Genomic DNA, 56,147 nt, shown 5'->3' on the forward strand with positions numbered 1-56,147 from the left:
CCACTTCCCGGGACAGGGCGCGATGGCCGGCTTCAACCTGGGGGACCACGTCGGTGACGACGCGGGCCGGGTGACCGCCCACCGGCGGGCGGTCGCGCGCGGGCTGGGGGTGGGGCTCGACGACCTGCACTGGATGAACCAGGTGCACGGTGCGGACGTGCGGGTGGTCGACGTCGAGTCCTCGGGGTACACGCCGGCCGGCTCGCACATGCTGCCCGAGGGGGACGGGCTGGTCATCGACTCCGCCGAGCGGTACGCCGCGGGCACCGAGCCGGGGGCGGCGCTCGTGGTCGTCGCCGACTGCACCCCCGTGCTCCTGGTGGACCGGGTGCGGGGCCTGTGCGCGGTGGCCCACGCCGGGCGCCCGGGCATGCAGGCCGGCGTGGTGGGCCGCACCGTCGAGGCGATGCGTTCCCGTGGGGCGCAGCGGCTGGAGGCCGTCGTCGGCCCCTCGGTCTGCGGGCGCTGCTACGAGGTGCCCGCCCTGATGCGCGAGGAGGCCCTGGCCGCCGAGCCGGTGGTCGCGGGACGCACCTCGTGGGGGACCCCCAGCATCGACGTCGCGGTCGGCGTGGTCGAGCAGCTGGCCCGTGCCGACGTGCTGCTGCGCGAGTGGGTGGGCGGCTGCACCGTGGAGGACCCGGACCTGTTCAGCTACCGCCGCGACGGGCGGACGGGCCGACTGGCCGGTGCCGTCCGCCTCGTGGCCCCGGGCGCGGAGGCGGCGGCGTGAGCGCCCCGCAGGTGGTGCTGCCGGACGGGGCCGACGAGCGCACCCGTGCGCTCGCGACCGGCCTGGAGCGGGCCCACGAGCGCATCGCGCGGGCCTGCGAGCAGGCAGGTCGCTCGCCCGAGGAGGTGACCCTGGTGGTGGTCACCAAGTTCTTCGGGGCCGAGGACGTGGCGCGCCTCGCCCGCCTCGGGGTGCGTGACGTGGGGGAGAACCGCGACCAGGAGGCGTCGGCGAAGGCTGCGGCCTGGCCGGAGCTCCTGCCGGCCGACGAGCGCCACCTCGCCGAGCGGGTGCGGATGCACTTCATCGGGCAGCTGCAGAGCAAGAAGGCCGGGTCGGTGGCGGGCTACGCGCACCTGGTGCACTCGCTGGACCGTCCCAAGTTGGTGGGGGTGCTCGACCGGGCGGCCGAGCGGCACGACCGGACCCTGGGGGTGTGCGTGCAGGTGGACCTCGACCCGCTGCTCGAGGGTCCGCCGGAGGCCGCCGGTCGTGGAGGGGCCCACCCGGGGGAGGTCCTCGCCCTGTGTGACGCCGTGGCCGAGGCGGGCTCGCTGGAGCTGCGGGGGCTCATGACCGTGGCCCCGCCCGCCGCCGACCCCGCGGAGGCCTTCGCGGCCCTCGGCACGGTGCACCGCGAGGTGCTGGGGAGCCACCCGGCGGCCACGATGCTCTCGGCCGGCATGAGCGGTGACCTCGAGCAGGCCGTCGCCGCCGGTGCGACACACGTGCGCGTGGGTTCGGCAATCATGGGGGCCCGTCCACCGCTGGGCTAGCCTGTGCCCCATCGCGTCGAGGGCACCGCCCGCCCGATGCGCCCCGTCGTCGAGAGCGTCCGTGCCGACATGGCCGTCCGGTGGCAGCAGGTGCCGGGCCAGGCGCCAGGAAAATCCCTCGATGCCCGTCACGACCAGCCGGGAGCTAGGAGCGAGACATGGCCGGTGTCTTCAACAAGACGATGGAACTGCTGGGTTTCGCCGAGATCGACGAGCGGGACCGCTACGACGACCGCGACCGGTACGACGAGTACGACCGGTTCGACGACGACGAGGTCGAGCTGCTCGAGGACGAGCGCGACACGGGTCGTCCGCAGGCCGGTTCCCACGCGCTGGGTGACGAGCCCGAGGAGCGGGAGCGCGTCGAGTCCCGCCCGGTCGCGGCCGTGCCGGAGCGCCGGGAGCGTCGCGAGCGCCCGGTGCCCGCCCCCCGTCCCGAGTCCCGCCGATCCACAGGAGTCCCCATGGGTGGCATCCACCGCATCACGACCATCCACCCGGCCACCTTCAACGAGGCCAAGCTCATCGGCGAGAGCTTCCGCGAGGGGGTGCCGGTGATCATGAACCTCACCGACCTCTCGGACGGGGACGCCAAGCGCCTGGTGGACTTCGCCGCCGGCCTGGTCTTCGGCCTGTACGGCTCGATCGACCGGATCACGAACAAGGTGTTCCTGCTCTCGCCGGAGGGTGTCTCCTCCGAGGGCGGCCAGGGGGACCCGACCGGCCAGACCTCCTGACAGCCGTGGCGGTCGTCCTGGCAGTGGTCCACCTGCTGCTGTCCCTCTTCCTCTGGGCCCTGCTGGTCCGGATGGTGCTGGACTGGGTGCAGTCGTTCGCGCCGCACTGGCGCCCGTCGGGCCCGGTGCTGGTCCTGGCCGAGGGTGCCTACACGGTCACCGACCCGCCGCTGCGGACGCTGCGTCGCCTCATCCCGCCGCTGAACCTCGGGGGCATCCAGCTGGACATCGCCTTCCTGGTGATCGCGATCGCGGTCTTCCTGCTCCTGGGACTGGTGAATCCGCTGGCCTGACGCGGGTGCGCGTCCACACCACGACTCGCCGGGAGCCGGCGGGGCGTGGTGTGCGTGGCAGACTCCTGGGGGAGTCGACCCGCGAGAGGACGAGCATGCCCCTGAACCCCGACGACCTGTTCGAGCGAGAGTTCGAGGAGACGCGGCTGCGCCCGGGTTACGACAAGGCCCAGGTGAACGAGTTCCTCGACGGGGTGCAGGTGGAGCTGCGCCGCCTCATCTCGGAGAACGAGTCGCTGCGGGACCGGCTGTACGAGCACGGGGGCGCCCCCGCCTTCGCCGGCGGCTGGGAGGGCCCGGTCGAGCCTGTCACCCCCTCGGGGACCCTCGTCGGCGGTTCCCCTTCGGAGCCGGAGCCCGCGGACGACGGGTTCGTCCCGGCCGGTGCGGGCATCGGCGGGGCGGACGCGGTGGACCAGGTGCGGCAGGAGTCCGACCAGCGGATCATGGCGGCCATGCACGCGGCCGAGAGCGCCGAGTACGACGCCCACCAGCGGATGGAGGCGGTGCGCCGTGAGCAGGCGGAGGCCGAGGCCGCGCTGGAGCGCGTCAAGCAGCGCGTCGCCGGGCTGACCGCGGCCACCGACCGGGTGGAGCGGGCCGGTGAGGAGGGGGCCGAGGCGGGCGAGCTGCTGGCCGCGGCCCAACGGCTGCACGACGAGCACGTCTGGGCGGCCGAGGAGACGGCCCGTTCGCGGGAGGCCCACGTCCAGAGCCGGCTGGAGGGCCTCGAGGCGCGGATCGCCGACGCGCGTCAGCGACTGCTGGAGGCCGAGACCATGCTCCGTGCGCGGGCCGAGGAGTTCGGGGACTGGGCCGCCGAGCAGCGGCGTCACCTGGCCGAGCCGGGTGCCTCCGGTCAGGCGCGGGTCGCCTCCGCGCCCGGGCCGGCCACCGGACGGATCACCCGCCCGATCGCCGGGGCGAGCTCGCTCTGGTCCTGAGCGTCGCGTCCCGTCGGGCGGGGCTCGCTCGGGTGCCGTGCGGGGGCCGGTCCACCCCAGTGGATTCCGCCCGGGTGAATGGCCGGAAAACGGTGGATGACGATTCGGACACGAAAGCTTTCTCGGCTTGGTCGGGGTCGGTGTGCGTCCTATGGTTCCCGCAATCGTTCCGGAAGGGAGCGCCGAGCACGGGCGAACGGGTCCAGGTCGGGTCCTCCTCAGGGGGTCCGCGAAGGGGCCGGGCCCGCCGAACCGAGGAGATGCGGTGGCCACGATGACCGCCAGCAAGAAGGCCGCGGCGAAGGCGTCGACGGCCAAGAAGACGAAGGCCGACTCGGCGGGCAAGAAGGCCGCGGGGAGCAAGAAGGCGGGGGGCGCCAAGAGCGGCAAGAAGTCGTCGACCAAGAAGGCGGCCGCCGCGGACGAGAAGACGACGTCCACCAAGAAGACGACCAAGAAGTCCGCCGCGAAGGCCACGGACGGCAAGGGCGCCAAGTCCGCCAAGTCCGGTGCCAAGGGCGGCAAGAAGATCGCGGGGGCGAAGGCCTCGACGAAGACCGCCACGGTCGGGGAGCGCCTCGCGGGCCGCAAGGCGGCGAAGGCCAAGACGCTCGTCGTCGGGCAGACCGAGGAGCCGTGGTCGAAGAGCGAGCTCACGGAGGTGCGCACCGAGCTCGAGTCCGAGCTGACGCGCCTCACCCGTGACCTCGAGCTGGCCGAGACCGAGCTCTTCGAGCTTGTGAGCGACTCCATGGGCTCGCAGGGCGACGAGGCCGATGCCGGCTCGTTCAGCAGCGAGCGCCAGCACGAGATGTCGCTGGCGGAGAACTCCCGCGCCCTGCTGCTGCAGACCACGAACGCCCTCGGACGCATCGCCGACGGCACCTACGGTCGGTGCGAGAGCTGCGACGACGCGATCGGCAAGATGCGGCTGCAGGCCTTCCCGCGTGCGACCCTGTGCATGCCATGCAAGCAGCACCAGGAGCGACGCTGAGCGCGTCCCACACCACAGACCCCACCCGACCCCGCCCCCGACGCGGCCACCTGCCGCTGGTGGCGGGGCTCGCCACGCTCTGGGTGGTGGTCGACCAGGCCACCAAGGAGTGGGCCCTGGCCTCGCTGGAGCGGGGGCGCTCCGTCCCGCTACTGGGTGAGCTGCTGCAGCTGCGGCTGGTCTTCAACCCCGGTGCCGCGTTCAGCCTGGGCACGGGGTTCACCTGGGTGTTCACGCTGCTGGCGGTGGTGGTCACCTGCGCGATCCTCTGGTTCAGCCGGCAGGTCATCAGCCCGGTCTGGGGCGTGGCCCTGGGCCTCATCGCCGGCGGGGCGGTCGGCAACCTCGTGGACCGGCTCGTGCGCGCTCCCGGCGTCGGCCGGGGCCACGTCGTCGACTTCCTGATGCTGCCCAACTGGCCGATCTTCAACGTGGCCGACATCGGCGTCACCTGCGGTGCCGCGCTGGTGGTCCTGCAGGCGCTGCGCGGGGTGGAGCCCACCGAGGTGGAGGAGACGGCCACCGCACGCGACGCGGTCGGGACGACCCGACACACCGAGGAGGAGTCCGCATGACCGACACCCGCACCGTGATGATCCCCGACGGCCTGGAGGGGGAGCGCGTCGACACGGGCCTGTCCCGTCTTCTCGGGCTCTCCCGCAACCGGGTCGCGGACGTCGCCGCCGAGGGCGGGGTGCTCCTCGGTGGCAAGGCGCTGGGCAAGGGGGATCGGCTGGTCGGTGGCGAGCTGGTGACCGTCACCCTGCCGGCCGAGAACCGGACCGAGCCGGTGCTGCCGAGCACCGAGCCGATCCCCGGGCTCAAGGTCGTCCACGAGGACACCGAGATCATCGTGGTGGACAAGCCGGCCGGGGTGGCCGCGCACCCGAGCGTCGGGTGGAAGGGGCCCGACGTGGTCGGCGGACTGGCCGCCGAGGGCTACCGCATCTCGACCTCGGGGGCCGCCGAGCGGCAGGGGATCGTCCAGCGCCTCGACGTGGGGACCTCCGGGCTCATGGTGGTGGCCAAGTCCGAGCGGGCCTACTCGGTGCTCAAGCAGGCCTTCCGCGACCGGGTAGTCGACAAGACGTACCACACGGTGGTGCAGGGGCTTCCGGATCCGCTGACGGGCACCGTCGATGCGCCCATCGGTCGCCACCCCGGTCACGACTACCGGTTCGCCGTCATGTCCACCGGGCGCCCCTCGATCACGCACTACGAGCTGCTCGAGGCCCATCGCGCGGCTTCGCTGCTCCGGGTGCACCTGGAGACCGGGCGCACCCACCAGATCCGTGTGCACTTCTCCGCGATGGGGCACCCCTGCGCCGGCGACCTCACCTACGGGGCCGACCCGACGCTGGCCAGGCGACTGGGGCTGGAGCGGCAGTGGCTGCACGCCGTCGAGCTCGGCTTCACGCACCCCGGGTCGGGCGAGTACGTCACCTTCACCAGCGAGTACCCCGAGGACCTGCAGGCGGCGGTCGACCAGCTGCGCGGCTGATCCGCGGGGCCTGGGGAGGGGCGTTCTGGAGGCCCCACAGCCGGTGCCCGCCGGCGGCCGAGGTCGTCGGTGCCCGGTCGTAGGATGACCCGCGATGAGCGCGCCGAACCTCCCGTCGAAGACCTCCTCGAGTGACTCGTTCGTGCACCTGCACAACCACACCGAGTACTCGATGCTCGACGGCGCGGCCCGCATCGACGACCTGTTCGCCAAGGCCGACGAGATGGGCATGCCGGCCGTCGCGACGACCGACCACGGCTCGATCTTCGGGGCCTACGAGTTCTGGTCCAAGTCCCGCAAGCACGAGGCCAAGCCGATCATCGGCGTCGAGGCGTATGTCACTCCCGGGACTCACCGCACGGACAAGACCCGGGTGAAGTACGGCGACGGCGGGCGCAACGACGTCTCGGGCTCGGGTGCCTACACGCACATGACCCTCTGGGCCGAGACCACCGAGGGCATGCACAACCTGTTCCGGGCCTCGTCGCTGGCCTCCATCGAGGGCTTCTACTTCAAGCCGCGCATGGACCGCGAGCTGCTGGAGCGCTACGGCAAGGGGCTCATCGGCACCACCGGGTGCCCGTCGGGGGAGATCCAGACCCGCCTGCGGTTGGGGCAGTACGACAAGGCCCGGCAGGCCGCCGGCGAGCTCCGCGAGATCTTCGGGCGGGAGAACTACTTCTGCGAGCTCATGGACCACGGGCTCGACATCGAGCGCAACGTCCGGGCGGACCTGCTCAAGCTCGCCAAGGAGCTCGACCTGCCCCTGGTCGCCACCAACGACCTGCACTACACCAACCAGGAGGACGCCAAGGCCCACGGCGCCCTGCTGTGCGTGCAGTCGGGTGCCACCCTCATGGACCCCAACCGGTTCAAGTTCGACAGCGACGAGTTCTACCTGAAGTCGGCCGCGGAGATGCGTCACCTGTGGCGCGAGCTGCCGGAGGCCTGCGACAACACGCTGCTCATCGCCGAGCGCTGCAACGTCGACTTCACCGAGGGCGAGGGGCGGTTCATGCCGCGCTTCCCCTGCCCGGAGGGGCACGACGAGACCTCCTGGTTCATCCACGAGGTGCAGACCGGGTTGAAGCGCCGCTTCGGTGACACCGTGCCGGACTACGCCCTGAAGCAGGCGGAGTACGAGCAGGAGGTCATCATCGGCAAGGGGTACCCCGGGTACTTCCTGGTGGTGGCCGACTTCATCAACTGGGCCAAGGACAACGGCATCCGCGTGGGGCCGGGGCGTGGCTCGGGTGCGGGATCCATGTGTGCCTACGCGATGGGGATCACCGACCTCGACCCGGTGCCGCACGGTCTGATCTTCGAGCGCTTCCTCAACCCCGAGCGCCAGTCGATGCCGGACTTCGACGTCGACTTCGACGAGCGCCGGCGCCCCGAGGTCATCAGGTACGTCACCGAGAAGTACGGCTCGGACCGCGTGGCCATGATCGTCACCTACGGCACCATCAAGGCCAAGCAGGCCCTCAAGGACGCCAGTCGCGTGATGGGCTTCCCGTTCGCGACCGGGGAGAAGCTCACCAAGGCGATGCCGCCGGCGGTGATGGGCAAGGACATCCCGCTCTCGGGGATCTTCGACGAGAACCACCCCCGCTACGCCGAGGCGATCGACTTCCGCGAGCTGCACCAGAACGACCCGGAGGCCCGCGAGGTGTTCGACACCGCCGTCGGGCTGGAGGGGCTGAAGCGCCAGTGGGGCGTGCACGCCGCCGGCGTCATCATGGCCAGCGAGCCGCTCATCGACCTCATCCCGATCATGAAGCGGGAGGCCGACGGGCAGATCATCACGCAGTTCGACTACCCGTCCTGCGAGACGCTCGGCCTGGTCAAGATGGACTTCCTGGGGCTGCGCAACCTCACGATCCTCGACGACGCGATCAAGAACATCGAGTCCAACCGGGGCGAGGACATCGACCTCGACGCCCTGAGCAAGGACATGACCGACCCGGCGGCCTACAAGCTGCTGGCGCGCGGTGACACGCTCGGCGTCTTCCAGCTCGACGGTGGCGGCATGCGCTCGCTGCTGCGACTCATGCAGCCGGACAACTTCGAGGACATCTCCGCCGCCCTCGCGCTCTACCGACCCGGCCCGATGGGCGCCAACGCCCACACGAACTTCGCGCTGCGCAAGAACGGCAAGCAGCCGGTGGACTACATCCACCACGAGCTCACCGAGGCGCTCGAGCCGATCCTCAAGATGACCTACGGCCTGATCATCTACCAGGAGCAGGTCATGGAGATCGCGCAGAAGCTGGCGGGCTACACGCTCGGCAACGCAGACCTGCTGCGGCGCGCGATGGGCAAGAAGAAGAAGGAGGTGCTGGACGCCGAGTACGTCAACTTCGAGAAGGGCATGCTCGACAACGGCTACTCCAAGGAGGCCGTGGAGACGCTCTGGGGCATCCTCCTGCCCTTCTCCGACTACGCCTTCAACAAGGCGCACACGGCCGCCTACGGCGTGGTCTCGTACTGGACCGCCTACCTCAAGGCCAACTACCGCGCCGAGTACATGGCCGCGCTGCTCACCAGCGTGCGCGACGACAAGGACAAGTCCGCGCTGTACCTGGGGGAGTGCCGCCGCATGGGCATCCAGGTGCTGCCGCCGGACGTCAACGAGTCCATCGGGCAGTTCGCCGCCGTGGGCCAGGACATCCGCTTCGGCCTGGAGGCCATCCGCAACGTCGGCGGCAACGTGGTGAAGGCCATCATCGCCACCCGCGAGGAGAAGGGGCGCTTCACCTCCTTCGAGGACTTCCTGCGCAAGTGCCCGGCCGTGGTGTGCAACAAGCGCACCATCGACTCCCTCATCAAGGCCGGGGCGTTCGACGACCTCGGCCACCAGCGTCAGGCGCTGGCCAGCGTGCACGAGGCCTACGTCGACGCCCTGGTGGGGGAGAAGAAGGAGCAGGAGCGCGGGCAGGACTCGCTCTTCGCCGCGCTGATGGGCGACGCCGAGGACGGCGAGGCGAACATCGGCGGCATGCCGGCCATCCCGGACATCGAGTGGGACAAGCAGACGCTGCTGGCCTTCGAGCGGGACATGCTCGGGCTGTACGTCTCCGACCACCCGCTGTTCGGCATCGAGCACGCGCTGAGCCGGGCGAGCGACTGCAGCATCGCCGTGCTGAACTCCGAGGACGGGCGCCCCGACGGTGCCGAGGTGACGATCGCCGGGCTGATCACGCAGGTGGTCACCAAGCGCAACAAGCGCGGTGAGCTCTGGGCGATCGCGACGGTGGAGGACCTCGAGGGCTCCGTGGAGTGCCTGTTCTTCGCCCGCACCTACATGACCGTCTCCACGATGCTCACGCAGGACGTGGTCTGTGTGGTCACCGGTCGGGTGAAGCGCAACGAGGACGGGGTGTCCATCTTCGCCAGCGACCTCAAGCTGCCGGACCTGGACGACGGGCCGCGCGGGCCGGTGATGATCCACATGGCCATGAACCAGACGACCGACGCGGTGGTGGGGCGGCTGCGGACGGTGCTCACCGAGCACCCCGGGCCGACGGAGGTGCAGATCCACCTCACCCAGCCGGGGCGGCGCGTGGTGATGCGGGTGGAGGACGACCTGCGGGTGACCGCCAGCAACGCGCTGTTCGGTGACCTCAAGGCGCTGCTGGGGCCGAGCTGCCTGCCGCTGGGCTGACGCACCGGCGAACCGACGGGGGCGAACCCGGTGGCAGCCCGAGGAGCCTGCGCGCCGCATCCCCGCCCAGGGTGCCGTCGACCCGGGGCGGCGGCACCAGCGCTGATGCGGGCTGGCCCCGATGGTGCGAGGCTCGAGGGGACACACCCCTCGTGAACGGAGACTGAGATGGGCTTCCTCGACCGGATCCTCGGTGGCCAGCGTCGGCAGCAGGGCGGGCAGCACCCCCAGCAGCAGTACCCGGGCCAGCACGGGCAGCCCCGCGCCGCCCCACAGGCGGGAAGGGCGGCGTCGCAGGACGATCAGGCCATCGCCCGCTACCAGTACCTGCTGCGCACCGCGCCGCCGGAGCGCATCGAGGAGGCGCACGCCGAGGCCTTCGCCCGGCTGACCCCGGACCAGCGTCGCCAGGTGCTGGGTCAGATGGCCCAGAGCCTCCCGGTCGGTGAGGCCCCTCGGACCGACGACCCTCGTGCCATGGCCCGGGCGGCCACGCGGGCGGAGATGTCCCAGCCCGGGTACATGCAGCGCACCTTCGGCGGCCGGGGAGCGGGTGGTGTCGGCATGGGCGGCACCATCATGGGTCCGATGATGGGCACCATCGCCGGTGTGGTCGTCGGCTCGGCGGTCGCCGACGCGATGTTCGACCACGGGGGCTTCGAGAGCTCGCCCGAGGCGGCGGGGATGGAGGGCGACCCGGGTGCCGACGGGGGCGACCTCGGTGCCGACGCAGGTGGGTTCGACTCGGGTGAGTACGGGGGCGGTGACCTCGGCGGCGACCCGGGAGGCTTCGACTTCGGCGGCGACTTCGGTGGGGGCGACTTCGGTGGCGACTTCTGAGAGGCGCGGAGGGTGGGCTCGGCACCTCGTCGGTGACGCGTGCCGCGCCCGTCACAGGCGTTCGGCGATCACCACGCTGACGCCCTGGTGGTGCCCTGTGGCCTCGTCGAACTCCCCGCTGCATGTGATGACCACGGCCTGCTCCGGCCCGTCGGTGCGGTACAGGTCCTCGTCGGTGACGAGCTGGGAGTACTCGCCGTCCTTGGCGACGTCCCGGTGCACCTCCCGGACCCGGTAGGTGCACTCGCCACCGGTCGAGGTACCCACGGTGAACTCCGAACCCACCGACACCTGGTCGTCGAAGGCGGAGGTGAACACCGCCGAGCCGTCCGTGTAGGTGTGGCCGTCGAGGAGCACGCTGCCCTGCCCCGCCCCGGGGTCGGGGCCGTCCGCGTACCAGCCGATCACATCGATGTCGGTGGGGTCTCCCAGGGGGCGGCCACCGGTGGCGTCCGGGGACGCCGTGGCGTCCACGCCCACCTCCTCGACCTCCGCGTCGACCGACAGGTCCTCCCACACGAAGCTCGTGGCCGCGCCCGTGGTGCAGGAGGACGCGCTCGCCGGTGCGCTCCGACCCTGCGCGGTGTCCTCCCCGACGGTCCCGGTGGGGGAGGACCCGCCTGCGCCGGCGCACCCCGTGAGCAGGAGTGCGCCGGCGCAGACCAGTGCCGCCGGGCGGCGTGCGGCGACCATCAGCGCAGGTCGTCGGGATCCTGGGTGGAGCGCACCCGGCGCCGCTCCGGCGTGTCGTCCTGCCCGCCGGGGGTGTGCGGGGCGCCGAAGGTGGCACCGGCAGGCCGGCGGGAACGGGTGTGGCGGATGCCCAGCCACCCGGCCAGCGCGGCCAGGGCCCCACCGGTGCCCACCAGGGCGGTGTCCGTCGAGTCCCGTCCCGAGGAGGAGCCTCCGCCCGTGGACGGGGCGCCGGTGCCCAACGTGCTCTCGGTGGAGCTGGAGCTGCTGGACCCGGAGGAGCCGCTCGACTGGCTGGTCGACGTCCCGGACGACTGCGAACCGGGGGCGCCGGCCGGGGGCTGTCCCATGCCGCCGGGCCCGGCCGAGCCCATGTCGCTGGTCTCCTCCTCGGTGGAGGGGCTGATCCCGACCTCCAGGGTGAGGGTGTAGCCCTCGGAGACCGAACCGGTCGCCGTGGCCAGCTGGGACTCGCCCTCGTCGTCCCCGAAGACGTTGTCGGTGCTCAAGGAGATGCCCTCGAGGTTGCTCGTGGAGCTGCCGTAGCCGCTCTCGGAGTACACGGCCTCGCCGGCCTCCTGGGGGATGGCGATCTGCGAGGTCTTCATCGGGGTCCCGCTGCCGCTGGTGGCGTCGTCCACCGAGGCGTACACCTCGAAGTGGATGTGCGGCCACCGCCCGGCGTAGCAGCCGGGGAAGATGCTGGTGAAGGCGACGTGGCCGTTCTCGTCGGACTCCTGGATGCCGCGCAGGAAGTTCTCTTCCAGGACGCTCTGGGAGTACAGCGAGTACTCCCCGTCGGCGGTGCAGTGCCACAGGTAGACCGCGGCGTCGGCCAGGGCGGCGTCCGCATCGAGGTCCCACAGGTCGAGCTCGATGGTGACGGGGATGCCCTCGGCCGTGCCGGAGTAGTCACCGAAGCTGGAGGTGATGTCCGAGCGCACGATGCCGTCCTCGACGCGCACGTCGACGCCGTTGGAACCGTCGGCGGGGTAGGGGCCGGCGGTCTCCGAGGGGATCACGGTGTCGGTGTCCGCGTTGGCGCCCGTGATGAGTCCGCCGGCGGCCACCAGGGCGGCACCACCGGTGAGTCCCAGCACCTGGCGGCGGTTCATCGTGGCCAGGTCGAAGGCCAGGCCGCGGTCGTGGTTGCGGCGCACGTAGGCGGCGTTCTCGGCCGCGGTCTGGGCGGCGAGGTCGGCGGGGTCGGTGTTCGGCTGGTGGGTCATCGTGGCCTCCTGGGTGGGGTGGTTGACGACGACCACACAACCGGGTGCAGTTGGACCTTTCCGGGGAATCGCGGGGAAGCGGCCGGGGAGTTCGCTGGGATCCCGCTGGGAACGGTGAGACGTCCCCTTTCCACGCGGTCCGAGCCGCCCCTCCCTGCGGACTGCCGCCCCGTAAGGTGATCCCATGTCCCTGCACAGCCCGCCCGTCGCTGCCGCACGTCCGTACCGCCGGGAGCACCACGGGCAGGTGGTGGAGGACCCGTGGCAGTGGCTGCGCGACCCGGAGGCCCCGGAGGTCGTGGCGCACCTGGAGGCCGAGAACGCCTGGACCGACGAGCGACTCGCCGGTCAGAGGACACTGCGCGACCGGATCTTCGAAGAGATCGTGTCCCGGACCCAGCAGACCGACGTCTCGGTGGCGGCCCGGCACGGTCGGTGGTGGTACTACACCCGCACCGTCGAGGGCCAGCAGTACCCCGTGCACGCCCGGGTGGCCGCCACCGGTGATGACGACGCCGACCGGCCCCGACTGGAGCCGGGCACCGTGCCGCCCGGGGAGCAGGTGCTCCTGGACGGCAACGCCGAGGCGGGCCAGGCCACCTTCCTCTCCGTCGGCGGGTTCACCGTCAGCCGTGACGACCGGCGCCTGGCCTTCGCCACCGACACCGCCGGGGACGAGCGCTTCGACGTGACCGTGATCGACCTCGAGACCGGTGAGCGACTCGACACCTCCCTGGAGGGTGTCGGGTACGGGCTGTGCTTCGACCACGACGCCCGGCACCTGTTCTACGTGCGGGTGAACGACGCCTGGCGCCCGCACCAGGTGTGGCGGCACACCATCGGTGCCGACCCGTCCACCGACGTCCTCGTGCACACCGAGGAGGACGAGGCGTGGTGGATGGGCATCGACACCTCGGGGGACGACCGGTGGCTGCTCATCGAGACGGCCGCGAGCGACTCCAGTGAGTGGTGGCTGCTCGACACCACCGATCCGGACGCCCGTCCCCGGGTGGTGCAGCCGCGGGTGCACGGCCTCGAGTACGACCTGGACGTGGCCGGTGACGAGCTGCTCCTGGTGCACACCGCGAACACCCCCGAGGGGGAGCTCGCCACGGCCACCGTCCAGGCGCCCGGGCGTGAGCACTGGCGCCCGGTCGCGCCCCCGGCGGACGGGGAGCGTCTCCTGGGCGTGGACCTGTTCGCCCACTTCGCGGTGGTGACGCTGCGCCGCGACGGGCTCACCGCGCTGCGGGTGCTCCCCCGCACGGCAGAGCAGGACGTGCCGCTGGGTCTGGGTGAGCCGGTCGACGTGGTGCCCGACGAGGCGCTGTGGACGATCGCGGCGGGAGTGAACCCCGAGTTCGACACCACGCGCCTGCGCGTCGTGACCGAGTCCCTGGTGACCCCGCCCGGAGTGCTCGAGTACGACCTCGCCCCGGTGCTCGCCGGTGGCTCCCTGCCGGCCCCGGAGGTGCTGCGACGCCAGCCGGTGCTCGGGGGCTACGACCCCACCGGGTTCGTCCAGGAGCGGCTGTGGGCCACTGCGGCCGATGGCACCCGCATCCCGGTGTCGCTGGTGCACCGGGCCGACGTGCGGGCCGACGGCACCGCCCCGGCCCTGCTCACCGGTTACGGCGCCTACGAGGCCTCCTCGGACCCGGACTTCCGCACCAGCCGCCTGTCCCTGCTTGACCGGGGCGTCGTGCTCGCCATCGCCCACGTCCGAGGAGGCGGTGAGATGGGCCGTCACTGGTACGAGGCCGGCCGTCTGGAGCACAAGGAGAACTCGTTCACCGACCTCAACACGGTGGCCCACCACCTCGTCGACAGCGGATGGGTGCACCCGGAGCGGTTGGCGGTCGAGGGTGGCTCGGCCGGTGGTTTGCTGCTCGGGGCCGCGCTCAACCTGGAGCCCGGTCTCTACCGCGCTGCACACCTGGCGGTGCCCTTCGTGGACGCGCTGACCACGATGCTGGACCCCTCGCTGCCGCTCACGGTCGGCGAGTGGACCGAATGGGGTGACCCCCTGCACGACCCGGTCGCCTACGAGCGGATGGCCGGGTACAGCCCGGTCGAGAACGTCCAGCCCGCCCAGTACCCGACGATCCTGGCCACCACCAGCCTCAACGACACCCGCGTCGGGTGCGGTGAACCGGCCAAGTGGGTGCAGGCGGTGCGCGACCGGGCGACCAACGACCCGGTCGAGCGGCCCGTGCTGCTGCGGACGGAGATGGTGGCCGGACACGGTGGGCGGTCCGGTCGATACGACCTGTGGGCTGACCGCGCCCTGGAACTGGCCTTCCTCCTGCACGCCGTGGGGGTGGACGCATGAGCACCACGCCACAGCGACAGCCGGAGCCCGAGGTGGACTGGACCGGCCGGGAGGTCGCGCGGTTGCGCATCCTGGACACCGTCTGGTCGGTGCGTGACCACGACTCGGGCATCCACGACGACGTCCCGGCCCTGTGGTCGCGGTGCGCCACGGACGAGGATGCCGACCGGCCCATGCACATGGTGTCGCCCGGGGACGCTCACCCTCGGGGGGAGGTGGTCGTGGGCACCGGGGAACAGGGCGGGTACGCCTTGGCCTCACGGCTGGTCTCGGCCTCCATCGCGCGGCACATCGGGCAGGCGCTCATGGTGCACGCCGCTGCTCTGACGGCACCGGGCACCGACCGGGCGCTGTGCCTCGTGGCGGCCTCGGGCACCGGCAAGACGACCGCCAGCCGTGTGCTCGGCCAGGCCGGCTGGGGCTACCTCACCGACGAGTGCGTGGTGGTGGACGAGACCTACCACGTGACCCCGCTGCCCAAACCGCTGTCGGTGGTGACGGATCCGGACGGCAGCCCCCACGAGAAGCACCAGCTCGGGCCCGACCAGCTGGGCATGGCCCACCCGCCCGAGGGTGCGCGACTGACCGGCCTGGTACTGCTGCACCGACTGCGTACACCCGAGGAGCGGTCGCAGGACGACCAGCCGGTGCCGCGGCTGGAGCGGGTGCCGGTGGCCGAGGCACTGCCGCTGCTGGCCCAGCAGACCTCTGCGCTGAGCCGGACGCCGGGTGGACTGTCGGCGCTGGCCCGCGCCGCGAGCGACCTGGGGGTGCAGCGCCTGGTCTACGCGGAGATCTCCGAGGTGACCGACCTGCTCGCCGAGAGGGCCGTCCACGGGGTGCACCCCGGGGACGAACACATGGAGGTCCTGCAGGGCAGTGCCCCGTGGGACGCCGTGCCGGACCGCGCGCTCGAGGTGCAGGATCCGCACCCCGGCACACGGTGGGCCCGGGCGGACTTCTCGTGGGCCGTCGGTTGCGAGCAGGGGGACGTGGTGGTCATGACCGGGTCGTCCGTGACGCAGCTGGGTGTGCTCGGGGCGTCGGTCTGGCGGCAGGTGGGGGAGTCGCCGCGCACCCTGGGCGAGCTGACGTCCGGGCTCGTCGCAGAGTTCGGGGAGCACCCTCACGCCGATCGGTTGGCCAAGGACGCGGTCGCCGCCCTGGCCCGGGAGGGGCTGGTCCGCGGAGCCTGACCCGTCCGACCCAGCCGGCCGACCCGGCCGGCTGGGCGGGCGCGGTTAGGCTCCGGGCATGCCCGTCACCACCACGGCAGGGCACCCGGCCCCGCCCGCACGCGCCCGGCGGCTGCGATCGCACCCGCTCCTGCGACCGCCGGTTCTCCTCGCCGTCGGAGCCCTCGTCGTCACGTTGACGCTCATGGCCCTGGGCCAGCAGCAGGCGGCTGCGGCGGTGGCCGTCGTCGTCATCGGCCTGACGGTGGTGATGACCTCCGTGGACATGGTCCGCGACCTCCTGCGAGGCCGGTGGGGTCTGGACGTGCTGGCCGTCGTGGCCATGGTCTCGACCGTGCTGGTGGGGGAGTACCTTGCCGGCCTCGTCATCGTGCTCATGGTGACCGGTGGGGAGGCGCTGGAGGCCATGGCCGAACAACGGGCCAGTCGCGAGCTCGACGCCCTCATCAACCGGGCCCCGGCCGTGGCGCACCGGGTCACCGACGACGGGGCGGTCATCACGCACGTCGACGCCGACGACGTGCAGGTGGGCGACGTCCTGCTGGTCCGTTCCTCCGAGGTGCTGCCCGTCGACGGGGTGGTGCTCAGTGAACGCGCCGTGTTGGACGAGTCGTCGGTGACCGGCGAGCCGGTCCCGGTGACCCGCCGGCAGGGGGAGCAGGTGCTCTCGGGCGCGGTCAACGGCACCGAGTCCTTCACCCTGCGCGCCATGGCCACCGCCCGGGGCTCGCACTACGCCTCGATCGTGCAGCTGGTCACCGAGGCGGTGTCCTCCCGGGCCCCGATGGTGCGCCTGGCCGACAGGTACGCGGTGCCCTTCACCGCGGTGGCCCTGCTCATCGCGGGGGTGGCCTGGTACGTCTCGGGCGATCCGGTCCGGTTCGCCGAGGTGCTCGTGGTGGCCACCCCCTGCCCGTTGCTGATCGCCGCCCCGGTGGCCTTCATGGGCGGCATGAGCTCGGCCGCGCGGGTGAACGTGGTGGTCAAGGACGGGGGCGCCCTGGAGACCCTGGCCAGGGTGCGCACCGCCGCCCTGGACAAGACCGGCACCCTCACCCAGGGGCGTCCCACGGTCACCGGTGCCCACGCCGGTGCGGTGTCGGCCGACGAGGTGCTTCGCCTCGCGGCGGCTGCCGAGCAGTACTCCGTGCACGCCTTCGCCGACCCCATCGCCGCGGCGGCCAGGGAGCGCGGTCTGGAGCTGCCGCTGGTCGCATTCGCCCGCGAGGTCGCCACCCACGGCGTGCAGGCGGTCCTCGAGGACGGCACCGAGGTGCGGGTGGGCAAGCCCGGCTTCGTCCGGGAACGCATCGGGGAGTACGAGGTGCCCGAGCTGCATTCCGGGGAGTCCGGGGTCCACGTCTCGGTGGACGACCGGCTGGCCGGTGTGTTGCTGCTCTCGGACCCGGTGCGCCCCGAGGCCGCAGAGACGCTGCGACGCCTTCGCGCCCAGGGCGTCACCGACGTGCTCATGGCCACCGGTGACGTGCGGTCCACGGCGCAGTGGGTGGCCGACCAGGTCGGCATCGACACCGTGCACGCAGGCGTCACCCCCCAGGAGAAGGTCCAGATCATGCGCCGCGCCGAGCAGCGCCCGGTGCTGATGGTGGGTGACGGCATCAACGACGCCCCGGTGCTGGCGGCGGCGGACGTCGGGGTGGCGATGGGGGCACGCGGCGCCACGGCAGCCAGCGAGTCGGCCTCGGCGGTCATCACCTCGAACGACCTCAGCCGGCTGGCGGACGTCGTCGACATCTCCCGCCGCACCGTGCGCATCGCCCTGCAGAGCATCTGGCTGGGCATCGCCATCTCCGTGGGCCTCATGGTCGTGGCGGCGCTGGGGCACCTCCCGGCCGTGGCCGGGGCCCTGCTCCAGGAGGTGGTCGACCTCGTGGCCATCCTCAGCGCGCTGCGGGCGTTGTCGGCGCACCGGCGGGTGGAGGACGCCCGGGCGGGCTGATGCGGCCCCGCTGCGGATCGAACGACCTCCCCCGAGGCTGTCAGCACCCACCACCGGCTGGGCACTTTCTGTGCATCCTCCACGCACCAGAACGGGGGCAAGGGACCGGGTCCCTTGCCCCCGTGGGGATCTCGCTCAGATGTGGTAGTACAGCTCGTACTCGTAGGGGTTCGGACGCAGTCGCATCGGCGCGATCTCGTGCGTGCGCTTGTAGTCCACCCAGGCGGCGATGAGGTCCTCGGTGAACACGTCGCCCTCGGTGAGGAAGTCGTGGTCGGCCTCCAGGGCGTCCAGTGCGTCGTCGAGCGAGAACGGCAGCTGCTCGATGGAGTCCTGCTCCTCCGGCGGCAGCTCGTAGAGGTCCTTGTCCACCGGCTCCGGCGGCTCGATGCGGTTGCGGATGCCGTCGATGCCGGCCATCAGCTGCGCGGCGAAGCACAGGTACGGGTTGCTCGACGGGTCCGGCACGCGGAACTCCACGCGCTTGGCCTTGGGGGAGTTCCCGGTGATCGGGATGCGGATGCACGCCGAGCGGTTGCGGGCCGAGTAGACCAGGTTCACCGGCGCCTCGTACCCGGGCACCAGCCGGCGGAAGGAGTTGATCGTCGGGTTGGTGAACGCCAGCAGCGCGGGGGCGTGCTTGAGCAGGCCACCGATGTACCAGCGGGCCGTGTCCGAGAGCTGGGCGTAGCCGTTCTCGTCGTGGAACAGCGGCTCGCCGTCCTTCCACAGGCTCTGGTGGGTGTGCATGCCCGACCCGTTGTCGCCCATGACCGGCTTGGGCATGAAGGTCGCCGTCCGGCCGTCCTGCCAGGAGGTGCCCTTGACGACGTACTTGAACTTCATCATGTCGTCGCCGGCGTGCAGCAGGGTGTTGAACTTGTAGTTGATCTCCTGCTGACCCGCCGAGCCCACCTCGTGGTGGCTGCGCTCGACCTCCAGGCCCACCTTCTCCATGTCGCGGCAGATCTGGTCGCGCAGATCGGTGTAGTGGTCGGTGGGGAAGACCGGGAAGTACCCGCCCTTGGTGTCCACCTTGTAGCCCTGGTTGCCGCCGATCTCCTCGCGGGAGGTGTTCCAGGCAGCGGCCTCGGCGTCCACGCTGTAGAAGGCGCGGCCGGGCTTCGTCTCGTAGCGGACGTCGTCGAAGACGTGGAACTCGGCCTCGGCACCGATGAACACGGTGTCGGCGATGCCGGTGCTCTTCAGGTACTCCTCCGAGCGGCGCGCGATGGTGCGCGGGTCACGGCCGTAGGGCTCGTCGGTGAACGGGTCGACGATGGAGTAGTTCATCACCAGCGTCTTGGCGTCCCGGTAGGGGTCGATGAAGGCCGTGGCGAGGTCCGGGAGCAGCTTCATGTCGGACTCGTGGATGGCCTGGAAGCCGCGGATCGACGAGCCGTCGAACATCTGGCCCTCGGCCAGCGCCTCGGCGTCGACCGTGGACGCCGGCACGTTGAAGTGCTGCATGACCCCGGGAAGGTCACAGAACCGGATGTCGAGGAACTCCACCTCCTCGTCGCGGATGTAGTCGATGACCTCTTGCGGGCTGCTGAACACTGCGGTGCCCTCCTGGGAGCGAGACATGGCCGGACCGACCGGGGCGGCGGTGCGGCGGAACGGGCCCAGCCTATCGAGTGGGTCTTTGCCCGGGAGTCACTCCCGCGTCACGGGGCGGTTACGTGTCGCGCAACGGGCTCCGTACCCTGTGCGCGTGGACAGACGAGAGATCGGCTCCTGGCTCAGCGGGCCCCGGGCCGCGCTGCCGGACGACCAGCAGCCGCCCCGGCAGGACCACCCCGGACAGCGGTTGGGGCTGCCGTCGGACGGCCCGGGCTCCATCGCGCCCTTCCTGAGTCGGCTCGTGGCCCTCTTCATCGACTGGTTCGCCTGTCTGGCCATCACCGCGGCCACCTGGGGTGACCTGCAGGCCGGCGGGACCGGTCAGCTGGTGACCCTCGGCATCTTCCTGCTGGAGAACGTGCTGCTGGTCGCGACCCTGGGCTCCACGCTCGGGCACAAGATCCTGGGCCTGCAGGTGATCCGCCTGGACGACCGTCCGGTGACCCTCGTGGACGCGCTGGTCCGCGGGGTGCTCCTCTGCTTGGTCGTCCCGGCGATCATCTGGGACCAGGACCACCGGAGCGCCCACGACTGGGTGCGGCGCACCGCCATCGTCCGCGGACGCTGAGTCGGTCGGGTCGGCGCCCCATCGGCCACCCTGTCGGCCACGAGGGCCCCCGGGGGCACTCAGGGCCGGACGTAGACCCGGTGCCGCGCGAGGACGACGGCCAGCACCACCCAGAAGCCCAGGAAGACGCTGCCGAAGAGCCAGCGTCCGGCGTCACCCCCGAGCACCCCCGCCACCCGGTCGGCCACCGACGGGTCGCCGAGCGTCAGCCAGTGCAGCACCAGGTGCGACCCGAAGTAGCCCAGCAGGGCATTGCGGCCCAGCGCCTCGGGCACCGAGCGCACGCCGGCCGCGACCCACCTGTGCCCACTGCCCGCGAGAGGAGCTCCCTCGGCGTCGAGGAGCAGGTACCCACCCAGCAGCACGAGCAGCCCGGGGACGGCCGACAGCAGGGCGAAGGAGGGCGTCCAGAGCCGCTTCACCAGCGGCACGCCCAACAGCTGCAGCACCAGCCCGCCCGCCACGCAGGCGCCGACGAGCACGAGCAGCCGGGCGACGATCCGGCGCCGGATGCCGGGCGCACCGTGCAGGGTGCGCAGGGTGGAACCCGCCACCAGGCCGACCCCGGCGGTCACCAGGGCACCGGCGAGGGTCACCAGTCCCTCGGGGTCGTGGCCCAGCGCACCGCCGCGGTAGGCGTGGGCCCCCATCCACGGCAGGTCCAGCACGCGGGAGGGGTTGCACTCCGGGGACACCCCGCCGCAGTGCGTGCCCCAGGCCAGGTGCGTCGCACCGAGCACCACCAGCAGTGCCACGACCCCCGCCGCCCAGGCCCGGGTGGTGCGCAGCCGGGTGCTGGCCACGGCCACCAGGGGCACCAGGACGGCGTACACCTGCAGCGGCCCCATGAGGCGGAACTCGGCCAGCGGCGGCCAGTCCAGCACCACCCCGTTGTAGACGAGCCCCGCCGCCCACAGCACCGACGAGCGCCGCAGGACCACCCACCAGGACGGGGTGCGTGCGTAGGCGAAGGCCATGCCCGCGCCGGAGAGCACCACGAACGACGGGAAGACCAGGTCCACCAGGTGGACGCCCTCCCACCGGGCGTGCTTGAGGGCCGCCGGCAGGGGCGGCAGCACCGCGATCATCAGGAGGTTGAAGACCACCGCCGTGCCCCGCGACCAGTCGAGCGAGACCAGCCGAGGTCGTCGCACCGCCGGGGGCGGAGTGCTCACCCGAGCACCGCCGAACGGTGCCGGGCGGCGCGCAGGTCCGCGAAGAGCCCGGAGACCGATCGGTGCCCGAACGGCTCGTACGCGGCGTCGGCCCGGCGGGCGGCCGGCAGGTCCGGGCAGTCCCACCGTCTGCCCCCGGTGGCTCCCGGCGGCAGAGCGGTGCGGCCGCGCTCACCGGCCAGCCGCCGCACCACCCGCGCCACGACGCGGTGGTCGGGGTGGTCGTCGTCCACGGCGCACGCGGCGGCGACGACGGCCCCGGGGTGCTGGTCGAGCACGGGGGAGAGGGCCTCCTCGACGGACGACTCCGTCAGCCCGCCGTCGGGCAGCTCCAGGTGGGTGATGGTGCCCTCGCCGCCCGTCAACGCCGCCCAGGCGCCCTCCAGCTCCCCGGAACGCACCTCGGCGAGGTGCTCGGGGTTCCAGGACGCGGGGGCTGCACTGCTGGCGGTGCCGCGGGTGGCGGCCACGAGGACCAGCCGATCGCCCCGGTCGCGGGCGTGCAGGACGTAGCTCGACAGCCGGAGGGTCTCGTCGTCGGGGTGCGGCGTGACCACGACCAGCGTCCCGGACCGCCCGCAGCCGGCCACGGGGACCAGTCCCGCGAGGGCCACGCCCAGCACGAACCGACGACGGGAGCGCACCACGAGGGACTCAGCGCATGGTCGAGCGCTTGGCCGCGCGCATGCGCTGGGGGTCCACACCCTTGGGCATGCCGCTCTGGTTGCGCAGTCCACCCATCGCGGCCAGCCGCTTGTGCACGGCCTCGGCCTCGGCGTCGGTGATCGTCTTGGGCAGCTTCTTGGCCTCCCGGATCACCTCGGTCATGGGCGTGCGGTCGTCACCGGAGCCGAGCAGGTAGGTGGTCACCGGCACCTCGGGCCCGGCGATGCGGTGCACGTTCTTCTCCTGCGCCTTGAGCATCCGCTGCGCAGCGCCCTTCGGGCCCTCGCCGAGCAGCAGCACGCCCCGGCGGGAGACGCCGCGGAAGACCATCGCGGCGGCGCTCATGTCCTGCATCGACCGCGCGCGGCGGGGCATCTCGGCGGCCACCGGCTCCTGGTCGTACCACCAGCTGCGGCCCAGCGCCTGCAGCACGGCGCCACCCTGGCCGGGCTGGCCCTCCACCTGGGCGTAGGCGGCCTTCTGGGCCTTGCGGCCGAGGGTGAAGGTGGTCGCCAGGATCGCGATGGGCAGCCCCAACAGCACGAAGTAGACGAACATGTTCAGCAGCAGGCCCAGGATGCCGAAGAGCACCATGACGCCGAGGAACACGGCCAGCAGGATCCACGGCGTGTTCGGGTCGGCTCGCTTGGTCATCCGGTAGACCTGCGCCACCTGCGAGCCGTAGTTCTTCATCCGCGTGCCCAGCGAGGGCTTGCCGGAGCCGGAGCGGTGGGATCCGCTGGACGTGTCCTTCTTGGCCATGGGGATGGGGTTCCTCGGTGTGTGACGGGGCGGCGTCCCGGGGGGGACGACCACGGGAGAACGGGGTGCTGCCGGACCGGTCCGGCTCAGTCGGTGGTGTCGCCGTTCGACGCGAGCTGCTTCTCCACCAGAGTACGGGCCTCCTGACGGGCACCGTCCTCCGCGGCCTCGCCCAGGTGCGCGAGGTGCTCGGGGATCTCACGACCGAGCTTGCGCATGGTCGTGGCCCACAGGCGCCCGGCGCGGTAGGACGAGCGCACCAGCGGCCCGGCCATGATGCTCATGCCGAGCTCCTCGCCGTACTCGCTGAGGGCCAGGAACTCCTCCGGCTTCACCCACCGGTCGATCGGGTGGTGCAGCTTCGAGGGGCGCAGGTACTGGGTGAGCGTCAGGATGTCGCAGCCCGCGTCGCACAGGTCGCGCATCGCCTGGCGGATCTCCTCGTCGTCCTCGCCCATGCCGAGAATGAGGTTGGACTTCGTGAGCAGCCCGTCCTCCTTGGCCATCGAGATGACCTTGAGCGACTTCTCGTAGGTGAACGCGGGGCGGATCTGGCGGAAGATGCGCGGCACCGTCTCCAGGTTGTGCGCGAACACCTCGGGTCGGGCGTCGAAGACCTGCTGCACCAACTCGGGCTTGGCGCCGAAGTCCGGGGGCAGGATCTCCACGCCGGTGTTCGGGTTGCGCTCGTGGATGGCGCGGATGGTGTCCGCGTAGAGGTTGGCGGCGCCGTCGGGCATGTCGTCGCGGGCCACACCGGTCACGGTCGCGTAGCGCAGGTTCATCTGCGCCACGGAGTTCGCGACCTTCATGGGCTCGGCCGGGTCCAGGGGCATCGGCTTGCCGGTGGCGATGTCGCAGAAGTCGCAGCGGCGGGTGCAGGTGTCGCCGCCGATCAGGAAGGTGGCCTCGCGGTCCTCCCAGCACTCGAAGATGTTGGGACAGCCCGCCTCCTGGCAGACCGTGTGCAGACCCTGGCCCTTCACCATCGAGTTGACCTCGCGGTACTCCGGGCCCATCTTCGCGGTGGTGCGGATCCACTCGGGCTTGCGCTCGATCGGCGTCTCGGCGTTGCGCGCCTCGACGCGCAGCAGGCGACGACCCTCGGGGGCGATGGTCACGTCATGACTCCCTGCGGTAGACGGTGGTGCTCCGGGCATCCCGGAGGACCGTGGAGCAGGCTCCACGGTGGGCATCAAGGATACGTGCCGGAGCGGTGGGCTCAGGCAGTGGCCGCGGCAGGTGCGGGCCGGGGCACCTCGACGGCGCCGAGCACGTCGCGCAGGTGGCGCTCGACCACGGGCACGACCTCGGCGACGGTGGGGGCCTCGTCGGCGCGCCCCGCGCGCTGGAGCTCGCCGATGATGGTCGCGACCCCCGCATCCGTGATGCCGCAGGGCACGATCGTGTCGGCCCAGGAGGTCTGGCAGTCGACGTTCAGGGCGAAGCCGTGCATGGTCACGTCGCGGCTGACGCGGATGCCGATGGCGCCGATCTTGCGGTCCTGCCGAGCGGCGGGGTCGGTGGCCTCGGGCTCGCCGAGCACCCAGGCCCCGCTGCGGCCCTCCACACGGGTGGCCTCGATGCCGTACTCGGCCACGGTGCGGATGAGCACCTCCTCGAGGCGGCGGACGTGGGCCACCACGTCGACCGGGTCGGGCAGGCGGACGATCGGGTACCCGGTGAGCTGGCCGGGGCCGTGCCAGGTGATCTTGCCGCCCCGGTCCACGTCGACCACCGGCGTGCCGTCCAGCGGGCGCTCGTGGGCCGCGGTGCGCTTGCCCGCGGTGTAGACCTCCGTGTGCTCGAGCAGCAGCACGGTGTCCTCACCGCCCTCGCAGACCTCGGCGTGCACCTTCCGCTGCAGGTCCCAGGCCTCCAGGTAGTCGACGGTGTCCGGTGCCAGTCCCACGTGCTCGAAGTGCATGCGCCGAGAGTACGCCTGTGGACGGAGCGCGACGTCGTCCGGTCCGGCTGGGCCACAGTGCACGCATGGTGAGAGTGCACGAGCTGGTGGAGGACGGGTGGCGGCCGGGCCCGGCGGAGCTGCGACGTCTGGTGCGGGACGTCGGGGCCGACCTGACGCGGCTGCACGAGGGTGGGGCGGTCCACGGCGGGGTGAGCGCCGCCTCGGTGGAGAGGCAGGCCGGCGGGGGCTTCCGGTTGAGGCCGGGGGAGGCCGCGGGGGACGACCCGTGGCTCGTCGAGCCCCCGGAGGTCGTCGACGGGGACGCGCCCACCCCGGCCAGTGACGCCTACGAGCTCGCGGTGCTGACCCGCCGGCTGGTGGAGGAGGTGGAGTGGCCGGTCCCGGAGGGCCTCGTGGTGGCTGTGCAGCGGGCCCTGCGGGAGGACCCGGCCGCGCGGCCGTCGGTCACCGCCTTCGTCGTCTGCAGCACCGAGGAGCTGGACGAGGTGGACGACGCCTCGCAGGCGGCCGGGGACGAGACGGTGGCGGGCGACCCGGGCGATCTCCCAACCGGTGAGCGGGTGCCCGCCGAACCGGCGCCGGGCGAGGAACCGGAGGCCGACCACCTGCACCCGGACGACGGGGAGCCGGGGCCCACCGGTCTCCACCGGACTGAGCAGGAGCGCCTGGAGGAGCTGCGGGCCTCGCTGCGTGCGGCGGCCCAGGACCCGCCGCGTTCCGGCCTGCGCTCCGGCGTGCCCGGGGGCCGGCGAGCCCTCCTGGCGGGCGCCGCGGGGTTGGTTGTCGTGGTGGGCGCCTGGTCGCTGCTGGGGGCGGGTGAGGCCCCGACGGCGGAGGGGGTTCCCACCGCGGTGGCCGATGACTCCGGCGCCACGCCGACGTCGGCCGGGGGCGCTACGGAGGGGACCGGCGAGCCGACGGTCCCGACGTCGTCCACCGACTCCGGGAGCACCGACCCGACGCCGCAGGACTCCGCCACGACGGTCCGGTCCGGTGGTCGTGCACCGGGTGCCGCGGCCTCGGAGGACCCTGACCCGTCCCAGGGGATCGCGACCACATCGGACGCCCGTGAGGCCGCACTACCGTCGGAGACCGAGCTGGAGGAGCTGCTCGGGCGCCGGGCGACCGCCTGGGCCGAGGGCGACCGGGAGGCCCTGGCGACGGTGGTGGTGCCCGACAGTCCCGCGTGGGAACGGGACACCGGTGAGCTGCCACCGGAGGAGCTGGGGGAGGCGCGCTATCGCGTGGAGGACCTGCGGCCCGCCCGGGAGCGATCCTCGGCGCGCGGCGACCGGCGGGCCGTGACGGCCTCGGTGGCGGTCGGCGACCGGGACGCCCGCACGGTGCAGCTGGTGCTGCAGCCGCACGGGAACCAGTGGCGCCTGGCCGACTGGGAGCTGCCCGGATGACACGACCGGGCCCCCCGCACCAGCAGGTGCAGGGGGCCCGGCGTGCAAGGGCCGTGTCGCCGGAGGCGACGCAGGCGGACGATCAGACCTCGAAGTGGCCCTCCTCCAGGCGCTCCTTCATGGTGTTCAGGAAGCGGGCGGCGTCGGCGCCGTCCACGATCTGGTGGTCGTAGGACAGGGCCAGGTACACCATCGAGCGGATGGCGATGGTCTCCAGGCCGTCCTCGTCGCTCACCACGACCGGGCGCTTCACCACGGCACCGGTGCCGAGGATCGCCACGTTCGGCTGGTTGATGATCGGGGTGTCGAACAGGGCGCCGCGCGAACCGGTGTTGGTCAGCGTGAAGGTGCCGCCGCTCAGCTCGTCCGGACCGATCTTGCCGTCGCGGGTGCGGCTGGCCAGGTCGTCGATCTTGCGGGCGATGCCGGCGATGTTCAGCGACCCGGCGTCCTTGATCACGGGGACCAGCAGGCCCTTGTCGGTGTCCACGGCCATGCCCAGGTTCTCCTGGGCGTGGTAGACGATCTGGTCGTCCTCGAGGCTCGCGTTCACCGTCGGGTGCTCCTTGAGCGCCTCGATGGCGGCCTGCGCGAAGAACGGCAGGAAGGAGAGCTTGACGCCCTCGCGGGCCTGGAAGGCCTTCTTCTCGCGGTCGCGCAGGCGGGCGATCTTGGTGACGTCCACCTCGACGACGGTGGTCAGCTGCGCGGAGACCTGCAGCGACTCCATCATGCGCTGGGCGATGACCTTGCGCAGGCGCGACATCTTCTCGGTGGTCCCGCGCTTGGCCTGCAGGTCACCCAGGGCACCCGACGGCTTGGCGGAGGACTGGCGCGCCGGGGTGGCCTTCTCCTGCTGGGCGGGCTTCTCCTGCGCAGCAGGCTTCTCGGCGGCCTTCGGCTGCTCGGAAGCGGCCTCCTGACCGGAGCCCTTGCCCTCGGCCGCGGCCAGGACGTCCTGCTTGCGGATGCGACCACCCACGCCGGAGCCCTCGAGCGTGGAGAGGTCCACACCGTGCTGCTTGGCGAGCTTGCGCACCAGCGGGGTCACGTAGGTCTCGGTGTCGGAGGACCCGCCCTGCGGCTGCTGGTCCTTCTTCTTCTCGACCTTCTTCGCGTCGGCCTTCGCCGCCGCCTGCGGGTCCTCGGACTTGCCCTCGGCCGCGACCTCCTCGGCGGAACCGGCGTCCATCGGCTCCTCGTCCTGGGAGCCCTCGTCCTCGGAGGACTTCTTCTCCGAGGCCTTGTCGTCGGCCTTCTCGTCCTCGTCGGAGGAGTCGTCGGAGCCGCCGGCCTCGCCGCCGATCACACCGAGCTCGCCACCGACCTCGATGGTCTCGTCCTCACCGGCGATGATCTTGGACAGCACGCCCTCGAAGGGGGAGGGGATCTCGGTGTCCACCTTGTCGGTGGAGACCTCGAGCAGCGGCTCGTCGACGGCGACCTCGTCGCCCTCGGCCTTCAGCCAGCGGGTGACGGTGCCCTCGGTGACGGACTCGCCGAGCTCCGGCATCGTCACGGTCTGGCCCCCGCCGCCACCGGAGGACTTCTTGGCCGGCTTCTCCTCGGCCTTCTTCGGCTCCTCCTGGGGCTCCTCGGCCTTCTCCCCCTTCTTCGGCTCGTCGGCCTCGTCGGACGAGTCGTCGGAGGAGCCACCGGCCTCGCCGTCACCGACGACGGCCAGCTCGCCGCCGACCTCGACGGTGTCGTCCTCCTCGGCCAGGATCTCCTGCAGCACACCGGCCACCGGGGAGGGGATCTCGGTGTCCACCTTGTCGGTGGAGACCTCGAGCAGCGGCTCGTCGACCGCGACCTCGTCGCCCACGGCCTTCAGCCAGCGGGTCACCGTGCCCTCGGTCACGGACTCGCCGAGCTCCGGCATCGTCACCTTTTCAGACATTCCCTGTCTCCTCGGTAGTTCGTTCAGCGTTCACAACTGCCCTTGCTGGGGCCCATTCTCCACACGCGACGGCGGGGCGCACCACCCGGGGCGCGCCCCCGTCGGTCACGCGTGGGCGTGCAGCGGCTTGCCCGCGAGCGCCAGGTGCGCCTCGCCGAGAGCCTCGTTCTGGGTGGGGTGGGCGTGGATGAGGGCGGCGACCTCCTCGGGGAGTGCCTCCCAGTTGTAGATGAGCTGGGCCTCGCCGACCTGCTCGCCCATGCGGGCGCCCACCATGTGGATGCCGACGACGGGGCCGTCCTTGCGGCGCACCAGCTTGACGAAGCCCTGGGTGACCAGGATCTGGCTCTTGCCGTTGCCGCCCAGGTTGTACTCGAGCGCCTCGACCGCGTCCTCGCCGTAGGTCTCCTTGGCCTTCGCCTCGGTCAGACCCACCGAGGCGATCTCCGGGTCGCAGTAGGTCACGCGCGGGATGCCGGTCTCGTCGATGGGGGCGGGCTCCAGGCCGGCGATCTTCTCGGCGACGAAGATGCCCTGCGCGAAGCCGCGGTGCGCGAGCTGCAGGCCCGGCACGATGTCGCCGACGGCCCACAGGTGGTCCACGCCGGTGCGCAGGTTCTCGTCGGTGATGACGAAGCCGCGGTCCAGGGTGACGCCGGCCTCCTCGAAGCCCATGCCCTCGGTGACCGGGCCACGGCCGATGGCCACCAGCAGCAGGTCGGCCTCGATGGCGCTGCCGTCCTCCAGGTGGACGGTCACGCCGTCCTCACGGTTGTCCACGGACTGGAACTTCACGCCGGTCTTCACGTCGATCTTGCGCTTCTTGAAGGAGCGCAGCAGCGTCTTGCTGACGGCCTCGTCCTCCGCCGGCACGATGCGGTCCAGCCCCTCGACGACGGTGACCTTCGCCCCGAAGCTCGTGTACACGCTCGCGAACTCGACGCCGATGACGCCGCCGCCCAGCACCACGACGGACTCGGGGACGAAGTCCAGCTGCAGCGCCTGCTCGGAGGTGACGACGCGGCCGCCGACCTCGATACCCGGGATGAGCTTCGGGCGCGAGCCGGTGGCCAGCACGACGTCCTTGCCGACGAGCTCCTTGTCGCCGACGGTGACGGTGTTCGGCGCGGTCAGGCGGCCCTCGCCCTCGACGTAGTCGACCTTGCGGGCCTTGACCAGCCCCTGCAGGCCCTTGTGGAGCCGGCCGATGACGCCGTCCTTGTAGGAGTTCACGGCGGGCATGTCGATGCCCTCGAAGCTGGCGGTGACGCCGAACTTCGAGCTCTCGCGGGTGGAGTCGGCCACCTCGGCGGCGTGCAGGAGCGCCTTGGTCGGCACGCAGCCCTGGTGCAGGCAGGTGCCGCCCAGCTTGCCCTTCTCCACCAGGGCCACGGTCAGGCCCAACTCGGCGGCGCGCAGGGCAGCTGCGTAGCCGCCGCTGCCGCCGCCGAGGATCACGAGGTCGTGGGTGGGCTGGCTGCTCGGCATGGGTACTCCTGGTGTCGGGGGATGTCGTGGGCGGTCGTCGCCCGGCAGAGGATGGTCCCCATCGTGCCACGCGCCGGAGGAGCTCCGGCGGGTGGCGCGTGGTGTGCCCCCGGAGGTGGTGCGAGGCGGTGCGGGAGGCGCGCTTCGGCGCGGTCCGCCGCCGTGCACGGAGCCCCCACCCGACGCTGAACTGTCCCCCTGAAGTTGGACTGGTTTGAGCGTACGGGGTCTCACGCGGCAGCGAGGGTCTGGTTCCGGTACTGCACCGGGGCCAGGCCCTCGTTGCTGCTGTGGGGGCGGTCGTGGTTGAACCAGGCCAGGTAGTCCCGCAGGGCCGTCGTGAGCTGGGTGGGTGTGGTGAAGGACGTGTCGCAGTACAACTCGTCCTTGAGGTGACCGAAGAAGCTCTCGATGACGGCGTTGTCCAGGCAGTTGCCCTTGCGGGACATCGACGCGGTCGCACCGACCCGTGCGAGTAATTCCTGCCAGGTGGCGTGCTGGTACTGGAATCCCTGGTCGGAGTGCACGATCGGGTGCTGGCCCGGTTCCAAGGTGGTCAGGGCCTGCTGCAGGGAGGAGTTCGTCAGCGTCAGGGTCGGGGAAGGGCCGATGGTGGCGCCGATGACCTGTCGGTCGAACAGGTCCATCACCGCTGAGAGGAACACCTTGTCCGGGCCGATGTGGAACTCGGTGACGTCGGTGACCCACTTCTGGTTCGGCCCGGTGACGGTGAAGTCACGGTCCAGCACGTTGGGCGCGGTGCGACTGGTGGTACCCCGGTAGGACCGGAACCGGCGCCTGCGGATCGGGCAGCGCAGATCGAGCTCGCGCATCAGCTTCCACACCGTCTTGCGGGAAACGACCCACCCGTCGGCGCGTAGTTGCGCCCAGACCCGGCGGTGCCCGAAACGCTTGCGACTGGCCGTGAACACCTCGGTGATCGCGGTCTTCAGCTCGGCCTGCGGGTCCGGCTCCAAGAGGCGTGCCTGGTGGTAGAAGAACGTCGAGCGCGCCAGACCGGCCGCGGCCAGCAGGTCACCCAGACGGTGCTGCGCCTTGAGGGAAACGACGGCCTTCACCTTGGCCGACGTTGCTGCTCCATCAAGGCCTGCAATTTTCCCAGGTAGGCGTTCTGCGCCCGCAAGCGCTGGTTCTCCCGGCGCAACGCCTCGAGCTCCGAGACCGGCTCCGAAGGCCTGGCCGGGCGGCCCCTGGGTCTGGGGCGCAGCCCGTCAGGCCCCTCGGCTTTCAGGACTCTGGCCCAGGTCGCGATCAGGGGCGGTGAGGGCACCCCGAACTCGCCGGCCAGTGCCACCTTGGATTCACCGGCCAGGTAGCGCTGGGCGGCCTCAAGCTTGACCTCGAACGGGTAGGACTTCTTCGGTGGCTCCACCAACGCTCCTCGGCCTGACAGTTTCCAGCGTCGGTAGAGACTTCGCACCGCCCAGCGGCTCTTGCCCAGCCGCGTGGCCACGGCGCGAGAGCCCCAACCAGACTCGAAGAACTCTACGGCCGTCAACCGCTCCTGCGATGACAACGAACTCTTGGCCTCCATCACGAACTCCCCGGGAGTCGGAACTGATTTCTCAGTCCAACTCCCGGGGAGCAGTTCAACGCATCGGGCGGGGGCTCCGTGTGCTGGCCGGGCGGTCGCGACCGCCCGTTGTGTGGGCTCAGGCCAGAGGGACGTCCTCGACGGCCGCGAGCAGCGTGCGCACGCCGGAGCCGGTGCCGCCGGCGGGGGTGTAGCCCCAGGGGCTGCCCTCGTGGAAGGCCGGGCCCGCGATGTCGATGTGCACCCACGGGATCTGGCGGGCGTCGCCGGTCACGTGGTCCGCGCCGTCGGTGGAGCCGACGAAGCGCTGCAGGTAGGCCGCGGCGGTCTGCATGCCGGCCGGCTTGCCGTAGCCGATGATGTTGCGCAGGTCGGCGACGGGGGAGACGAGGCCCTCGTGCACCTCCTCGGGGATCGGCAGACCCACCAGCGGCTCACCGGTGCGGTCGGCGAGGCCCACGACGCGCTCGCGCAGGTCGTCGTCGTTTGCCACGACGCCGGCGGTGCGGTCACCCAGCGCCATGACCGCGGCACCGGTGAGGGTGGCGATGTCCATGACGAGGTCCGGCTTCTCGCGGGTGGCGAGCACCAGGCCGTCGCACATGGCCAGGCGGCCCTCGGCGTCGGTGTTCAGCACCTCGACGGTCAGGCCGTTCAGGGCGGTCACCACGTCACCGGGGCGCTGCGCGTTCGACGACGGCATGTTCTCGGCCAGGCACAGGATGCCGGTCACGGCGGTGTCGACCTCGAGCTCGGCGGCGGCGAACACGGCACCGGCCACGGCGGCGGCGCCGCCCATGTCGCACTTCATGGTGGTCATGCCGGCCGGCGGCTTCAAGGAGATTCCGCCGGTGTCGAAGGTGATGCCCTTGCCGACCATGGCCACGTGCTTGTCGGCGCCGGCCGGGCGGTAGCGCAGGAAGGCGACGCGGGGGCCGCGCGCCGACCCCTTGCCCACGCCGTGGATGGCGCCGGCGCCCATCGCCTCGAGCTGCTCGGCGTCGATCACCTCGACCTCGACGCCCTCCGGCGCGTGCTGCCGGGCCGACTCCGCGAAGGACTCGGGGTAGAGGAAGTTGGCCGGGGTGTTCACCAGGTCGCGGGCGTAGCTCATCTGCCGGCCCAGGACCGCCGCACGACGCAGACCGGTCTCCAGCTCACCGGCGTCACCGGCAGCGGCGACCTCGATGCGGCGGACCTCCGGGGCCTCGGCCTCGACCGCGTCGGTGGCCTCGACGTCGCTCTTGAAGCGGGTGTCGGCGTAGGCGCCGAGCACGGCCCCCTCGGCGACGGCGGTGGCGCCGGCCGCGTCGGTGGCCGGCAGGGCGAACAGGACGTGCGCGGCACCGCCGGTGGCACGGACCGCCGCGCCGGCCGCGCGGCGCAGGCGGTCGTCACCGGCGTCCTCGCGCGCACCGAGACCGGCCACGACCACCAGGCCGGCGGAGACGCCGGCGGCGCCCGCCAGGACGGTGGTGCTGTCGACGGCGCCCGTCGCCTTGAGCGTGGTGAGGGCCGAGGTGATCGCCTCCACGGCCTCGGTGGGCAGGCCGTCGGCGGCGAGCTCCGCCCGCCCGTCGACCGCCCAGGCTCCCAGCACCAGGGCGTCCGCCCCGGTCTCCGCGGGGGTGCCGGTGGCTGCTGAGAGCTGCAGGTCGAAGGGGGACAGCTCGAAGGGCAGGCTCGTCATCAGGTCTCCTCGTCTCGGGTTCGTGCGGGTGCGTGTCGGCGCCCCGGTGCGCCGGGATAGACGCCTCTTCAGTGGTCCCGATGGTACGCATGGTGCGACCTGCGTCACTCGCGGGCAGGTACCGTGCACCCATGAGCGACTCCTCCCTGCGACAGTCCCCCTTGCACGAGGCGCACGTCGCCCGCGGCGCCAAGATGGCCGACTTCGGTGGCTGGGATATGCCCATCGAGTACCCCGGCGGTGGCGTGAAGGCCGAGCACAACGCGACGCGTGAGGCCGTCGGCCTGTTCGACGTCTCCCACATGGGCAAGGTCCGGGTCTCCGGTCCCGGCGCGGCCGCCTTCGTCAACTCCTGCTTCACCAACGACCTCGAGCGCATCGAGCCGGGCAAGGCCCAGTACACGATGTGCTGTGCCGAGGACGGCGGCGTGGTCGACGACCTGATCCAGTACCTCCGCTCCCAGGACGACGTGCTGCTGGTGCCCAACGCGGCCAACGCCACCGAGGTCGCCCGCCTGCTCACCGAGGCCGCGGCGGAGCGCGCCCCCGAGGTGCGCGTGACCGACGAGCAGACCGAGCACGGCATCGTCGCCGTGCAGGGCCCGAAGGCCGACGAGGTCATGGCAGCCGTCGGCCTGCCCACCGACCACCCCGACTTCATGTCCTTCCTCGACTCCTCCTGGCAGGGGCACGAGGTCGTCGTGTGCCGCTCCGGCTACACCGGTGAGAAGGGCTATGAGGTCATCTGCCCGTGGGACGCCACCCCCGCCCTGTGGGACGCCCTGGTGGCGGCGGCCGAGGAGGTAGGGGGCCTGCCCGCCGGACTCGGTGCCCGCGACACCCTGCGCACCGAGATGGGCTACCCGCTGCACGGCCACGAGCTGTCCCCGGAGATCTCCCCGGTGATGGCCCGCAACGCGTGGGCCGTGGGCTGGGACAAGGAGTCCTTCTGGGGCAAGGAGGCCCTGGCCACCCAGCGGGCGGAGAAGTCCGGCCGCCTGAACCGGGGCATCAAGGTCACCGGTCGGGGCATCCCGCGCGAGGGCAACGAGGTGAAGAACTCCGAGGGCGAGGTCATCGGCGTCGTCACCTCCGGCACCTTCTCGCCGACCCTGGGCCACGGCATCGCCATCGCCCTGGTGGACCGTGGCAACACCTTCGGCGACGAGGTCGTCATCGACGTCCGCGGGCGCGAGGTCGCCGGTGAGCTGGTCAAGCCCCCGTTCGTGGAGGCCGGCGTCCGGGGCTGACCGCCTCGACGACCGTGTGGCGACGCCCCTCCCGTTGGTGGGAGGGGCGTCGTCGTGCTCGGGGAGGGAGTCAGCGGGTGCGGTCGTCGGGGGAGCCGTCCCGGACGGAGGTCGAGCCGCCCGCGGTGGGGTCGGGGCGCGACGGGGCCTCTGCGCGGCTCGAACGGCTCCGCCGAGCCAGCACGGTGCGGATCCCGGAGGTGGTCCCGTCGGGACGGGTGGGCAGCGGGCGCAGCAGCAGCCACAGCCCGATCCCGATCAGGCCCAGCAGGGCCGCGGTCCCGTACCAGGGCACCAGGGCACCGGTCGAGGGGCGGGCGTCGGGGTCCTGCGCGGTCCCGGGGAGCGCCTTGTCCTCATCGCCCCCTGCGGCCTCGTCACCGACCTTCGCCTCGTCGTCCGTCGCGTCGTCCGAGGGCTCCGAGGCCGTCGGGTCGTCGGTGGCGTCCTCTTCCTCTTCGTCCGTCCCCCCGTCCGTCTCGCCCCCGCCGGTGGTGTCCTCAGGACGCGGGCTGGCCTCGACGGGCTCGTCGGTGGCCTCCAGCACGGCCGGGTCCGCGTCGGCCACGCGGTTCCGCGAGCAGCCGTCGGACGGGTGGCCGTCGACGGCGCAGACGGCACCGGAGGACCCTTCGACCTCCACGGACTCCCGGATCGTCCGCTCCAGGGTGGCGTCGCTCGCCACGGAGGCGCAGGTGAACTCCACTTCCGGCAGGCCCTCCTCGCGCGGCGTCGCGGACTCCTCGGGGCGTCCGTGGTCCACCACGACGGCCACCCGCTTGCGACCCCACTCCGCCGGGGTCTGGGCGCAGGCGGTCGCGAAGTCGGGCGTCGCCCGCGGGGAACGTCCCTCCTCGGCATTGCGGGGGACCATCGCGTAGCGCAGGCCGACGGTGCTGCCGTCGGCGGGGACGTTCGTCCGGGCACCCTCCTCGGGCACCTCCCACTCCGTCCCGGTGGACGACCAGGTGGACCAGTAGCGGGTGCCGGGATCGGCGGTGGCGGAGGTCGCGGTCAGGAGGGGAGCGGTGAGCGCGAGGGCGGCGACGGTCGCCCGTGCTGCCTCCCGGCCGATGCGTGTGCGGTGCATGGTTGTCCTCCCCGTGTGTCCCAACGCGTCCGCGTGACCTGCGCGGCGCAGTATGTCACCGCACGTATCCTTGGGTCATGGCCCACCGTGACACCGTGCAGACCGAGGAGCCCCCCGCAGTGCAGGAGGAGGACACCCGGCCGGCGGGTCAGCGGAAGAAGGGGCGGCCGACTCCGAAGCGGCGTGAGGCCGAGGCGGCGCGGCGCAAGCCGCTGGTGGTGACCGACCGCAAGGCCGCCAAGGAGGCCGACCGGCGGGAGCGCGCGGAGGAGCGCGCCCGGGTGCGGCAGGGGATGCTCGACGGCGACGACCGCTACCTCCCGGCGCGTGACCGCGGGCCGGTGCGTGCCTACGCCCGGGACCGGGTGGACGGCCGCTTCACCGTGGGTCAGGTCATGCTGCCGATCCTGGTCGCCGTGCTGGCGGCCACGATCCTGCTCATGGCGCTGCCGGAGCAGGCCGGCTGGGTGCGCATCGCGGTCTTCGTCGCGGTCTACGGCATGCTCGTCGGCGGCCTGGTCGACGGGTGGGTGCTCGGACGCCGCCTCAAGGGCGAGGTGGCCCGGGTCTTCCCGCGGCGCGCGGACGAGACGCGCGGCCTCATCACCTACGTGATCATGCGCAGCTTCCAGATGCGTGGCGCTCGCACCCCGCGTCCCGCCGTCGCCCGCGGCGAGAAGCCCCGCGCCCTGCGCTGAGCCCCCCCCTCGCGCGAGGGCGCTCACCCGCGCCACGGGGCCGTGTAACCCGACATAGGGTCGGGGCATGACCGAGAACTCCGCTGCTTCCCCCACGCCCACCGACGACGCCGCGCTGCGGCAGGCCGTCCTGGACGGCATGCCCCGGGTCGTCGACGAGCTCATCGAGCTTGCCCGCATCCCCAGCGTCTCGATGCCCTCCTTCGACCAGCGGCACGTGGACGCCTCCGCCGAGGCGACCGCCCACCTGCTGGAGGAGGCCGGCCTCGAGGTCGAGATCGTCCGCGAGGGCGGGGCCCCGGCGGTCATCGGTCGGCTGGCGGCGCCCGAGGGCGCCCCGACCGTCCTGCTCTACGCCCACCACGACGTGCAGCCCCCCGGTGACGAGGCGGACTGGGACAGCCCGGCCTTCGAGCCGACCCGCCGCGGGGAGCGGCTCTTCGGTCGCGGGTGCGCGGACGACAAGGCCGGCATCATGGCGCACGTCGCCGCCCTGCGGGCCCACGGCGGCCGGCCCCCGGTGGGCGTGACCGTCTTCGTCGAGGGGGAGGAGGAGTACGGCTCCGAGAGCCTGCCGGTCATCCTCGAGAAGCACGGCGACAAGCTCGCCTGCGACGCGATCGTGCTGGCCGACTCGGCCAACTGGAAGGTCGGCGTCCCGGCGCTCACCACCTCGCTGCGCGGCATGCTGCGGGTGCAGGTGACGGTCTCGACCCTCCAGCACGCCGTGCACTCGGGCATGTACGGCGGCCCGGCGATGGACTCGCTCACGGCCTTCTCCCGCCTGGCGGCGACCCTCCACGACGAGCAGGGCGACGTGGCCGTGGCCGGCCTGGCGGTCGACCCGGTGAACGACCTTGAGATGGACGAGGCCGACTTCCGGGCCGAGTCGGGCATGCTCCCCGACAGCCGTCTGGTCGGCACCGGCAGTCTCACCGAGCGTCTCTGGGGCCGGCCGACGGCGAGCGTCATCGGCATCGACGCCCCGCGCGTGGACTCGGCGTCGAACACGCTGCTGCCCACCACCACGGGCCTGCTCTCCTTCCGGCTCGCTCCCTCGCAGGACCCGGAGGCCGCCTACGACGCCATCCGGGAGCACCTGCAGGAGAACGCGCCCTGGGGTGCCACCGTCGAGACCGAGCTGCAGGACGCCGGCAGCGGCTTCTCCGCCGACGCGACGGGCCCGGCCTACGACGCCGCCCGCAGCGCCTTCGGGGCCGCCTGGGGGACCGACGCCGTCGACGTGGGGCTGGGTGGCTCCATCCCCTTCATCGCCATGTTCGCCGAGCGCTTCCCCGAGGCATCGATTCTCGTGACCGGGGTGGAGGACCCCGACACGCGTGCCCACGGCGCCAACGAGAGCCTCCACCTGGGGGAGTTCGAGAAGGTCTGCGTGGCCGAGGCGCTGTTGCTGGCGGGTCTGGCCCGCTGAGTGGACGCCCGGTGGGCGACACCCTGTGTCGTCGTCCACCGCCCCCCCCGAGGTGGCCGGGTGGTCACCGGCGGGGCGTACGCTGGTGCGAACACCAGCAGCATCGTCAGTGAGGACATAGACATGACCGTCCAGGACCAGACCACTTCCGAGGCCACGCACGGTGTCACGCTGACGCCGGTCGCGGCCGAGAAGGTCAAGAGCCTTCTCTCGCAGGAGGGGCGTGACGACCTGCGCCTCCGCATCGGGGTGCAGCCCGGCGGCTGCTCCGGTCTCATCTACCAGCTCTACTTCGACGAGCGCTCGCTCGACGGTGACCTCACCCGCGACTTCGGCGGCGTGGAGGTCGTGGTCGACCGCATGAGCGCTCCGTATCTCGACGGGGCGTCCATCGACTTCGCGGACACGATCGAGAAGCAGGGCTTCACGATCGACAACCCGAACGCGGGCAGCTCCTGCGCCTGCGGCGACTCGTTCAGCTGAGTCGTCGGGCGGACGGTGCGCTTCGGCTGTCGGCTGGACTTCGCGTCCGCCGTGGAGTCCGCCGTCCCGGGTGACGACCTGGTGGGTGTCGGGGGCGACCTCGCCCCCGACACCCTTCTGTCTGCCTACACCCACGGGGTCTTCCCGATGGGGCTGGGTCCGGGGGGCTCGGGGGAGCTGGGGTGGTGGTTCCCCGAGGAGCGCGGCGTGCTGCTGCCCGGGGGGCTGCACGTGAGCCGGTCGCTGCGACGCTCGCTGCGCTCGTTCCGCACGACGGTCGACCGGGCCTTCGACGAGGTGGTCCTCGGGTGTGCCGACCCGACCCGCGTCGGCGCCTGGATCTCGCCGGCCATCCGCGCCGCCTACGGTCGGCTGCACGACCTCGGGTACGCCCACAGCGTCGAGGTCTGGCAGGGGCAGGAGCTCGTCGGCGGCCTGTACGGCGTCGGTGTCGGCGGCTTCTTCGCGGGGGAGTCGATGTTCCACCGGGCCACCGACGCCTCCAAGGCCGCGATGGTGGGGATGGCCGCGGTGGTCGAGAGCGCCGGGGCCGAGGCGCTCGTGGACGTCCAGTGGCAGACGCCGCACCTCGCCTCGATGGGCGTCGTCCGCGTCGGTCGCGACGACTACCTGGCGCGGCTCGGGCGCGCCACGAACCTGCCGGACCCTTGGCGGCGAGCCGCCCCCGTTGTGAACTCCGACGTTGGGTAGGATGATGAGGCAACTGCAGTGCACCCCGTCAGGGCAGTGCACTGACGAAACTGCTTCACGGAAGGTGGCATCGAGTGCACAGGCACCCCGAGCACACACGGCGCTGGAAGCGCCCTGCGGTCCTGGCCGGAGCGGCCACCATCGGCGCGCTGGCCCTGAGTGCCTGCGGCAGCGCTGACCAGATCAAGCGCGGTTACCTGGCGGAGGGCGTCACCGAGAACGCCCAGAACGTCACCGACTTCTGGGTCGGCATGTGGATCGCCGCGCTGGCGGTCGGCATCCTCGTCTGGGGCCTGACGGCGTGGTGCATCCTCGCCTACCGGCGCAAGAACGAGAACGAAATCCCCAAGCAGATCCGGTACAACGTGCCGATCGAGATCCTGTACACGGTCGTGCCGATCGTGATGGTCGCCGGTCTGTTCCTCCAGAACACCAAGACCGAGGGTGACCTCATGGGTCTGAAGGAGCCCGACAACGTCGTCCACGTCGCCGGCAAGCAGTGGAGCTGGGACTTCAACTACCTGGACGACGACGTCCACGACTCCGGTCAGCAGGCCGTCCTCACGGGTGAGAAGGGCGTGGAGGAGACCCTCCCCACGCTGTACCTGCCCGTCAACGAGCGCACCGAGTTCGTGCTCACCTCCCGTGACGTCATCCACTCCTTCTGGGTCCCGCAGTTCCTCCAGAAGCTGGACATGATCCCCGGTGTGGTCAACCGCTTCCAGGTGACCCCCACCGAGGTCGGCACCTACCAGGGCAAGTGCGCCGAGCTCTGCGGCGCGTACCACTCCGAGATGCTCTTCCAGGTGAAGGTCGTCGAGCAGGACGAGTACGACAAGCAGATGCAGAAGCTCAAGGACGAGGGCAAGGACGGGTTCCTCGACACCGGTTACGACCGCAAGGAGCTCGTCGAGGGTGAGCGGGACGTCCAGGACCGCGACCCCGGCCACAACGACTGGATCATCAAGGGCGGGAAGGACGACAACTGATGGCCACCATCTCTCACCCGGGGGCTGCGCACCGCGTCGCCGACGAGGCGCGCACCGTCGCCCGTCCGCAGACGCGTGCGGGCTCCATCGCGGTCAAGTACCTGACCACGACCGATCACAAGGTGATCGGCAACCTGTACTTCATCACGACCGTCGCGTGGTTCTGCCTCGCCGGTCTGATGGCGCTGCTCATCCGCGCCGAGCTGTTCGACCCGGGCATGCAGGTGCTGCAGTCCAAGGAGCAGTTCAACGCGCTGTTCACCATGCACGGCACGATCATGCTGCTGCTGTTCGCGACGCCGCTGTTCGCGGGCTTCGCCAACGCGCTCATGCCGCTGCAGATCGGTGCGCCGGACGTCGCGTTCCCGCGCCTGAACATGTTCGCCTACTGGCTGTACCTGTTCGGCGGCCTCATCGCCGGCGCGGGCTTCCTCTCCCCGGAGGGTGCGGCCTCGTTCGGCTGGTTCGCCTACCAGCCCCTGGCCGGCCCGACCTACAGCCCCGGGCTGGGCGGTGACCTCTGGGTCATGGGCCTCGGCCTCGGTGGTTTCGGCACCATCCTGGGTGCGGTCAACTTCATCACCACGATCGTCTGCATGCGTGCGCCTGGCATGACCATGTTCCGGATGCCGATCTTCACCTGGACCGTCCTGGTGACCTCGATCCTGGTGCTGCTGGTGTTCCCGGTGCTGACCGCCGCCATGTTCGGCATGGCCGCCGACCGCATCGTCGGCACGCACATCTACGACGTGTCCAACGGCGGCGCCATGCTCTGGCAGCACCTGTTCTGGTTCTTCGGCCACCCCGAGGTCTACATCATCGCGCTGCCGTTCTTCGGCATCATCAGCGAGATCGTCCCGGTGTTCAGCCGCAAGCCGATCTTCGGCTACAAGACCCTGATCATGGCGACCATCGCCATCGCTGCCCTCTCCATCTCGGTGTGGGCCCACCACATGTTCGGTACCGGCCAGGTGCTGCTGCCCTTCTTCTCGGTCATGACGATGCTGATCGCCGTGCCGACGGGTGTGAAGTTCTTCAACTGGATCGGCACCATGTGGGGCGGCTCGCTGAGCTTCGAGACCCCGATGCTGTGGTCGCTCGGCTTCCTGGTGACCTTCCTCTTCGGTGGTCTGACCGGTGTCGTGCTGTCGGCTCCCGCGGTCGACCTGCACCTGACTGACTCCTACTTCGTGGTGGCGCACTTCCACTACGTGATCTTCGGGACCGTGGTGTTCGCGATGTTCGCCGGCTTCTACTTCTGGTGGCCCAAGTTCACCGGCAAGATGCTCAACGAGTTCTGGGGCAAGGTGCACTTCTGGCTGCTGTTCGTCGGCTTCCACACGACCTTCCTGGTGCAGCACGTGCTGGGTGTCGAGGGCATGCCCCGTCGTTACGCCGACTACATGGCCGAGGACGGGTTCACCTTCCTGAACCAGATCTCGACCGTCGGCGCCTTCATCCTCGGCGTCTCGATGCTGCCGTTCTTCTGGAACATGTACATCACCGCCAAGAACGGCGAGAAGGTCGACGTGGATGACCCGTGGGGCTGGGGCTCCTCCCTGGAGTGGGCGACCAGCTGCCCGCCGCCGCGCCACAACTTCAACGCCATCCCGCGCATCCGTTCCGAGCGTCCGGTGTTCGACCTGAACCACCCCGAGGTCGCGGCCATCAACGCCCCGACCCCGGACTCCCAGGTCGTCGGCGCCCTGGTGGACGAGCCGGACATGGCCGGTGTGCACGGTGACGGGTCGGCGCACAGCAACGACCACTACGACAGCACCCGCGCCGCGGGTCGCACGACGGAGAAGTGAGGACCAGCATGAAGGTTGAAGGCAAGCTCTTCTGGTACCTCCTCCCGCCGTTCATCGCGTTCTTCCTGCTCTACGGCTTCTGGACGGGGTGGAACGAGTGGGTCGGCACCGTGTGCCTGCTGCTCTCGGGTGGCATGGTCGCGATGATCGGCTGGTACATCGGCGTCACCGCCAAGACCCTGCCGGCCACTCGCCCGGAGGACGACCGCTACGGCCACATCGACCAGGTCGCCGGTCACTACGGCAACTTCGCGCCGTACTCCTGGTGGCCGCTGTGGCTGGCCCTGGCCGGCGCCGTGGTGTTCGCCGGTGTCGCCATGGGCTGGTGGATGGCCGTGATCGGCGCCGTGTTCCTGGTGTTCGCCGTCATCGGCTGGACCTACGAGTACTTCTCCGGTCCGCACCACGTCTGAGTCGACGTACCGAACACGCGTGAGCCCGCCCCCTCCTCGGAGGGGGCGGGCTCTTCCGTGTCTCCACCAGCCACGTCGCGTTGCCTCGTGCTTACGGGGTGGCGGCGTCTCGGCACAGGGTCCTCGTCGTGCCGCCCACCCAGAGTCCACCCTCGGGTACGCGCCGATCACACCGACCACCGCGTCTGGGAGGTCGGAGAAGTCGGGCCTCAGGGCCAGCACCTCGTCCGCCGTCGCCAGACGGACGAGGGCCCAGCCCGGCCCGTTGTCGACCCGCTGGTGCCCGAACGCCTGGTCGGGCTCGATGCCAAGACCCGTGACCACGCGCGCTAGGTAGGCGGGGGCGAGGTCACCATGGCGGACCGTGGGAGGTGCCGCGCAGGCGAGTCGTTCGTCCTCCCGGCGGACAGTGACCAGGCCGGTGGGCCACTCCTGCACGATGTACCGGGGGTCGTGCGGGGCGGCGCCTGCCTCCAGCCACTCGTGGGCGGAGCCCAGGGTGGGGTGACCGGCGAAGGGAGGCTCACCACCGGGGGTGAAGATGCGTACGCGGTAGTCGGCTCCGGGTGCCGTCGTCGACCTGGGCGAAGGCGCGTGACCGGGGCATAGGCTCCATGCTCCCAGTGCGTGGACCGTGACGAACCGACGCAGGCTCGTCGCGCGCGTCGACCGGCTGGGACTCAGCCCCAGCCGAGCTCGTGGAGGCGCTCGTCGCTGATGCCGAAGTGGTGACCGACCTCGTGGAGGACCGTGATGGCCACCTGCTCGCGCAGCACGTGGGGAGTGCGGTAGGCCCGGGAGAGCGGGCCACGGAAGATGAAGATGCGATCCGGCATCGGGGGCAGGTGGAAACCGCCGCGTTGGGGGAGCGGCACGCCCTCGTAGAGGCCGAAGAGCGTCTGACCCTGCCCGTGGGCCCCCGGGGCGTCGAGGTTGTCCAGCTGGTCGGGAGTCGGCTCCTCCTCGACGAGGATGACGACATTGTCCATCCGGTCGACCAGTTGCGGGGGCAGCCGGTCGAGACCGTCGCCCACCGCCTCCTCGAACTGGTCGCGGGCGAGGGCGTAGCCACGGGGATCCATGGGGTCCATCATCTCAAGCGACGGCAGGGGAGGAGCACACGCAGGAGGGCCGCCCACCCCCTGGGGGATGAGCGGCCCTCCTGCGTGGCGTCGCGTCGTCAGTGACGCTTGGTGCCCTGCAGCGACTCCTCCACGGCAGCGACCTCGGTGCGCGCCTGGGTGTCCAGGGCGTGGTCGTGCGCGTGGTGCTCGTCGGCGCGGGCCTCGGCCAGCTCGGCCGGGGTCACGACCGGGATGCGGTCCTCGAAGAAGAAGGAGGTCATCCGGGCGCGGGCCTTGTCCTTGAAGGACGGGGGGCGCTGGCCACCGTGCTCGTCGGTGCCGGCGATCTCCTCGGCGGTGAGGGCCCGATAGTCCGGGTGCTGCACCAGGTTCCAGCGCTCGTAGGGCGACAGCTCCTCGTGGGCCTCGAAGAAGCGGCCCTCCGGGGTGCGGACGATGCGACCCGACTCGCGGCCGTGCAGCACCTTGTCGCGGTCGCGACGCTGCATCGACAGGCAGATCCGCTTGACGACCCAGAACACGATCACCGGGCCGACGAAGAACAGAACTCGCAGCACGTTGGTGATGTCGTTGATCGACAGCCCCAGCTTGATGGCCATGAGGTCGTTGCCGGCAGCGGCCCACAGCACGCAGTACACCGTGAAGAACGCGGCACCCAGACCGGCACGGACCGGGGCGTTGTACGGGTACTGGAGCAGGTGGTGCTCGCGGTCGTCACCGGTGACCCACGACTCGAGGAAGGGGTAGATCATCGCCAGCCCGTACATGAACGGGATGAGGAACAGCGAGCCGGGGAAGATGTTCATGTTGAACGTGCGGTCGAACAGCACGAACTCGAACGTGCCCGGGAGCAGTCGCAGCGCACCGTCCGCGAAGCCCATGTACCAGTCGGGCTGCGAGCCCGCGGTCACCTGGGTGGGCTCGTACGGGCCGTAGGCCCACACCGGGTTGATCGTGACCAGGGCCGAGATCAGCACGGTCAGACCGAACACGATGAAGAAGAACCCACCGGCCTTCGCGGCGTACACCGGCATGACACGGAAGCCGACGACGTTGTCGTTGGTGCGACCCGGTCCGGGGTACTGGGTGTGCTTGTGCACGGCCACCAGGATGATGTGGACCGCGAACAGGCCGACCAGGATGGCCGGGATGATCAGCACGTGGAAGGCGTAGAAGCGGGGGATGATCAGCTCGCCGGGGAACCCGCCACCGAAGAGCCAGTAGGACAGGTAGGTGCCGATGATCGGCGCCGACATCAGGAAGCCCTGCATGGCGCGCACACCGGTACCCGACAGCAGGTCGTCCGGCAGCGAGTAGCCCATGAAGCCCTCGAAGATGGCGATCATCGACAGCGCGCAGCCGATCACCCAGTTGATCTCACGCGGCTTGCGGAACGCGCCGGTGAAGAACACGCGCAGGGCGTGCAGCATGATCGCGACGATGAAGATCAGCGCGGCCCAGTGGTGGATCTGCCGCATGAGCAGACCACCCTTGATGTCGAAGCTGATGGCCAGCGTGGAGTCGTACGCCTCAGAGAGGCCGATGCCACGCAGCGGCTCGTAGTCGCCGTCGTAGACGGTGTGCGCCATCGAGGGGACGAACCACATCGTCAGGAAGACGCCCGTGATCAGGCAGATCACCATGGAGTACATGGCGATCTCACCGATCATGAACGACCAGTGGTCGGGGAAGACCTTGCGCATCAGGTACTTCGAGAAGCCGGCACCACCGGTGCGGGCGTCCACCCAGGTGGCGACGTTCTCGATCGGACCACGCTGCGCAGGGGCGGCGGGTGCCGGGCGCGTGGTGCGCGCCATGCGGGACTCTGCAGCGGTGCTCACAGCTCACGCTCCCAGTAACTCGGACCAACGGGCTCGGCGAACCCCTGGTCGGCCGTCAAGTAACCCTCCTCGTCCACGGAGATCTTCAGCTGCGGCAGCGGGCGCTTGGCCGGGCCGAAGATGACCTTGCAGTCCTCCGTCACGTCGAAGGTGGACTGGTGGCAGGGGCAGAGGAGGTGGTGGGTCTGCTGCTCATAGAGAGCGACGGGGCAGCCCACGTGGGTGCAGATCTTGGAGTAGGCGACGATGCCCTCGTAGCCCCACTCCCGCTGCTTGTCGGACTTGATGTCGTCCGGGTTCAGGCGCATCAGCAGGACGGAGGCCTTGGCCTTCTCGTCCAGCGGGTGCTCCGCCTCGTTCACGCCCTCGGGGAGGATGTGGAAGACCGAGCCCAGGCTGACGTCGGCCGCCTTCACGGGGATGCCGTCCGGGTCGGTGACCAGGCGAATGCCCTTCTTCCAGTAGGTCTCCGCCAGGTCGTTGCCGGGCAGCGGGCCCATGGAGCCGACGAGCTGGATGCCCAGCGGCAGGACGAACAGGCCCAGCGCGCCGCCGAGGGTGTACTTGATCAGCGGGCGACGCATGATCTGCGAGGACTCCAGGCCCTCGGCCATGGCGTCGGCGAAGCCACGACGGGTCTCCTCGTCGGCGGCCAGGACGTGACGCTCCTCGGTGACCTCGCGGTCGTCCATCAGGGTCTTGGACCAGTGGACGACGCCCAGGCCGATGCCGAGCAGGGACAGCGCCATGGTCACGCCGAGGACCACGTGGTACAGGTTCTGCGCGCCGATGCCGGGGATCGTGCCGACCGCGTCCTGGTCCATCCAGAAGTAGGCCACGATGAAGGCCAGCGTCCCGAGGATGGACAGCAGGAAGAAGCCTGCGACCTGACGCTCGGCCCGACGGGCTGCCGCCGGGTCGACGTCGGCCCAGCGCATCACGTGCGGCGGGTGGCCGGGGTTCTCGAAGTGATCGGGCACCACGTCGTGGTGGGAGTCACCGCCGTGGGGTACGGGGTGGGTGGAGCCGTGCGACATGGCGTCCTCTCCGTGAGCAGGGATGTGAGCAGGGGCCATCAGCTGGACTTCCGGGTCAGCCAGTAGGCGGCGCCGAGGAACAGGCCGATGCCGAGGGTCCAGATGAACACGCCGTCGGCCACCGGGCCGAGGTTGCCGAGGTCGTTACCGCCCTGGTTGGGGGAGTTGTGCATCTCGTCCAGGTAGGCGGAGATGTCCTCCTTGTCCTGCGGCGTGAGGTTCTGGTCGTTGAACACCGGCATGTTCTGCGGGCCGGTCTCCATCGCCTCGTAGACGTGCTTGGGCTCCACGCCCTCCAGCGAGGGGGCGTACTTGCCGCGGGTCAGGGCGCCGCCGGAGCCGTTGAAGTTGTGGCACATGGCGCAGTTGACGCGGTAGAGCTCACCACCGTGGGCGGGGTCGGCGTCCTTGAGGTCGGTGTACTCGTCCTCCGGGACCGCGGGACCCTTGCCCAGGGACGCGACGAACGCGGCCATCTGGTCGATCTGCTCCTGGTTGAACTGCGGCTCCTTGCGCTGGGCCTGCACCTGCGGGCCGGACAGCGGCATGCGACCGGTGGCGACCTGGAAGTCGACCGCAGCGGCGCCGACGCCGACCAGCGACGGACCGGCGTCCTCGATGCCCTCACCGTTCGACCCGTGGCAAGTCGCGCAGTTGGACTGGAAGAGCTTGTCGCCCTCCTTCACGTCGTCGGCGGAGGCGCTCTTGCTGCTCTCGGCCTGGACCTCGGACGGCTTGAGGGCCGTGTACAGGCCGCCCATCACGGCCAGGGCTGCCACCAGCAGCACCACGATGGCAGCCGGGTGTCGCCGGAGTTCGAGGAGGGAGTTCATCGGGTGGACCAATCGTCGGAGGGCTCGGGGACGGTTCGGGGGGGACGCGCTGGTGCGACCGTCATCGCAGGAGGTAGATCGAGGCGAACAGGACGATCCACACCACGTCGACGAAGTGCCAGTAGTAGCTGGTGACGATGGCGCCCGTGGCCTGCGAGTGCGAGTAGTGGCGGGTGGTGAAGGTGCGGCCGATGATCAGCAGGAAGGCCATGAGGCCGCCCAGCACGTGGATGCCGTGGAACCCGGTGGCCAGGTAGAAGATCGACGTGTACGAGTCGGTCTGCAGGGTGAAGCCCTCGTGCACGAGCTCGGCGTACTCCAGCACCTGCCCGGCGATGAAGACGGAGCCGAAGATGTAGGTGAGGACGTACCACTCGCGCATGCCCCACTTGCCGATCTCGAACAGGCCGCCGGTGCGGGAGGACTGTCCGTGCTCGGCCTTCATGACGCCGAGCTGGCACCACACGGAGCTGATGACCAGGATCATCGTGTTGCCGAGGGCGAAGGGGACGTTGAGCTCCGGGGTGTGCAGCTCCCACAGCTGGGGAGCGACGGAGCGCAGCGTGAAGTAGATCGCGAACAGGCCGGCGAAGAACATGAGCTCGGAGCCGAGCCACACGATCGTTCCGACGGCCGCCATGTTCGGACGGGTCACGGGGCCGAGCGCGTTGGAGCGGATCTCGGCTTGCACGGGGGAGTAGTTCACAGTCGCCACGCGAGCATTATGGACCATGCCGCAGACGGAAACGGTCAGGGGCGCACCGGCTACGACGGTGCATCGCAGTTTTCGCCTCGTCCCGGCTCGTCACCTGCGACACGCCCCCTGTCCGAACTGCCTGTGACGGGCAGGCGGGCGGGCGGTCCGGGCACGGGATGTCGGTGACTAGGCTGCGCGCATGGCGATCGAGACCGGCGAACTGACCTGGCGATCCGTCCTCACCGACCTGCTGGCCGGGCGGGATCTGAGCCGGGAGTCGGCGGCCTGGGCGATGGACGAGATCATGTCCGCCCGGGCGAGCGACGTCGAGGTGGCCGGCTTCCTGGTCGGTCTGCGCGCCAAGGGCGAGACCGTCCAGGAGGTGCGGGCCCTGGCCGACGTGATGGTCGAGCACGCGGTCGCCCTGCCGGTCGACAGCGGTGACAGGACGGTGGTGGACATCGTCGGGACCGGTGGTGACGGCTACGACACCGTGAACATCTCGACCATGGCGTGCATCATCTCCGCCGCCGCCGGGGTGACCGTGGTGAAGCACGGCAACCGCGCGGCGTCGTCGAAGTCGGGGGCGGCCGACGTGCTGGAGGCCCTGGGCGTGGACCTGACCCTGCAGCCGGGGGCGGTGGCCCGGGTGGCCGAGGAGGCCGGCATCTCGTTCGCCTTCGCGCAGACCTTCCACCCGTCCATGCGCCACGCGGCCACGGCCCGGCGCGGCCTGGGGATCCCCACCGCCTTCAACATCCTGGGGCCCATCACCAACCCGGTTCGTCCGGAGGTCTCCGTCGTGGGGTGCGCGCAGGCGCACGTGATGGAGACGCTCGCCGGGGTCTTCGCCGAGCGCGGGACGGCCGCGACGGTCATGCGGGGACGTGAGGGCCTGGACGAGGCGAGCCCGGCCGAGCCCACCGACGTGCGCTGGGTGCGTGACGGGCAGGTGCAGGAGTTCGTGCTGGAGCCCGAGGCCGTGGGGGTGCGCCGGCACGCCATCGAGGAGCTGCGGGGTGGCGACGCGCGGCACAACGCGCAGGTGGCGCGGGACGTGCTGACCGGCGTGGACCTGCCTGCCGGCGAGGCGGCGGTCCTCAACGCCGGCCTGGCGCTTGCCACGGCGGCCCGGGTCCCCGGGCCGCTGGACCAGTCCGGGTTCGATGAACTCGTGTCCACGCACGTGACCGCGGCGCGGCAGGCGATCGCCTCCGGTGCTGCCCGGGACGCGCTCGAGGCGTGGGTGCGGGCCAGTGGTGCCGCGGGGGCCGGTCGGGGCTGAGCGTCAGCCGTCGAGCCCGATGGCGAAGGCCTGCGCCTCGTCCTGCGCGGAGTAGGTGCGGAACGCGATGTGGGTCTCGGTGTCGCTGATGCCGTCCACCTTGTTGAGCCGGTCGGCGATCACGTCGGCGAAGTCCTCGTGGCGCTCCACCTTGACCGTCGCGATGAGGTCGACCGTCCCGGCGGTGGAGTAGACCTTCTCGACGCCGGGGATGTTCACGACCTCCTGGGCCACCTGGGGGATCTTGGCGGACTCGGCGTGGATGAGGACGATGGCGGAGATCATGTGCCCAGCCTAGCGACGCGTTCTGCGGCCGGGAGCGGGGACGTCGGCGGAGACCGCCTCCTCGAGCGGTCCCGCGGCAGCCGCGGCCGAGTGGATCGGTGAGGCCCAGTCGCCGGAGCTCGTCACGAGCCGGACGCCGTCGCCGTCCAGCCAGCGCAGGACCAGGTCCGCCTCGGACGGGAGGGCGGCAGGGGACCCGTCGGGCCGGGCCGTGACGACCTCCGCGGTGGCCACCAGCGAGTCGACGACCGGCATCGGGTCGACACCGCGCGGGGCCAGGGCGGTGCCGGCGAGTCGCCCGTGGCGGATGCAGACCAGCTCCCAGCCGCCGGCCGCCATGGGGGCGGCGGCGACGAGCTCCGAGATCGAGGCCAGTGCCTCGTGCCGTTGGCGGCGCGCTGCGGCGCGGAGGTACGCCCGGGCCCCGTCGCGCAGGACGCGGGCCTCCTCGAAGCGCTCGGCCCGTGCGAGCTGCTCCATGCGGCTGCCCAGTGCGCGCCAGGCGGCGCGGTGGTCGCCGGCGAGCGCCTGTCGTGCCTCCTCGACCACCGCCCGGTAGTCGGTGCGGGAGACGGCCCCGGTGCAGGGGGCCCCGCACCGTCCGAGGTCGGCCAGGGTGCAGGCCGTGGTGTTCCGGGCCGCGGACGCCTCGGTGACGCGCTGGGTGCACTGGCGCAGGGGCAGTGCGGTGTGGAGCGCCGCGACGGCCTCCTTGGCCGCGGAGGTCGACGGGAACGGGCCGATGTGCGTGGCTGCGTCGTCCGACACGGTCCGGACGACGGACAACCGCGGGAAGGGTTCGTCGGTGAGCCGGACGTAGGGCAGTCGGGCCCCCCGGCGGCCGGCACGGTTGTACCGGGGCTGGTGCTCGGCGATGAGGCGGGCCTCCCGGACCGAGGCCTCGAGTGCCGTGGGGCACACGATCGGGACCACGCGCTCGGCCAGGCGCACCATCTCGTCCATGCGCCGCCGGGTCTCCGAGGCCGTGAAGTACTGCGAGACCCGCCGGCGGATGTTCACGGCGGTGCCGACGTAGAGCACCTCACCCGAGACGTCCAGGAAGCGGTACACCCCCGGTGCCTCCGGGAGCCCGTCGGCGAGGGTGCGCTTGCGGCGCCGGGCCTCGGGCACGTGCCGGGTGTGCGCGAGCAGCTCCTCGAGCGAGTCGACGCCGAGCGTGCCGACCCGTTCGACGAGGCCGTGCAGGACGTCGACGGTCGCGCGGGCGTCGTCGAGGGCGCGGTGGGTCGGGGTGGTGTGCGTGCGGAAGTGCCGGGCGAGCGTCGCGAGCTTGTGGTTCGGGACCTCACCCCGGGGGAGCACCTGCCGGGCGAGGTGGACCGTGTCGAGGACCGGGTTGGTCGGGGCGGCGTGACCGGTCCGGGTGCAGGCCGCCCGGACGAACCCGGTGTCGAATCGAGCGTTGTGCGCCACCAGGACGGCGTCGCCGGTGAACTCCAGGAAGCTGGGAAGCACCTCCTCGATGGCCGGGGCGCGCGCGACCATCGAGGAGGTGATCCCGGTGAGCACCTGGATGTGCGGGGGGATGCCGTGGGCGGGGCGGACCAGGGTCTGGAACTCCCCGAGCACCTCGCCGCCGCGCACCTTGACGGCACCGAACTCGGTGATCTCGCAGTCGGCCGGGCTGGTGCCGGTGGTCTCGAGGTCGAACACGAGGAAGGTCACCTCGGACAAGGGGGTCCCCAGGTCGCCGAAGGTTCCCTGTACCCCGTCGGCGGGGACGCGCGGGCTGGGCATGGGCGCACGGTAGGACCGGCCACCGACAACCTCGTCGGTGCAGGTGTTCATCCACACCCGTGTCCGACGAGTGGGCGGAGGTTGTCGGTCAGGTGTTCTAGCGTGGGGTCATCGGTCGCGGACGGCGGCCGTCGGGGCCTCGGGGCCCGGCAGGAAGAGGACGCAGGACGAGACGGACGGGAGTGGATCATGAGCGAGTTCCGGCACGAGCGGGGTGACCGGACCGGCCGCGGGGAGGTCTGCGGCGGGTGCGGTGCGGTCACCGGCGGAGACGGGGTGCAGCCGGTGGTCGCGGAGCTCGACCAGGGGGAGCAGCAGGCGGTGGCGGCGCTCGTGCGCTCGGGCCTGGTCGGTCTGGACACGGCGCTGGGGCTGCGGGCCCAGGTGCCGGCCGCGTCACCGCGTGGCAGGAGGCTGGCGACAATGGGGTGATGAGCTGGCCGTCGACCTCCCGCCGGGTGCTGCTCCTCGGGTTCGGGGGAGTCGTGGTGGGAGGGGTGTCCGCCTGTGGCGGTTCATCCGACGGCGCACCCGGCCCGGAGGGCGAGGCGGTGCCCGGGCTGGATGCCTCGCGAACGCCCTGGCCGTCGCGGGTGGTCGCCGCGGACCGGGCCGTACGGGAACGCTGGGGATCGACTCCCGGAGGGCGACCGGTGCGGGTGCGCCTGGTGGAGGACCGGTCGGAGTACCTCCGCCGCGGCGGGACGGATGCGGCGCCGGGGCTCACGCAGGGTCTGCAGGTGGTGGACCCCGGAGGTGCAGGAGGTGAGGGTGACCCCGCGGGGGCGGGCGCCGCGGTGGTCGAGGTTCTCCTGCACCCGCAGGTGGCCCGGCTCCGAGGCGACCAGGCGGACCTGGTGCTCCGCCACGAGCTCGTCCACGCCCGGTTCGACCAGACGATCGTGCGCGGTGAGCCGCTCTGGTGGCGAGAGGGAGTCGCGGAGTGGTTGGCCCACGCGGTGGTCGGTGGGACGCCGGGAGGTGAGGCGTCGAGAGGTTCGGCATCGGGCGCGGCCCCTTCGGGGGTCGGGGCCGTCCCGGGGGCCGGCGGCGCGGAGGGGGCCCGAGCGGGTCGGTACGCCCGTGCCGGTCGCGCCGTGCGTGCGCTCGCGGTCGCCGACGAGGAGGTCGTGCACGCGGTGGACGAGGCGTGGGGTTCCACGGGGTTGCCGGACGCATCGCGCCTGGGGGACTTCCTGGCGGACCGAGGGGTCGGTGCGCGGACACGCCGGCAGGTGGTCGCGGCGGTCACCGACGAGGCGCGGTGAGGCCCCTGTCTTGCGTAGTCTCGGGGCAGTCCGCCCCGCTCCCAGGAGGTCCCATGCCACTCGCCATCGGTGTCGACATCGGGGGCACCAAGATCGCCGGTGCCCTGGTCGAGGACGGGTGCATCCTCCACCGTGCCAGGGCCGAGACGCCTGCCCAGGACGTCGTCGAGATCGCCCGGGCGGTCGTCACCGTGATCGAGGACCTGCGCGGGGAGGCCGGTGACCGGGAGGTGGTCGGGGCGGGCATCGCCTGTGCCGGCTTCGTGGACGCGGCCGGTGAGCGGATCATGTTCTCGCCGAACCTCGCGTGGCGCGAGGAGCCGCTGAAGGCCACCGTGAGCGAGCAGGTCGACCTGCCGGTCCGGCTCGAGAACGACGCGAACGCGGCTGCCTGGGGGGAGTTCCGCCACGGTGCGGCCAGCGAGCACGACGACATGGTGCTGGTCACGATCGGCACCGGCATCGGCGGTGGGATCGTCAACCAGGGGGTCCTGCTGCGGGGGGCCTCCGGGATGGGCGCGGAGATCGGCCACATGCGCGCGGTGCCGGACGGGCACCGGTGCGGTTGCGGGAACCGCGGGTGCTGGGAGCAGTACGGCTCGGGCTCCGCGCTGGTCCGTGAGGCCCGGGACCTCGTGCGCTCCGGCACGCCCCACGCGGCACGCCTGGCGGAGGCGTGCGGGGGCGACGTGGACCGGCTCGAGGGGGCGGACGTGACCCGCCTCGCCGAGGAGGGGGACCCGGCCTCGGTGGAGCTGCTCGACGACCTCGGTACGTGGATCGGGGAGGGGGCGGCGAGCCTCGCCGCGGTGCTGGACCCGGGCACGATCGTCATCGGCGGAGGGGTGAGCGCGGCCGGTGACCTGCTGCTGGAGCCGGCGCGGCGGGCGTTCGGCAAGTCCCTGACCGGCCGGGGCCACCGACCGTGGCCCGACGTGCTGCTGGCCTCCCTGGGCAACGACGCCGGGGTGATCGGTGCTGCCTCGATCATGAGCGAGGCCGCGGCGGAGTGACTGGCGCCCCGGGCACCTCGTCCTCCGCAGGGCGGTCCGGTGGCCGCCTCAGGCGGTGACGCGACGGGCGAACGCGACGGACTCGGCGTGGATGCGCTCGGCGTCGTGGTCCAGGGTCGCCACGTGGAAGCTGTCGGGGAGCACGACCTCGGTGACGTCCGTCGCGGAGACCCGGCGCAGGATCGCGGCGCTGCTGCGGGCGGGCACCACGTGGTCGACGGCCGAGCGGAGCAGCAGCACCGGGCAGGTCACCTCGGCCGCACGGCGCCGGACACCCCGCCAGAGAGCACGCTGGGAGTGCAGGGCGTGCAGGGGCACCCGGTCGTAGGCCAGCTCGGCGGGCGCCTCGGGGTCGGCGACGTCCCCGGCGATTCCCGCCACGTCGGGGACCACCTGACGCACCAGGGGAGTGAGTCGGACCAACGGGTTCACCGCGGCCACGGCCGGGTTGACGAGCGCCAGCCCCGCGACGCGGGCGGGGTGGGCGATCGCGAGGGCGAGCGCCAGCGCACCGCCCATCGACAGGCCCCCGACCACTGCGGGCCGCTCGTGGCTGGCCCGCAGCAGGGAGCGCTCGGCGGCGCGGTACCAGTCCTGCCACCCCGTGCGGTTGGCGGCCTGCCAGGTGCGGCCGTGGCCGGTCAGCCGCGGGGCGTCCACGGTGTGGCCGGCGGCGGCCAGCGCGTCCGGCCAGGAGCCCAGCCCCTGGGGTGTTCCGGTGAAGCCGTGCAGGAGGAGCACCCCCGCGCGGTCGGGCGATCCGTCGAGGTGGCGGCCCTCGGCGCCCTCGAGCACCGTGCGGGTGGAGGGCAGGGGCGCCGGCGCGGTTCGCATGCCGGCATCCTTCCACGCCGCAACCCGTGAAAAGATGCCGTGGTGCGGTGGAGACCAGACCGCGCCGCAGGACCTCGCCGGCCGCGACCGAGCCGGCGAGCGAGTCGAGACGCAGGAGAACAGGTGCTCTACTGGACGTTGAAGAACGTGACCCTGGGCCCGGCGCTGAAGGCGCTCTACCGCCCGACGGTCCACGGCCTGCACCACGTGCCGCGCAACGGCCCGGCCATCATCGCGGCCAACCACAGCAGCTTCTTCGACTCGATCGCGCTGCCGATGGTGGTGCCCCGCCAGCTCCGGTACCCGGCCAAGGCCGAGTACTTCAACCAGCCGGGCATCAAGGGCCGCGCGATGGCGGCGTTCTTCCGCGGGGTCGGGCAGATCCCGACCGACCGGTCGGGTGGCCGGGCCAGCCTGGCCGCCCTGGGCGAGGCCGAACAGGTGCTCAAGGACGGCAACCTGCTGGGCATCTACCCCGAGGGCACCCGGTCGCCGGACGGGCGCCTCTACCGCGGTCGCAGCGGTGCGGTCCGCCTCGCGCTGTCCACGGGCTCGCCGGTGGTGCCGGTGGGGCTCGTGGGGGTCGACGAGATCCAGCCGATCGAGGCGTCGATGCCGAAGATCCGGACCTTCACGGCCACCTTCGGGGAGCCGTTCGACGTCACGGCCCACGTGCAGTCACTCCACGCGGACGCCTCCGAGGAGGAGCGCGCACGGGCGGTCCAGCGGCCGGGGCGCGACGACCTACGCAGCGCGACCGATGAGATCATGCGACGAATTCAGGCGATCACAGGACAGGAATACGTGGACGAGTACTCGAGTGTCGTGAAGTCCCGGCGAGCGGCGGAGGGCGCATGAACCCCTCGTTCGGTGAGTCCCACCACCAGCCGCTGCCCGACGCGGTCGACTGGGCCGACCTGCCGGCCGCCCAGCAGCCCACCTGGGCCGACCCGGAGGGGGCCGGGCGGGTGAAGCACACCCTGCGCCGCTACCCGCCGCTGGTCTTCGCCGAGGAGTGCGACACCCTCGCCGAGCAGCTGGGTTCCGCCGCGCTGGGGGAGCGCTTCGTCCTGCAGGCCGGTGAGTGCGCCGAGACCTTCGACCAGGTGACGGCCAACAGCATCCGGGACCGGCTGGGCGTGCTGCTGCAGATGGCGGCCGTCATGACCTACGGGGCCGGGGTGCCGGTGGTGAAGGTCGGCCGCATCGCCGGCCAGTTCGGCAAGCCCCGTTCGAGCGATACCGAGACCCGGGACGGGGTGGAGCTGCCGAGCTACCGCGGTGACATGGTCAACGGCTTCGCCTTCGACGCGGCCTCCCGTGAGCACGACCCGCAGCGCATGCTGGCGGCCTACAGCGCCAGCGCGGCGACGCTCAACCTGGTGCGTGCCTGGACCACCGGTGGCTACGCCGACCTGGGCAACCTGTCCACCTGGGGTGCGGCCGCCGACACCGAGGCCACGCGCGAGTTCGACGAGGTGAGCCGCGGCATCGAGCGGGCGCTGCGCTTCACCAAGGCCGTCGGCGCGGACTCCCCGGCCTTCCACGCCACGGAGTTCTTCGCCAGCCACGAGGCCCTGGTGATGGACTACGAGAAGCCGCTGACCCGCATCGACTCGCGGACCGGCAAGCCGTACGCGACCTCCGGCCACCTGCTCTGGTGCGGTGAGCGCACCCGCGACCCGGGCGGCGCCCACATCGACTTCCTGGCGTCGGTCTCCAACCCGGTGGGCGTCAAGCTCGGTCCGACGACGTCGGTCGAGGACGTCAAGCGCCTGGTCGACCGGCTGGACCCGCAGCGCACCCCGGGGCGCCTGACCTTCATCTCCCGCATGGGGGCAGGTCGGATCCGGGAGTCGCTGCCGCCGCTGGTGGAGGCCGTCCGAGGGCTGGGCGCCCAGCCCCTGTGGCTCACCGACCCCATGCACGGCAACACGTTCACCGGGTCGACGGGGTACAAGACCCGGCGGTTCGACGACGTGGTGGACGAGGTCCGGGGCTTCTTCGAGGTGCACGGGCAGCTGGGGACGGTCCCCGGCGGGCTGCACGTGGAGCTCTCCGGCAGCGACGTGACCGAGTGCATCGGCGGCGTCGTCCCGGTGCTCGAGGAGGACCTCGGTGCCCGCTACGAGAGCCCCTGCGACCCGCGGCTGAACCGCAACCAGAGCCTGGAGCTCGCGCTGCTGGTGGCGCAGATGATCGGCGACGACCCGACCCTCGGAGGTGCCTGAGATGACGGACCGACCCGACCTGCTCGACACGATCGAGTGGCTGACGGTCCCGGACCTGGTCGAGCGGCTCGGTCTGGGGGTCAGCTCGGTCCGGCAGCTGGTCAAGGACCGGGAGCTGCTGGGGCTCCGGCGCGGCGAGGGCAACGTCCTGCAGGTGCCGGCCCTGTTCCTCAGCGGCGACCGGGTGCTCGGTCCGCTGCCGGGGACGATCACGGTGCTGGGCGACGGCGGGATGACCGACGAGGAGATCATCCGCTGGCTGTTCGAGCCGGACGAGACCCTGCGGGAGGGCTCGGCGATCGCCGATCTCCACGCCGGGCACAAGACCGAGATCCGGCGGCGGGCGGCCGAGGCGGCCTGGTGACCCGGCCCGCCTGACCCGCCTGACCCGGGTCAGGCGGAGCGCTGCGTGGTGAGGTGCGCGAGCTCGGCCAGGGCGTCGGCC

At 71.6% G+C, this 56,147-nt stretch carries 51 protein-coding genes and 2 pseudogenes (2 of these 53 running past the window's edge); 30 read left to right on the top strand and 23 right to left on the bottom strand.

The window, feature by feature from the left end; all coding sequences use genetic code 11:
- The 10 genes from ACY8FT_RS02305 to ACY8FT_RS02350 form a co-directional block, all read left to right on the top strand.
- Positions 1-733: the 3' portion of a purine nucleoside phosphorylase YfiH/LACC1 family protein gene (locus ACY8FT_RS02305; protein WP_462417333.1), read on the top strand. The gene continues 119 nt to the left of window position 1, outside the view; 733 of the gene's 852 nt are visible here — the last part of the coding sequence; its start codon lies beyond the left edge, outside the window; its stop codon occupies positions 731-733.
- A complete protein-coding gene (locus ACY8FT_RS02310; protein WP_462417334.1) occupies positions 730-1,509 on the top strand; it encodes a YggS family pyridoxal phosphate-dependent enzyme in 780 nt (259 codons plus the stop codon). The genes ACY8FT_RS02305 and ACY8FT_RS02310 overlap by 4 nt, the downstream gene beginning before the upstream one ends.
- A 158-nt stretch (positions 1,510-1,667) precedes the next feature.
- Positions 1,668-2,246, top strand: coding sequence for a cell division protein SepF (locus ACY8FT_RS02315; protein ID WP_462417335.1), 579 nt, complete (start codon positions 1,668-1,670; stop codon positions 2,244-2,246).
- Positions 2,247-2,251: 5 nt separating this feature from the next.
- Positions 2,252-2,539, top strand: coding sequence for a YggT family protein (locus ACY8FT_RS02320; RefSeq protein ID WP_462417336.1), 288 nt, complete (start codon positions 2,252-2,254; stop codon positions 2,537-2,539).
- Positions 2,540-2,634: 95 nt separating this feature from the next.
- Positions 2,635-3,483, top strand: a complete 849-nt coding sequence (locus ACY8FT_RS02325; protein WP_462417337.1) for a DivIVA domain-containing protein — start codon at positions 2,635-2,637, stop codon at positions 3,481-3,483.
- A gap of 274 nt (positions 3,484-3,757) precedes the next feature.
- Positions 3,758-4,477 carry a TraR/DksA family transcriptional regulator gene (locus ACY8FT_RS02330; RefSeq protein WP_462418381.1) on the top strand — a complete coding sequence of 240 codons (720 nt, stop codon included), beginning with the start codon at positions 3,758-3,760 and terminating at the stop codon, positions 4,475-4,477.
- A gap of 59 nt (positions 4,478-4,536) precedes the next feature.
- Positions 4,537-5,052: a signal peptidase II gene (gene lspA / locus ACY8FT_RS02335; RefSeq protein ID WP_462417338.1), complete on the top strand. Its 516-nt coding sequence runs from the start codon at positions 4,537-4,539 to the stop codon at positions 5,050-5,052.
- Complete coding sequence (locus tag ACY8FT_RS02340; RefSeq protein ID WP_462417339.1) at positions 5,049-5,978, top strand: RluA family pseudouridine synthase; 930 nt, start codon at positions 5,049-5,051, stop codon at positions 5,976-5,978. The genes lspA and ACY8FT_RS02340 overlap by 4 nt, the downstream gene beginning before the upstream one ends.
- A gap of 94 nt (positions 5,979-6,072) precedes the next feature.
- Entirely contained in the window at positions 6,073-9,642 is a 3,570-nt protein-coding gene (dnaE, locus tag ACY8FT_RS02345; RefSeq protein WP_462417340.1) for a DNA polymerase III subunit alpha, read from the top strand.
- Between the two features lie 168 nt (positions 9,643-9,810).
- Positions 9,811-10,482, top strand: a complete 672-nt coding sequence (locus ACY8FT_RS02350) for a hypothetical protein (RefSeq protein ID WP_462417341.1) — start codon at positions 9,811-9,813, stop codon at positions 10,480-10,482.
- A 51-nt stretch (positions 10,483-10,533) separates the two neighbouring features.
- On the opposite strand, the gene ACY8FT_RS02355 is transcribed toward ACY8FT_RS02350, so the two are convergent.
- Together ACY8FT_RS02355 and ACY8FT_RS02360 are read right to left on the bottom strand one after the other, a co-directional pair.
- Positions 10,534-11,175 carry a class F sortase gene (locus ACY8FT_RS02355; protein WP_462417342.1) on the bottom strand — a complete coding sequence of 214 codons (642 nt, stop codon included), beginning with the start codon at positions 11,173-11,175 and terminating at the stop codon, positions 10,534-10,536.
- A complete protein-coding gene (locus tag ACY8FT_RS02360) occupies positions 11,175-12,404 on the bottom strand; it encodes a peptidase associated/transthyretin-like domain-containing protein (protein WP_462417343.1) in 1,230 nt (409 codons plus the stop codon). The genes ACY8FT_RS02355 and ACY8FT_RS02360 overlap by 1 nt, the downstream gene beginning before the upstream one ends.
- A gap of 184 nt (positions 12,405-12,588) precedes the next feature.
- On the opposite strand from ACY8FT_RS02360, the gene ACY8FT_RS02365 reads away from it, so the two are divergent.
- Genes ACY8FT_RS02365 through ACY8FT_RS02375 form a run of 3 tightly spaced genes read left to right on the top strand, consistent with a single transcriptional unit; the run spans position 12,589 to position 17,892 of the window.
- The gene (locus ACY8FT_RS02365; protein ID WP_462417344.1) at positions 12,589-14,736 is read left to right on the top strand and encodes a S9 family peptidase; all 2,148 of its coding nucleotides are present in this window, start codon (positions 12,589-12,591) and stop codon (positions 14,734-14,736) included.
- Positions 14,733-15,932, top strand: a complete 1,200-nt coding sequence (locus tag ACY8FT_RS02370; RefSeq protein WP_462417345.1) for a hypothetical protein — start codon at positions 14,733-14,735, stop codon at positions 15,930-15,932. Before ACY8FT_RS02365 ends, ACY8FT_RS02370 begins: the two co-directional genes overlap by 4 nt.
- A gap of 58 nt (positions 15,933-15,990) precedes the next feature.
- Positions 15,991-17,892: a heavy metal translocating P-type ATPase gene (locus ACY8FT_RS02375; RefSeq protein ID WP_462417346.1), complete on the top strand. Its 1,902-nt coding sequence runs from the start codon at positions 15,991-15,993 to the stop codon at positions 17,890-17,892.
- Between the two features lie 135 nt (positions 17,893-18,027).
- Here the strand turns inward: ACY8FT_RS02375 and glnA are convergent, their stop codons facing one another.
- Positions 18,028-19,452: a type I glutamate--ammonia ligase gene (glnA, locus tag ACY8FT_RS02380; RefSeq protein WP_462418382.1), complete on the bottom strand. Its 1,425-nt coding sequence runs from the start codon at positions 19,450-19,452 to the stop codon at positions 18,028-18,030.
- Between the two features lie 154 nt (positions 19,453-19,606).
- Between glnA and ACY8FT_RS02385 the strand changes: the two genes are divergently transcribed.
- Positions 19,607-20,083, top strand: coding sequence for an RDD family protein (locus ACY8FT_RS02385; RefSeq protein ID WP_462417347.1), 477 nt, complete (start codon positions 19,607-19,609; stop codon positions 20,081-20,083).
- 59 nt (positions 20,084-20,142) lie between these two features.
- Here ACY8FT_RS02385 and ACY8FT_RS02390 read toward each other — a convergent pair whose 3' ends face one another.
- The 5 genes from ACY8FT_RS02390 to lipB all read right to left on the bottom strand — a co-directional run bounded on the left by ACY8FT_RS02390 (position 20,143) and on the right by lipB (position 24,613).
- Positions 20,143-21,258: a hypothetical protein gene (locus ACY8FT_RS02390; protein ID WP_462417348.1), complete on the bottom strand. Its 1,116-nt coding sequence runs from the start codon at positions 21,256-21,258 to the stop codon at positions 20,143-20,145.
- Entirely contained in the window at positions 21,255-21,905 is a 651-nt protein-coding gene (locus ACY8FT_RS02395) for a PIG-L family deacetylase (RefSeq protein ID WP_462417349.1), read from the bottom strand. The genes ACY8FT_RS02390 and ACY8FT_RS02395 overlap by 4 nt, the downstream gene beginning before the upstream one ends.
- Positions 21,906-21,912: 7 nt before the next feature.
- Complete coding sequence (locus tag ACY8FT_RS02400) at positions 21,913-22,686, bottom strand: DUF4191 domain-containing protein (RefSeq protein WP_462417350.1); 774 nt, start codon at positions 22,684-22,686, stop codon at positions 21,913-21,915.
- Between the two features lie 86 nt (positions 22,687-22,772).
- Complete coding sequence (lipA, locus tag ACY8FT_RS02405) at positions 22,773-23,807, bottom strand: lipoyl synthase (protein WP_462417351.1); 1,035 nt, start codon at positions 23,805-23,807, stop codon at positions 22,773-22,775.
- Between the two features lie 101 nt (positions 23,808-23,908).
- Positions 23,909-24,613, bottom strand: coding sequence for a lipoyl(octanoyl) transferase LipB (lipB, locus tag ACY8FT_RS02410; protein WP_462417352.1), 705 nt, complete (start codon positions 24,611-24,613; stop codon positions 23,909-23,911).
- A 65-nt stretch (positions 24,614-24,678) separates the two neighbouring features.
- On the opposite strand from lipB, the gene ACY8FT_RS02415 reads away from it, so the two are divergent.
- On the top strand, positions 24,679-26,025 hold the full coding sequence (locus ACY8FT_RS02415; protein WP_462417353.1) for a serine/threonine-protein kinase: 1,347 nt from the start codon (positions 24,679-24,681) through the stop codon (positions 26,023-26,025).
- 82 nt (positions 26,026-26,107) lie between these two features.
- Here the strand turns inward: ACY8FT_RS02415 and sucB are convergent, their stop codons facing one another.
- The 4 genes and pseudogenes from sucB to ACY8FT_RS02435 form a co-directional block, all read right to left on the bottom strand.
- Positions 26,108-27,925 (bottom strand): 2-oxoglutarate dehydrogenase, E2 component, dihydrolipoamide succinyltransferase, encoded by a 1,818-nt coding sequence (sucB, locus tag ACY8FT_RS02420; RefSeq protein ID WP_462417354.1) that lies wholly within the window; start codon positions 27,923-27,925, stop codon positions 26,108-26,110.
- A gap of 105 nt (positions 27,926-28,030) precedes the next feature.
- A complete protein-coding gene (gene lpdA / locus ACY8FT_RS02425; RefSeq protein ID WP_462417355.1) occupies positions 28,031-29,413 on the bottom strand; it encodes a dihydrolipoyl dehydrogenase in 1,383 nt (460 codons plus the stop codon).
- 230 nt (positions 29,414-29,643) lie between these two features.
- Positions 29,644-30,907 (bottom strand): annotated as a pseudogene (locus ACY8FT_RS02430) (IS3 family transposase).
- 179 nt (positions 30,908-31,086) lie between these two features.
- Positions 31,087-32,658: a leucyl aminopeptidase gene (locus ACY8FT_RS02435; protein ID WP_462417356.1), complete on the bottom strand. Its 1,572-nt coding sequence runs from the start codon at positions 32,656-32,658 to the stop codon at positions 31,087-31,089.
- Positions 32,659-32,789: 131 nt separating this feature from the next.
- Here ACY8FT_RS02435 and gcvT point away from each other — a divergent pair, with 131 nt between their 5' ends.
- A complete protein-coding gene (gene gcvT / locus ACY8FT_RS02440) occupies positions 32,790-33,908 on the top strand; it encodes a glycine cleavage system aminomethyltransferase GcvT (RefSeq protein ID WP_462417357.1) in 1,119 nt (372 codons plus the stop codon).
- A gap of 70 nt (positions 33,909-33,978) precedes the next feature.
- On the opposite strand, the gene ACY8FT_RS02445 is transcribed toward gcvT, so the two are convergent.
- Positions 33,979-34,998, bottom strand: coding sequence for an SCO2322 family protein (locus ACY8FT_RS02445; RefSeq protein WP_462417358.1), 1,020 nt, complete (start codon positions 34,996-34,998; stop codon positions 33,979-33,981).
- Positions 34,999-35,075: 77 nt separating this feature from the next.
- Here ACY8FT_RS02445 and ACY8FT_RS02450 point away from each other — a divergent pair, with 77 nt between their 5' ends.
- From ACY8FT_RS02450 to ACY8FT_RS02480, 7 genes are all read left to right on the top strand, one after another.
- Positions 35,076-35,696: a DUF3043 domain-containing protein gene (locus tag ACY8FT_RS02450; protein ID WP_462417359.1), complete on the top strand. Its 621-nt coding sequence runs from the start codon at positions 35,076-35,078 to the stop codon at positions 35,694-35,696.
- Between the two features lie 67 nt (positions 35,697-35,763).
- Positions 35,764-37,128, top strand: a complete 1,365-nt coding sequence (locus ACY8FT_RS02455) for a M20/M25/M40 family metallo-hydrolase (protein ID WP_462417360.1) — start codon at positions 35,764-35,766, stop codon at positions 37,126-37,128.
- A 123-nt stretch (positions 37,129-37,251) separates the two neighbouring features.
- Positions 37,252-37,611: a HesB/IscA family protein gene (locus tag ACY8FT_RS02460; RefSeq protein ID WP_462417361.1), complete on the top strand. Its 360-nt coding sequence runs from the start codon at positions 37,252-37,254 to the stop codon at positions 37,609-37,611.
- Between the two features lie 15 nt (positions 37,612-37,626).
- The gene (gene aat / locus ACY8FT_RS02465; RefSeq protein WP_462417362.1) at positions 37,627-38,322 is read left to right on the top strand and encodes a leucyl/phenylalanyl-tRNA--protein transferase; all 696 of its coding nucleotides are present in this window, start codon (positions 37,627-37,629) and stop codon (positions 38,320-38,322) included.
- Between the two features lie 74 nt (positions 38,323-38,396).
- Complete coding sequence (ctaC, locus tag ACY8FT_RS02470; protein WP_462417363.1) at positions 38,397-39,311, top strand: aa3-type cytochrome oxidase subunit II; 915 nt, start codon at positions 38,397-38,399, stop codon at positions 39,309-39,311.
- On the top strand, positions 39,311-41,122 hold the full coding sequence (gene ctaD, locus ACY8FT_RS02475; protein WP_462417364.1) for an aa3-type cytochrome oxidase subunit I: 1,812 nt from the start codon (positions 39,311-39,313) through the stop codon (positions 41,120-41,122). Before ctaC ends, ctaD begins: the two co-directional genes overlap by 1 nt.
- An 8-nt stretch (positions 41,123-41,130) precedes the next feature.
- Positions 41,131-41,535, top strand: coding sequence for a cytochrome c oxidase subunit 4 (locus ACY8FT_RS02480; protein WP_462417365.1), 405 nt, complete (start codon positions 41,131-41,133; stop codon positions 41,533-41,535).
- Positions 41,536-41,721: 186 nt separating this feature from the next.
- On the opposite strand, the pseudogene ACY8FT_RS02485 reads toward ACY8FT_RS02480, so the two are convergent.
- The 6 genes and pseudogenes from ACY8FT_RS02485 to ctaE all read right to left on the bottom strand — a co-directional run.
- Positions 41,722-42,225: pseudogene (locus tag ACY8FT_RS02485) on the bottom strand (PhzF family phenazine biosynthesis protein); the annotation flags it as partial.
- Positions 42,216-42,617 carry a metallopeptidase family protein gene (locus ACY8FT_RS02490; RefSeq protein WP_462417366.1) on the bottom strand — a complete coding sequence of 134 codons (402 nt, stop codon included), beginning with the start codon at positions 42,615-42,617 and terminating at the stop codon, positions 42,216-42,218. The gene ACY8FT_RS02490 and the pseudogene ACY8FT_RS02485, both read right to left, overlap by 10 nt.
- A gap of 98 nt (positions 42,618-42,715) precedes the next feature.
- Entirely contained in the window at positions 42,716-44,461 is a 1,746-nt protein-coding gene (gene qcrB, locus ACY8FT_RS02495; protein ID WP_462417367.1) for a cytochrome bc1 complex cytochrome b subunit, read from the bottom strand.
- Positions 44,458-45,498 (bottom strand): cytochrome bc1 complex Rieske iron-sulfur subunit, encoded by a 1,041-nt coding sequence (gene qcrA, locus ACY8FT_RS02500; protein ID WP_462417368.1) that lies wholly within the window; start codon positions 45,496-45,498, stop codon positions 44,458-44,460. The genes qcrB and qcrA overlap by 4 nt, the downstream gene beginning before the upstream one ends.
- A 38-nt stretch (positions 45,499-45,536) precedes the next feature.
- Positions 45,537-46,331: a cytochrome bc1 complex diheme cytochrome c subunit gene (gene qcrC, locus ACY8FT_RS02505; RefSeq protein WP_462417369.1), complete on the bottom strand. Its 795-nt coding sequence runs from the start codon at positions 46,329-46,331 to the stop codon at positions 45,537-45,539.
- 61 nt (positions 46,332-46,392) lie between these two features.
- The gene (gene ctaE, locus ACY8FT_RS02510) at positions 46,393-47,046 is read right to left on the bottom strand and encodes an aa3-type cytochrome oxidase subunit III (RefSeq protein ID WP_462417370.1); all 654 of its coding nucleotides are present in this window, start codon (positions 47,044-47,046) and stop codon (positions 46,393-46,395) included.
- 181 nt (positions 47,047-47,227) lie between these two features.
- Between ctaE and trpD the strand changes: the two genes are divergently transcribed.
- The gene (gene trpD / locus ACY8FT_RS02515; protein ID WP_462417371.1) at positions 47,228-48,313 is read left to right on the top strand and encodes an anthranilate phosphoribosyltransferase; all 1,086 of its coding nucleotides are present in this window, start codon (positions 47,228-47,230) and stop codon (positions 48,311-48,313) included.
- A 3-nt stretch (positions 48,314-48,316) separates the two neighbouring features.
- Here trpD and ACY8FT_RS02520 read toward each other — a convergent pair whose 3' ends face one another.
- Both ACY8FT_RS02520 and ACY8FT_RS02525 read right to left on the bottom strand, forming a co-directional pair.
- The gene (locus ACY8FT_RS02520; protein ID WP_462417372.1) at positions 48,317-48,598 is read right to left on the bottom strand and encodes an Lrp/AsnC family transcriptional regulator; all 282 of its coding nucleotides are present in this window, start codon (positions 48,596-48,598) and stop codon (positions 48,317-48,319) included.
- Positions 48,599-48,607: 9 nt separating this feature from the next.
- Positions 48,608-50,356 (bottom strand): DEDD exonuclease domain-containing protein, encoded by a 1,749-nt coding sequence (locus ACY8FT_RS02525; RefSeq protein ID WP_462417373.1) that lies wholly within the window; start codon positions 50,354-50,356, stop codon positions 48,608-48,610.
- Positions 50,357-50,545: 189 nt separating this feature from the next.
- Here ACY8FT_RS02525 and ACY8FT_RS02530 point away from each other — a divergent pair, with 189 nt between their 5' ends.
- Genes ACY8FT_RS02530 through ACY8FT_RS02540 form a run of 3 tightly spaced genes read left to right on the top strand, consistent with a single transcriptional unit; the run spans position 50,546 to position 52,637 of the window.
- A complete protein-coding gene (locus tag ACY8FT_RS02530; RefSeq protein WP_462417374.1) occupies positions 50,546-50,788 on the top strand; it encodes a hypothetical protein in 243 nt (80 codons plus the stop codon).
- Positions 50,788-51,624 (top strand): hypothetical protein, encoded by an 837-nt coding sequence (locus ACY8FT_RS02535; protein WP_462417375.1) that lies wholly within the window; start codon positions 50,788-50,790, stop codon positions 51,622-51,624. Before ACY8FT_RS02530 ends, ACY8FT_RS02535 begins: the two co-directional genes overlap by 1 nt.
- 53 nt (positions 51,625-51,677) lie before the next feature.
- Entirely contained in the window at positions 51,678-52,637 is a 960-nt protein-coding gene (locus ACY8FT_RS02540; protein WP_462417376.1) for an ROK family glucokinase, read from the top strand.
- A gap of 48 nt (positions 52,638-52,685) precedes the next feature.
- Here ACY8FT_RS02540 and ACY8FT_RS02545 read toward each other — a convergent pair whose 3' ends face one another.
- Positions 52,686-53,471, bottom strand: coding sequence for an alpha/beta hydrolase (locus tag ACY8FT_RS02545; RefSeq protein ID WP_462417377.1), 786 nt, complete (start codon positions 53,469-53,471; stop codon positions 52,686-52,688).
- Between the two features lie 123 nt (positions 53,472-53,594).
- Here ACY8FT_RS02545 and ACY8FT_RS02550 point away from each other — a divergent pair, with 123 nt between their 5' ends.
- Genes ACY8FT_RS02550 through ACY8FT_RS02560 form a run of 3 tightly spaced genes read left to right on the top strand, consistent with a single transcriptional unit; the run spans position 53,595 to position 56,066 of the window.
- A complete protein-coding gene (locus ACY8FT_RS02550) occupies positions 53,595-54,329 on the top strand; it encodes a lysophospholipid acyltransferase family protein (protein WP_462417378.1) in 735 nt (244 codons plus the stop codon).
- The gene (locus tag ACY8FT_RS02555) at positions 54,326-55,702 is read left to right on the top strand and encodes a class II 3-deoxy-7-phosphoheptulonate synthase (RefSeq protein WP_462417379.1); all 1,377 of its coding nucleotides are present in this window, start codon (positions 54,326-54,328) and stop codon (positions 55,700-55,702) included. The genes ACY8FT_RS02550 and ACY8FT_RS02555 overlap by 4 nt, the downstream gene beginning before the upstream one ends.
- Before the next feature lies 1 nt (position 55,703).
- A complete protein-coding gene (locus tag ACY8FT_RS02560) occupies positions 55,704-56,066 on the top strand; it encodes an Rv2175c family DNA-binding protein (RefSeq protein WP_462417380.1) in 363 nt (120 codons plus the stop codon).
- Positions 56,067-56,095: 29 nt separating this feature from the next.
- On the opposite strand, the gene ACY8FT_RS02565 is transcribed toward ACY8FT_RS02560, so the two are convergent.
- On the bottom strand, positions 56,096-56,147 hold the final stretch of the coding sequence (locus tag ACY8FT_RS02565; protein ID WP_462417381.1) for a polyprenyl synthetase family protein. Its footprint extends 1,037 nt past the window's final position; only the last 52 of its 1,089 coding nucleotides appear in the window; its start codon lies beyond the right edge, outside the window — the gene reads right to left on this strand; its stop codon occupies positions 56,096-56,098.

The sequence above is a fragment of the Kytococcus sp. Marseille-QA3725 genome (assembly GCF_054950055.1).

What these genes read in the sequence shown, in the direction of transcription:
- ACY8FT_RS02315 (WP_462417335.1), top strand. Translation starts at nt 1,668, where the DNA reads ATGGCCGGTGTCTTCAACAAGACGATGGAACTGCTGGGTTTCGCCGAG.
- ACY8FT_RS02325 (WP_462417337.1), top strand. Translation starts at nt 2,635, where the DNA reads ATGCCCCTGAACCCCGACGACCTGTTCGAGCGAGAGTTCGAGGAGACG.
- ACY8FT_RS02330 (WP_462418381.1), top strand. Translation starts at nt 3,758, where the DNA reads ATGACCGCCAGCAAGAAGGCCGCGGCGAAGGCGTCGACGGCCAAGAAG.
- ACY8FT_RS02340 (WP_462417339.1), top strand. Translation starts at nt 5,049, where the DNA reads ATGACCGACACCCGCACCGTGATGATCCCCGACGGCCTGGAGGGGGAG.
- dnaE (WP_462417340.1), top strand. Translation starts at nt 6,073, where the DNA reads ATGAGCGCGCCGAACCTCCCGTCGAAGACCTCCTCGAGTGACTCGTTC.
- ACY8FT_RS02350 (WP_462417341.1), top strand. Translation starts at nt 9,811, where the DNA reads ATGGGCTTCCTCGACCGGATCCTCGGTGGCCAGCGTCGGCAGCAGGGC.
- ACY8FT_RS02355 (WP_462417342.1), bottom strand. Translation starts at nt 11,175, where the DNA reads ATGGTCGCCGCACGCCGCCCGGCGGCACTGGTCTGCGCCGGCGCACTC.
- ACY8FT_RS02360 (WP_462417343.1), bottom strand. Translation starts at nt 12,404, where the DNA reads ATGACCCACCAGCCGAACACCGACCCCGCCGACCTCGCCGCCCAGACC.
- ACY8FT_RS02365 (WP_462417344.1), top strand. Translation starts at nt 12,589, where the DNA reads ATGTCCCTGCACAGCCCGCCCGTCGCTGCCGCACGTCCGTACCGCCGG.
- ACY8FT_RS02370 (WP_462417345.1), top strand. Translation starts at nt 14,733, where the DNA reads ATGAGCACCACGCCACAGCGACAGCCGGAGCCCGAGGTGGACTGGACC.
- ACY8FT_RS02375 (WP_462417346.1), top strand. Translation starts at nt 15,991, where the DNA reads ATGCCCGTCACCACCACGGCAGGGCACCCGGCCCCGCCCGCACGCGCC.
- ACY8FT_RS02400 (WP_462417350.1), bottom strand. Translation starts at nt 22,686, where the DNA reads ATGGCCAAGAAGGACACGTCCAGCGGATCCCACCGCTCCGGCTCCGGC.
- lipB (WP_462417352.1), bottom strand. Translation starts at nt 24,613, where the DNA reads ATGCACTTCGAGCACGTGGGACTGGCACCGGACACCGTCGACTACCTG.
- ACY8FT_RS02415 (WP_462417353.1), top strand. Translation starts at nt 24,679, where the DNA reads ATGGTGAGAGTGCACGAGCTGGTGGAGGACGGGTGGCGGCCGGGCCCG.
- sucB (WP_462417354.1), bottom strand. Translation starts at nt 27,925, where the DNA reads ATGTCTGAAAAGGTGACGATGCCGGAGCTCGGCGAGTCCGTGACCGAG.
- lpdA (WP_462417355.1), bottom strand. Translation starts at nt 29,413, where the DNA reads ATGCCGAGCAGCCAGCCCACCCACGACCTCGTGATCCTCGGCGGCGGC.
- ACY8FT_RS02435 (WP_462417356.1), bottom strand. Translation starts at nt 32,658, where the DNA reads ATGACGAGCCTGCCCTTCGAGCTGTCCCCCTTCGACCTGCAGCTCTCA.
- gcvT (WP_462417357.1), top strand. Translation starts at nt 32,790, where the DNA reads ATGAGCGACTCCTCCCTGCGACAGTCCCCCTTGCACGAGGCGCACGTC.
- ACY8FT_RS02445 (WP_462417358.1), bottom strand. Translation starts at nt 34,998, where the DNA reads ATGCACCGCACACGCATCGGCCGGGAGGCAGCACGGGCGACCGTCGCC.
- ACY8FT_RS02450 (WP_462417359.1), top strand. Translation starts at nt 35,076, where the DNA reads ATGGCCCACCGTGACACCGTGCAGACCGAGGAGCCCCCCGCAGTGCAG.
- ACY8FT_RS02455 (WP_462417360.1), top strand. Translation starts at nt 35,764, where the DNA reads ATGACCGAGAACTCCGCTGCTTCCCCCACGCCCACCGACGACGCCGCG.
- ACY8FT_RS02460 (WP_462417361.1), top strand. Translation starts at nt 37,252, where the DNA reads ATGACCGTCCAGGACCAGACCACTTCCGAGGCCACGCACGGTGTCACG.
- ctaD (WP_462417364.1), top strand. Translation starts at nt 39,311, where the DNA reads ATGGCCACCATCTCTCACCCGGGGGCTGCGCACCGCGTCGCCGACGAG.
- ACY8FT_RS02480 (WP_462417365.1), top strand. Translation starts at nt 41,131, where the DNA reads ATGAAGGTTGAAGGCAAGCTCTTCTGGTACCTCCTCCCGCCGTTCATC.
- ACY8FT_RS02490 (WP_462417366.1), bottom strand. Translation starts at nt 42,617, where the DNA reads ATGGATCCCCGTGGCTACGCCCTCGCCCGCGACCAGTTCGAGGAGGCG.
- qcrA (WP_462417368.1), bottom strand. Translation starts at nt 45,498, where the DNA reads ATGTCGCACGGCTCCACCCACCCCGTACCCCACGGCGGTGACTCCCAC.
- qcrC (WP_462417369.1), bottom strand. Translation starts at nt 46,331, where the DNA reads ATGAACTCCCTCCTCGAACTCCGGCGACACCCGGCTGCCATCGTGGTG.
- trpD (WP_462417371.1), top strand. Translation starts at nt 47,228, where the DNA reads ATGGCGATCGAGACCGGCGAACTGACCTGGCGATCCGTCCTCACCGAC.
- ACY8FT_RS02520 (WP_462417372.1), bottom strand. Translation starts at nt 48,598, where the DNA reads ATGATCTCCGCCATCGTCCTCATCCACGCCGAGTCCGCCAAGATCCCC.
- ACY8FT_RS02525 (WP_462417373.1), bottom strand. Translation starts at nt 50,356, where the DNA reads ATGCCCAGCCCGCGCGTCCCCGCCGACGGGGTACAGGGAACCTTCGGC.
- ACY8FT_RS02530 (WP_462417374.1), top strand. Translation starts at nt 50,546, where the DNA reads ATGAGCGAGTTCCGGCACGAGCGGGGTGACCGGACCGGCCGCGGGGAG.
- ACY8FT_RS02535 (WP_462417375.1), top strand. Translation starts at nt 50,788, where the DNA reads ATGAGCTGGCCGTCGACCTCCCGCCGGGTGCTGCTCCTCGGGTTCGGG.
- ACY8FT_RS02540 (WP_462417376.1), top strand. Translation starts at nt 51,678, where the DNA reads ATGCCACTCGCCATCGGTGTCGACATCGGGGGCACCAAGATCGCCGGT.
- ACY8FT_RS02545 (WP_462417377.1), bottom strand. Translation starts at nt 53,471, where the DNA reads ATGCGAACCGCGCCGGCGCCCCTGCCCTCCACCCGCACGGTGCTCGAG.
- ACY8FT_RS02555 (WP_462417379.1), top strand. Translation starts at nt 54,326, where the DNA reads ATGAACCCCTCGTTCGGTGAGTCCCACCACCAGCCGCTGCCCGACGCG.
- ACY8FT_RS02560 (WP_462417380.1), top strand. Translation starts at nt 55,704, where the DNA reads ATGACGGACCGACCCGACCTGCTCGACACGATCGAGTGGCTGACGGTC.